Annotated in this window: 58 protein-coding genes and 1 tRNA gene (1 of these 59 only partly in view); 24 read left to right on the forward strand and 35 right to left on the reverse strand. The window is 71.3% G+C overall.

The annotated features are described in order from the left end of the window. Positions 1 to 157 precede the first annotated feature (157 nt). The 5 genes from ACFC1I_RS08795 to ACFC1I_RS08815 are packed head-to-tail and all read left to right on the forward strand — an operon-like array spanning position 158 to position 6,273. Entirely contained in the window at positions 158 to 982 is an 825-nt protein-coding gene (locus ACFC1I_RS08795) for an ABC transporter ATP-binding protein (RefSeq protein WP_376008079.1), read from the forward strand. Further along, positions 979 to 1,788 (forward strand): ABC transporter ATP-binding protein, encoded by an 810-nt coding sequence (locus ACFC1I_RS08800; RefSeq protein WP_376008081.1) that lies wholly within the window; start codon positions 979 to 981, stop codon positions 1,786 to 1,788. Before ACFC1I_RS08795 ends, ACFC1I_RS08800 begins: the two co-directional genes overlap by 4 nt. Further along, complete coding sequence (locus ACFC1I_RS08805; protein WP_376008083.1) at positions 1,785 to 2,864, forward strand: ABC transporter permease; 1,080 nt, start codon at positions 1,785 to 1,787, stop codon at positions 2,862 to 2,864. The genes ACFC1I_RS08800 and ACFC1I_RS08805 overlap by 4 nt, the downstream gene beginning before the upstream one ends. A 2-nt stretch (positions 2,865 to 2,866) precedes the next feature. Further along, on the forward strand, positions 2,867 to 3,919 hold the full coding sequence (locus tag ACFC1I_RS08810) for an ABC transporter permease (RefSeq protein WP_376008085.1): 1,053 nt from the start codon (positions 2,867 to 2,869) through the stop codon (positions 3,917 to 3,919). Then, positions 3,916 to 6,273: a glycoside hydrolase family 3 N-terminal domain-containing protein gene (locus ACFC1I_RS08815; RefSeq protein WP_376008087.1), complete on the forward strand. Its 2,358-nt coding sequence runs from the start codon at positions 3,916 to 3,918 to the stop codon at positions 6,271 to 6,273. The genes ACFC1I_RS08810 and ACFC1I_RS08815 overlap by 4 nt, the downstream gene beginning before the upstream one ends. Before the next feature lie 71 nt (positions 6,274 to 6,344). Here ACFC1I_RS08815 and ACFC1I_RS08820 read toward each other — a convergent pair whose 3' ends face one another. Then, positions 6,345 to 7,307 (reverse strand): DUF3027 domain-containing protein, encoded by a 963-nt coding sequence (locus ACFC1I_RS08820; protein WP_376008089.1) that lies wholly within the window; start codon positions 7,305 to 7,307, stop codon positions 6,345 to 6,347. Then, a complete protein-coding gene (locus ACFC1I_RS08825; RefSeq protein ID WP_056369550.1) occupies positions 7,291 to 7,674 on the reverse strand; it encodes a cold-shock protein in 384 nt (127 codons plus the stop codon). Before ACFC1I_RS08825 ends, ACFC1I_RS08820 begins: the two co-directional genes overlap by 17 nt. 135 nt (positions 7,675 to 7,809) lie before the next feature. On the opposite strand from ACFC1I_RS08825, the gene ACFC1I_RS08830 reads away from it, so the two are divergent. From ACFC1I_RS08830 to ACFC1I_RS08840, 3 genes are read left to right on the forward strand one after another with little or no spacing between them, the layout of a single operon-like run. Next, positions 7,810 to 8,073 (forward strand): multidrug ABC transporter ATPase, encoded by a 264-nt coding sequence (locus tag ACFC1I_RS08830; RefSeq protein WP_376008091.1) that lies wholly within the window; start codon positions 7,810 to 7,812, stop codon positions 8,071 to 8,073. A 5-nt stretch (positions 8,074 to 8,078) separates the two neighbouring features. Beyond that, positions 8,079 to 9,821, forward strand: coding sequence for a helicase-associated domain-containing protein (locus ACFC1I_RS08835; protein ID WP_376008093.1), 1,743 nt, complete (start codon positions 8,079 to 8,081; stop codon positions 9,819 to 9,821). 45 nt (positions 9,822 to 9,866) lie between these two features. Further along, positions 9,867 to 11,525 (forward strand): DNA repair helicase XPB, encoded by a 1,659-nt coding sequence (locus ACFC1I_RS08840; protein ID WP_376008095.1) that lies wholly within the window; start codon positions 9,867 to 9,869, stop codon positions 11,523 to 11,525. Between the two features lie 56 nt (positions 11,526 to 11,581). Here ACFC1I_RS08840 and ACFC1I_RS08845 read toward each other — a convergent pair whose 3' ends face one another. Then, positions 11,582 to 13,429, reverse strand: coding sequence for a bifunctional metallophosphatase/5'-nucleotidase (locus ACFC1I_RS08845; RefSeq protein ID WP_376008097.1), 1,848 nt, complete (start codon positions 13,427 to 13,429; stop codon positions 11,582 to 11,584). Positions 13,430 to 13,639: 210 nt separating this feature from the next. Here ACFC1I_RS08845 and ACFC1I_RS08850 point away from each other — a divergent pair, with 210 nt between their 5' ends. Then, positions 13,640 to 14,188, forward strand: a complete 549-nt coding sequence (locus tag ACFC1I_RS08850; RefSeq protein ID WP_376008099.1) for a TetR/AcrR family transcriptional regulator — start codon at positions 13,640 to 13,642, stop codon at positions 14,186 to 14,188. A 15-nt stretch (positions 14,189 to 14,203) separates the two neighbouring features. Here ACFC1I_RS08850 and ACFC1I_RS08855 read toward each other — a convergent pair whose 3' ends face one another. The 5 genes from ACFC1I_RS08855 to folE form a co-directional block, all read right to left on the reverse strand. Further along, positions 14,204 to 14,677, reverse strand: coding sequence for an SRPBCC domain-containing protein (locus ACFC1I_RS08855; protein ID WP_376008101.1), 474 nt, complete (start codon positions 14,675 to 14,677; stop codon positions 14,204 to 14,206). Between the two features lie 73 nt (positions 14,678 to 14,750). Next, the gene (locus tag ACFC1I_RS08860) at positions 14,751 to 15,455 is read right to left on the reverse strand and encodes a pyrimidine reductase family protein (protein ID WP_376008103.1); all 705 of its coding nucleotides are present in this window, start codon (positions 15,453 to 15,455) and stop codon (positions 14,751 to 14,753) included. After that, positions 15,455 to 16,363, reverse strand: a complete 909-nt coding sequence (folP, locus tag ACFC1I_RS08865) for a dihydropteroate synthase (protein WP_376008105.1) — start codon at positions 16,361 to 16,363, stop codon at positions 15,455 to 15,457. The genes ACFC1I_RS08860 and folP overlap by 1 nt, the downstream gene beginning before the upstream one ends. Continuing rightward, positions 16,360 to 17,580 carry an NAD(P)/FAD-dependent oxidoreductase gene (locus ACFC1I_RS08870; RefSeq protein ID WP_376008107.1) on the reverse strand — a complete coding sequence of 407 codons (1,221 nt, stop codon included), beginning with the start codon at positions 17,578 to 17,580 and terminating at the stop codon, positions 16,360 to 16,362. Before ACFC1I_RS08870 ends, folP begins: the two co-directional genes overlap by 4 nt. A gap of 26 nt (positions 17,581 to 17,606) precedes the next feature. Then, the gene (folE, locus tag ACFC1I_RS08875) at positions 17,607 to 18,209 is read right to left on the reverse strand and encodes a GTP cyclohydrolase I (RefSeq protein WP_376008109.1); all 603 of its coding nucleotides are present in this window, start codon (positions 18,207 to 18,209) and stop codon (positions 17,607 to 17,609) included. A gap of 102 nt (positions 18,210 to 18,311) precedes the next feature. Between folE and ACFC1I_RS08880 the strand changes: the two genes are divergently transcribed. From ACFC1I_RS08880 to ACFC1I_RS08895, 4 genes are all read left to right on the forward strand, one after another. Next, positions 18,312 to 19,013, forward strand: a complete 702-nt coding sequence (locus tag ACFC1I_RS08880) for a helix-turn-helix transcriptional regulator (RefSeq protein ID WP_376008112.1) — start codon at positions 18,312 to 18,314, stop codon at positions 19,011 to 19,013. Between the two features lie 64 nt (positions 19,014 to 19,077). Further along, complete coding sequence (locus ACFC1I_RS08885) at positions 19,078 to 19,770, forward strand: response regulator transcription factor (RefSeq protein ID WP_045298162.1); 693 nt, start codon at positions 19,078 to 19,080, stop codon at positions 19,768 to 19,770. Positions 19,771 to 19,873: 103 nt separating this feature from the next. Then, entirely contained in the window at positions 19,874 to 21,544 is a 1,671-nt protein-coding gene (locus ACFC1I_RS08890) for a sensor histidine kinase (RefSeq protein ID WP_376008115.1), read from the forward strand. Positions 21,545 to 21,685: 141 nt separating this feature from the next. After that, the gene (locus tag ACFC1I_RS08895) at positions 21,686 to 21,973 is read left to right on the forward strand and encodes a WXG100 family type VII secretion target (protein WP_376008117.1); all 288 of its coding nucleotides are present in this window, start codon (positions 21,686 to 21,688) and stop codon (positions 21,971 to 21,973) included. Positions 21,974 to 22,053: 80 nt separating this feature from the next. On the opposite strand, the gene groL is transcribed toward ACFC1I_RS08895, so the two are convergent. The 5 genes from groL to ACFC1I_RS08920 all read right to left on the reverse strand — a co-directional run bounded on the left by groL (position 22,054) and on the right by ACFC1I_RS08920 (position 26,106). Further along, positions 22,054 to 23,673: a chaperonin GroEL gene (gene groL / locus ACFC1I_RS08900; RefSeq protein WP_203581110.1), complete on the reverse strand. Its 1,620-nt coding sequence runs from the start codon at positions 23,671 to 23,673 to the stop codon at positions 22,054 to 22,056. A 189-nt stretch (positions 23,674 to 23,862) separates the two neighbouring features. Further along, positions 23,863 to 24,063, reverse strand: a complete 201-nt coding sequence (locus ACFC1I_RS08905) for a cold-shock protein (protein ID WP_091488690.1) — start codon at positions 24,061 to 24,063, stop codon at positions 23,863 to 23,865. Between the two features lie 130 nt (positions 24,064 to 24,193). Further along, complete coding sequence (locus tag ACFC1I_RS08910; RefSeq protein ID WP_376008120.1) at positions 24,194 to 24,763, reverse strand: LytR C-terminal domain-containing protein; 570 nt, start codon at positions 24,761 to 24,763, stop codon at positions 24,194 to 24,196. Positions 24,764 to 24,828: 65 nt separating this feature from the next. Next, entirely contained in the window at positions 24,829 to 25,077 is a 249-nt protein-coding gene (locus ACFC1I_RS08915; RefSeq protein WP_376008122.1) for a DUF3263 domain-containing protein, read from the reverse strand. A gap of 9 nt (positions 25,078 to 25,086) precedes the next feature. Beyond that, entirely contained in the window at positions 25,087 to 26,106 is a 1,020-nt protein-coding gene (locus ACFC1I_RS08920; RefSeq protein WP_376008124.1) for a DUF2332 family protein, read from the reverse strand. Between the two features lie 101 nt (positions 26,107 to 26,207). On the opposite strand from ACFC1I_RS08920, the gene msrB reads away from it, so the two are divergent. Together msrB and ACFC1I_RS08930 are read left to right on the forward strand one after the other, a co-directional pair. Further along, entirely contained in the window at positions 26,208 to 26,621 is a 414-nt protein-coding gene (gene msrB, locus ACFC1I_RS08925) for a peptide-methionine (R)-S-oxide reductase MsrB (protein ID WP_376008126.1), read from the forward strand. Further along, positions 26,621 to 27,163, forward strand: coding sequence for a nitroreductase family protein (locus ACFC1I_RS08930; protein ID WP_376008128.1), 543 nt, complete (start codon positions 26,621 to 26,623; stop codon positions 27,161 to 27,163). The genes msrB and ACFC1I_RS08930 overlap by 1 nt, the downstream gene beginning before the upstream one ends. 61 nt (positions 27,164 to 27,224) lie before the next feature. Here the strand turns inward: ACFC1I_RS08930 and pucL are convergent, their stop codons facing one another. From pucL to ACFC1I_RS08980, 10 genes are all read right to left on the reverse strand, one after another. Beyond that, the gene (gene pucL, locus ACFC1I_RS08935; RefSeq protein WP_376008130.1) at positions 27,225 to 28,130 is read right to left on the reverse strand and encodes a factor-independent urate hydroxylase; all 906 of its coding nucleotides are present in this window, start codon (positions 28,128 to 28,130) and stop codon (positions 27,225 to 27,227) included. A 1-nt stretch (position 28,131) separates the two neighbouring features. Next, on the reverse strand, positions 28,132 to 28,458 hold the full coding sequence (uraH, locus tag ACFC1I_RS08940) for a hydroxyisourate hydrolase (protein WP_376008132.1): 327 nt from the start codon (positions 28,456 to 28,458) through the stop codon (positions 28,132 to 28,134). Continuing rightward, positions 28,455 to 28,952 carry a 2-oxo-4-hydroxy-4-carboxy-5-ureidoimidazoline decarboxylase gene (gene uraD / locus ACFC1I_RS08945; RefSeq protein WP_376008134.1) on the reverse strand — a complete coding sequence of 166 codons (498 nt, stop codon included), beginning with the start codon at positions 28,950 to 28,952 and terminating at the stop codon, positions 28,455 to 28,457. Before uraD ends, uraH begins: the two co-directional genes overlap by 4 nt. A 30-nt stretch (positions 28,953 to 28,982) precedes the next feature. Further along, complete coding sequence (bcp, locus tag ACFC1I_RS08950) at positions 28,983 to 29,471, reverse strand: thioredoxin-dependent thiol peroxidase (RefSeq protein ID WP_376008136.1); 489 nt, start codon at positions 29,469 to 29,471, stop codon at positions 28,983 to 28,985. Positions 29,472 to 29,598: 127 nt separating this feature from the next. Further along, positions 29,599 to 30,936: an allantoinase AllB gene (allB, locus tag ACFC1I_RS08955; RefSeq protein ID WP_376008138.1), complete on the reverse strand. Its 1,338-nt coding sequence runs from the start codon at positions 30,934 to 30,936 to the stop codon at positions 29,599 to 29,601. Between the two features lie 33 nt (positions 30,937 to 30,969). After that, positions 30,970 to 31,782: a bifunctional allantoicase/(S)-ureidoglycine aminohydrolase gene (locus tag ACFC1I_RS08960; RefSeq protein WP_376008140.1), complete on the reverse strand. Its 813-nt coding sequence runs from the start codon at positions 31,780 to 31,782 to the stop codon at positions 30,970 to 30,972. Continuing rightward, positions 31,779 to 33,068, reverse strand: coding sequence for a DUF6986 family protein (locus ACFC1I_RS08965; RefSeq protein ID WP_376009323.1), 1,290 nt, complete (start codon positions 33,066 to 33,068; stop codon positions 31,779 to 31,781). The genes ACFC1I_RS08960 and ACFC1I_RS08965 overlap by 4 nt, the downstream gene beginning before the upstream one ends. Positions 33,069 to 33,194: 126 nt before the next feature. After that, positions 33,195 to 34,151: a DMT family transporter gene (locus tag ACFC1I_RS08970; RefSeq protein WP_376008142.1), complete on the reverse strand. Its 957-nt coding sequence runs from the start codon at positions 34,149 to 34,151 to the stop codon at positions 33,195 to 33,197. A gap of 64 nt (positions 34,152 to 34,215) precedes the next feature. Beyond that, positions 34,216 to 34,291, reverse strand: a tRNA-Thr gene (locus ACFC1I_RS08975). A 38-nt stretch (positions 34,292 to 34,329) separates the two neighbouring features. Beyond that, on the reverse strand, positions 34,330 to 35,271 hold the full coding sequence (locus tag ACFC1I_RS08980; protein WP_376008144.1) for a DsbA family protein: 942 nt from the start codon (positions 35,269 to 35,271) through the stop codon (positions 34,330 to 34,332). Between the two features lie 222 nt (positions 35,272 to 35,493). Between ACFC1I_RS08980 and ACFC1I_RS08985 the strand changes: the two genes are divergently transcribed. Both ACFC1I_RS08985 and ACFC1I_RS08990 read left to right on the forward strand, forming a co-directional pair. Continuing rightward, positions 35,494 to 36,597: an ABC transporter ATP-binding protein gene (locus tag ACFC1I_RS08985; protein ID WP_376008146.1), complete on the forward strand. Its 1,104-nt coding sequence runs from the start codon at positions 35,494 to 35,496 to the stop codon at positions 36,595 to 36,597. Between the two features lie 74 nt (positions 36,598 to 36,671). Beyond that, on the forward strand, positions 36,672 to 37,979 hold the full coding sequence (locus ACFC1I_RS08990; protein ID WP_376008148.1) for a DUF4032 domain-containing protein: 1,308 nt from the start codon (positions 36,672 to 36,674) through the stop codon (positions 37,977 to 37,979). A 9-nt stretch (positions 37,980 to 37,988) separates the two neighbouring features. On the opposite strand, the gene ACFC1I_RS08995 is transcribed toward ACFC1I_RS08990, so the two are convergent. The 3 genes from ACFC1I_RS08995 to cysS are packed head-to-tail and all read right to left on the reverse strand — an operon-like array spanning position 37,989 to position 41,105. Then, positions 37,989 to 38,630, reverse strand: a complete 642-nt coding sequence (locus ACFC1I_RS08995) for an NAD(P)-dependent oxidoreductase (protein WP_376008150.1) — start codon at positions 38,628 to 38,630, stop codon at positions 37,989 to 37,991. 1 nt (position 38,631) lies between these two features. Further along, the gene (rlmB, locus tag ACFC1I_RS09000) at positions 38,632 to 39,630 is read right to left on the reverse strand and encodes a 23S rRNA (guanosine(2251)-2'-O)-methyltransferase RlmB (protein WP_376008151.1); all 999 of its coding nucleotides are present in this window, start codon (positions 39,628 to 39,630) and stop codon (positions 38,632 to 38,634) included. Further along, positions 39,630 to 41,105 (reverse strand): cysteine--tRNA ligase, encoded by a 1,476-nt coding sequence (cysS, locus tag ACFC1I_RS09005; RefSeq protein WP_376008153.1) that lies wholly within the window; start codon positions 41,103 to 41,105, stop codon positions 39,630 to 39,632. Before cysS ends, rlmB begins: the two co-directional genes overlap by 1 nt. A 59-nt stretch (positions 41,106 to 41,164) precedes the next feature. On the opposite strand from cysS, the gene ACFC1I_RS09010 reads away from it, so the two are divergent. Beyond that, positions 41,165 to 42,094 (forward strand): DMT family transporter, encoded by a 930-nt coding sequence (locus ACFC1I_RS09010; RefSeq protein WP_376008155.1) that lies wholly within the window; start codon positions 41,165 to 41,167, stop codon positions 42,092 to 42,094. 57 nt (positions 42,095 to 42,151) lie between these two features. After that, positions 42,152 to 42,619, forward strand: a complete 468-nt coding sequence (locus tag ACFC1I_RS09015) for a GNAT family N-acetyltransferase (protein WP_376008157.1) — start codon at positions 42,152 to 42,154, stop codon at positions 42,617 to 42,619. A 19-nt stretch (positions 42,620 to 42,638) separates the two neighbouring features. Here ACFC1I_RS09015 and ispD read toward each other — a convergent pair whose 3' ends face one another. Both ispD and ACFC1I_RS09025 read right to left on the reverse strand, forming a co-directional pair. Next, complete coding sequence (ispD, locus tag ACFC1I_RS09020; RefSeq protein ID WP_376008159.1) at positions 42,639 to 43,841, reverse strand: 2-C-methyl-D-erythritol 4-phosphate cytidylyltransferase; 1,203 nt, start codon at positions 43,839 to 43,841, stop codon at positions 42,639 to 42,641. 104 nt (positions 43,842 to 43,945) lie between these two features. Continuing rightward, positions 43,946 to 44,428 carry a CarD family transcriptional regulator gene (locus tag ACFC1I_RS09025; protein WP_045298114.1) on the reverse strand — a complete coding sequence of 161 codons (483 nt, stop codon included), beginning with the start codon at positions 44,426 to 44,428 and terminating at the stop codon, positions 43,946 to 43,948. Between the two features lie 145 nt (positions 44,429 to 44,573). Here ACFC1I_RS09025 and ACFC1I_RS09030 point away from each other — a divergent pair, with 145 nt between their 5' ends. Next, positions 44,574 to 45,041, forward strand: a complete 468-nt coding sequence (locus ACFC1I_RS09030) for a DNA modification methylase (RefSeq protein WP_376008161.1) — start codon at positions 44,574 to 44,576, stop codon at positions 45,039 to 45,041. Between the two features lie 67 nt (positions 45,042 to 45,108). Here the strand turns inward: ACFC1I_RS09030 and ACFC1I_RS09035 are convergent, their stop codons facing one another. Beyond that, positions 45,109 to 45,792: a response regulator transcription factor gene (locus ACFC1I_RS09035; RefSeq protein ID WP_116196145.1), complete on the reverse strand. Its 684-nt coding sequence runs from the start codon at positions 45,790 to 45,792 to the stop codon at positions 45,109 to 45,111. Beyond that, positions 45,789 to 47,189 carry a sensor histidine kinase gene (locus tag ACFC1I_RS09040; protein ID WP_376008163.1) on the reverse strand — a complete coding sequence of 467 codons (1,401 nt, stop codon included), beginning with the start codon at positions 47,187 to 47,189 and terminating at the stop codon, positions 45,789 to 45,791. Before ACFC1I_RS09040 ends, ACFC1I_RS09035 begins: the two co-directional genes overlap by 4 nt. A 165-nt stretch (positions 47,190 to 47,354) precedes the next feature. On the opposite strand from ACFC1I_RS09040, the gene phoU reads away from it, so the two are divergent. After that, on the forward strand, positions 47,355 to 48,035 hold the full coding sequence (phoU, locus tag ACFC1I_RS09045) for a phosphate signaling complex protein PhoU (RefSeq protein ID WP_376008165.1): 681 nt from the start codon (positions 47,355 to 47,357) through the stop codon (positions 48,033 to 48,035). 105 nt (positions 48,036 to 48,140) lie between these two features. On the opposite strand, the gene ACFC1I_RS09050 is transcribed toward phoU, so the two are convergent. Next, complete coding sequence (locus ACFC1I_RS09050) at positions 48,141 to 48,890, reverse strand: phosphoglyceromutase (protein WP_376008167.1); 750 nt, start codon at positions 48,888 to 48,890, stop codon at positions 48,141 to 48,143. Positions 48,891 to 48,960: 70 nt separating this feature from the next. On the opposite strand from ACFC1I_RS09050, the gene ACFC1I_RS09055 reads away from it, so the two are divergent. Then, entirely contained in the window at positions 48,961 to 49,779 is an 819-nt protein-coding gene (locus ACFC1I_RS09055; protein ID WP_376008169.1) for a class I SAM-dependent methyltransferase, read from the forward strand. An 18-nt stretch (positions 49,780 to 49,797) separates the two neighbouring features. On the opposite strand, the gene ACFC1I_RS09060 is transcribed toward ACFC1I_RS09055, so the two are convergent. The 4 genes from ACFC1I_RS09060 to ACFC1I_RS09075 form a co-directional block, all read right to left on the reverse strand. Continuing rightward, entirely contained in the window at positions 49,798 to 50,910 is a 1,113-nt protein-coding gene (locus ACFC1I_RS09060; RefSeq protein WP_376008171.1) for an aromatic acid exporter family protein, read from the reverse strand. A 12-nt stretch (positions 50,911 to 50,922) separates the two neighbouring features. Next, positions 50,923 to 52,029, reverse strand: a complete 1,107-nt coding sequence (locus ACFC1I_RS09065) for a YgfZ/GcvT domain-containing protein (protein WP_376008173.1) — start codon at positions 52,027 to 52,029, stop codon at positions 50,923 to 50,925. Further along, positions 52,029 to 52,631 (reverse strand): FABP family protein, encoded by a 603-nt coding sequence (locus ACFC1I_RS09070; protein WP_376008174.1) that lies wholly within the window; start codon positions 52,629 to 52,631, stop codon positions 52,029 to 52,031. The genes ACFC1I_RS09065 and ACFC1I_RS09070 overlap by 1 nt, the downstream gene beginning before the upstream one ends. 135 nt (positions 52,632 to 52,766) lie before the next feature. Continuing rightward, complete coding sequence (locus tag ACFC1I_RS09075) at positions 52,767 to 53,066, reverse strand: hypothetical protein (RefSeq protein ID WP_376008176.1); 300 nt, start codon at positions 53,064 to 53,066, stop codon at positions 52,767 to 52,769. A gap of 142 nt (positions 53,067 to 53,208) precedes the next feature. On the opposite strand from ACFC1I_RS09075, the gene ACFC1I_RS09080 reads away from it, so the two are divergent. Both ACFC1I_RS09080 and ACFC1I_RS09085 read left to right on the forward strand, forming a co-directional pair. Next, entirely contained in the window at positions 53,209 to 53,907 is a 699-nt protein-coding gene (locus ACFC1I_RS09080; protein ID WP_376008178.1) for a DNA-binding response regulator, read from the forward strand. Positions 53,908 to 54,000: 93 nt separating this feature from the next. After that, positions 54,001 to 55,183, forward strand: partial view of an RNA degradosome polyphosphate kinase gene (locus ACFC1I_RS09085; RefSeq protein WP_376008180.1) — the 5' portion only. The gene runs 983 nt beyond the window's last position; the window shows 1,183 of its 2,166 coding nt (coding positions 1-1,183); it begins with the start codon at positions 54,001 to 54,003; the stop codon falls past the right edge of the window.

The raw sequence follows: 55,183 nt of genomic DNA on the forward strand, positions 1-55,183 counted from the left end.
CGTTTGACTCAAACTCCCCCGGGCCCCCCCCCCCGCCGCGGGCTTTGTTGATTTTCCTCACCACGCCCCCCCCCCCCTATTCCCCCCCGGGGGGGGGGGGGTGCCCCCCCCCCCCCCCCCGCCGCCACGTCACCCTCACGAAAGCGAACCAGCACCGATGAGAGATCCGCTGCTCTCCGTCCACGACTTCTCGATCGTCTACGACGTCGATCCCCCCGTGCGAGCGGTCAAGAATGTCACCCTCGAACTTCAGCGCGGCGAGATCCTCGGCCTCGCCGGCGAGAGCGGGTGCGGCAAGACCACGCTCGCCTACGGCGTCCAGCGCCTCCTCAAGCCCCCGGCCGTCATCACGAGCGGCTCCGTCGTCTTCCACGACGCCGACGGCGAGGACGTCGACATCAACGCCCTCGAGCCCGAAGAGATGCGCCGCTTCCGCTGGGACAAGATCTCGATGGTCTTCCAGGGCGCGATGAACTCGCTCAACCCGGTCGCGACCATCGGGTCTCAGCTCGAGGACGTCTTCGAGGTGCACCGACCGAACCTCACCCGCTCCGAGCGCCGCGCCGCCGTCGTCGAACTCCTCGAGATCGTCAAGGTCGGTGCGCAGCGCTACCGCTCGTACCCGCACGAGCTGTCGGGCGGCATGCGCCAGCGCGTCATGATCGCCATGGCGCTCGCGCTGCGCCCGCAGCTCATGGTGATGGACGAGCCGACGACCGCCCTCGACGTGCTCGTGCAGCGCGAGATCCTGCGTCAGATCTCCCACCTGCGCCACGAGTTCGGATTCTCGGTGATCTTCATCACCCACGACCTGCCGCTCCTGCTCGAGATCAGCGACCGCATCGCGATCATGCGCGAGGGGGAGATCGTCGAGCTCGGCACGGCCGAGCAGGTCTGGACCGATCCGCAGGACGAGTACACCCGCACGCTGCTCGCCTCATTCCCCCGGCTCACCGGGGAGAGAGGGGTGGTCCACCGATGACCGTCCTCGAATTCGACGCCGTGACCAAGGTGTACTCCGTGCGCGGCGCCGGCCAGATGAAAGCGCTCGACGACGTGAGCTTCACGCTCCACTCGGGCCAGACGATCGGCCTCGTCGGCCAGTCCGGCAGCGGCAAGTCGACGATCGCGAAGATCCTCACCCAGCTCGAGTCGCCCACGAGCGGCGAGGTGCGCCTGGACGGCGCGCCGATCCCCCGTCGCGGCAAGGGTCTTCGCGCCTACCGCCAGCAGCTGCGCATGGTCTTCCAGGATCCGTTCGCGTCCCTGAACCCGTACCACACCATCCGCTATGCCATCCAGCGGCCGCTCGAGCTCGACAAGGTCGTGCCCAAGGACCAGCTGGACGACGAGGTGCGCCGCCTCCTCGGACGCGTCCGCCTCGATGCCGACGCCGTAATCGACCGCCGGCCGCACGAGCTCTCGGGCGGCCAGCGTCAGCGCGTGGCGATCGCCCGCGCCCTGGCATCGCGCCCGAAGCTGCTCGTCGCCGACGAGCCGGTCTCGATGCTCGACGTGTCGATCCGCCTCGGCGTGCTGAACCTGCTCGCCGACCTGCAGCGCGAGCACGGGCTGGGCGTGCTGTACATCACGCACGACCTCGCCACCGCGCGCCACTTCAGCGACGAGATCCTCGTCCTCAACCAGGGGCGGGTCGTCGAGCGGGGTCCCGCCGACGACGTCATCCTGCGCCCCCAGAACCCGTACACCCAAGAGCTGCGCGCGGCATCGCCCGATCCCGACACCTTCTTCGCGCACGCAGCCGGCATCCTCGGAGGTGAGAAGTGAGCGCCGTCGCCCCCCAGCTCCCCGCACCGGACTTCGACGCGATCGAGGCGGGCACGACCGCCGCGGGCGCCGTCAAGGCCCGCACCCGCATCCCGTGGCGCTTCCTCGGCAACCGCGCCGTGTTCTACCTGTTCACGCTGTGGGCGGCCATCACGATCAACTTCTTCCTGCCGCGCCTGATGAAGGGCGACGCGGTGACCGCGTACCTCGCCCGCAACCGCAACGTCACACCGGAGGCCGCCGAGGCCCTGCGCGCCCTGCTCGGGATGGACACCGACACGTCGCTGTGGCAGCAGTACCTCGACTACTGGGGCCTGCTCCTGCGCGGCGACCTGGGCATCTCGCTGCTGCACGGCATGCGGCCGGTGACCGAGGTGGTCGGCCAGTCGCTGATCTGGACCGTCGGCCTCGTCGGCTTCGCGACGCTCATCGCGTTCGCGATCGGCACCATCGGCGGCGCGATCGTCGGCTGGCGCCGCGGCAGCCGGCTGGATGTCCTCATCCCGATCACGACCTTCTTCAGCACCATCCCGTACTTCTGGCTGGGCCTCCTGGCGATCGCGGTGTTCTCGGTCGCGCTCGGCTGGTTCCCGATCGGCAAGGCCTACGGCGTCGGCGTGGCGCCGGAGTGGTCGTGGGAGTTCATCGGCGACGTGATCCACCACGGCTTCCTCCCCGCGGCGACGATCATCATCGCCTCGCTCGGCGGCTGGATGCTGGGCATGCGCAACATGATGCTCACGGTGCTCGATGAGGATTACGTCACCGTCGCGCAGGCCAAGGGCATGCCGAACGACCGGGTGCTCTGGCGCTACGCCGCACGCAACGCCGTGCTTCCCCAGATCCAGAGCTTCGCGCTGGCGCTCGGCTTCATCGTCGGCGGCACGATCGTGATGGAGGTGGTGTTCAGCTATCCCGGGATCGGCAAGCTCCTGCTCGACGCCACCAACGCGAAGGACTACGCGCTCATGCAGGGGGTGTTCCTCGTGATCACCATCTCGGTGCTCCTGGCGAACCTGCTCGCGGACGTCGCCTACGCGTTCCTCGACCCGCGCACGCGCCAGACGGAGGCCTGAGCATGAACACGATCACCAGCGACACGACGGCGCAGCGCCCGGCGAGCACGCCCGCGACCGCGACCGTCCGCAACCCCGCAGGCCGGGGCACGGCGCCCAGGAAGCCGGGCCTCTGGGCGAAGCTGGGCACCGCGTTCGCGATGTTCCGCAACAAGAAGTCGATCACCGGTCTGTCGATCCTCGGGTTCTTCGTGCTCGTCGCGATCTTCGCGGACGTGCTGGCCCCGTACTCCCCCACCAAGGTCGACAACACGGCGCGCTTCCAGCCGCCGTCGGCGGAGCATTGGCTGGGCACCACCCACATCGGCGAAGACGTGCTGAGCCAGGTCATCCACGGCACGCGCGGCGTCATCGTGGTGGGCTTCCTCGCGGCGATCATCGCCACCGTCATCGCGATCGTCATCGGCGTGCTGTCGGGCTACCTCCGCGGGTGGCGCAGCGAGGGCCTCTCGGCGCTCACCAACGTCTTCCTCGTGATCCCCGGCATCCCGCTGATCATCATCGTGGCGTCGATGTTCGAGGACCCGCCCCTCATCCTCGTGGCCGGGGTGCTCGGCCTCATCGGCTGGGCGTGGGGTGCGCGCGTGCTGCGCGCGCAGACGATGTCGCTGCGCAGCCGCGACTTCGTGCAGGCCGCCCGTGCGAACGGCGAGCCGCTGCGCCGGATCATCACCGTCGAGATGCTCCCGAACCTCATGGCGCTCATCGCCGCGAGCTTCGTGGGCACCGTGACGGCGGCGATCATCGGCCTCACGACCCTGTCGTACATCGGCATCATCCCGGTCACCACCTACAACTGGGGCACGATCCTCAACTGGGCGAGCGCGCAGGGCGCGTTCCGCCAGGGCCAGTGGTGGTGGTTCCTGCCGCCGGGGCTGTGCATCGCCGCGATCGGCGTGGCGCTGTCGCTCATCAACTTCGGCATCGACGAGTACGTCAACCCGCGTCTGCGGTCCGCCGGCGAGCGCGCCCGCGCGATGAAGAAGAAGGGCATGAACGTGAACGACACCGTCACCGTCGTGCGCACCGACCTGAAGACCCAGGAGACCCCGTGACCGCCGCCCCCCATCACGACGGAGGGCGCCCCGCGTACCTCGACGTCTCGCTTCCGGTCGCGGACCGCATCGCCGACCTTCTTCGCCGCATGACGGTCGAGGAGAAGATCGGCCAGATGCTGCAGCTCGACGCGCGCGACGATCTCGAGGACCAGGTCCTTCGCATGCACGCAGGCTCGATCCTGCACGCGTCGCCCGAGAAGGTGCTCCGCGCGCGCGAACTGACCCTCGAGACCCGCCTGAAGATCCCGCTGCTCGTCGGCGAGGACTGCATCCACGGCCACTCCTTCTGGGAGGGCGCGACCATCTACCCGACCCAGCTCGGCATGGCCGCGACATGGGATGCCGGGCTCGCCGAGCGCGTCGCGCGCGCTACCGCCGTCGAGGTCTCGGCAACCGGCATCCACTGGACCTTCTCGCCCGTGCTGTGCATCACGCGCGACCTCCGCTGGGGCCGCGTCGACGAGACCTTCGGCGAGGACCCGTTCCTCATCGGCGAGCTCGCCTCGGCGATGGTGCGCGGCTACCAGGGCGGCGGCCTCGACGACCCCACCGCGATCCTCGCGACGGCGAAGCACTTCGCCGGCTACTCCGAGACGCAGGGCGGTCGCGACGCCAGCGAGGCCGACCTCTCGCGCCGCAAGCTCCGCTCGTGGTTCCTGCCTCCGTTCGAGCGGGTGGCGAGGGAAGGATGCCGCACCTTCATGCTCGGCTACCAGACCACCGACGGCGTGCCGATCACGGTCAACGACTGGCTGCTCAACGACGTGCTGCGCGGCGAGTGGGGCTACACCGGCACCCTCATCACCGACTGGGACAACGTCGGACGCATGGTGTGGGAGCAGAGGGTGCAGCCCGACTACGCCCGCGCCGCCGCGGCCGCGGTGCTCGCGGGCAACGACATGATCATGACGACGCCCGGCTTCTTCCAGGGCGCCCGGGACGCGCTCGCGCAGGGCCTCATGACCGAGGAGGCGCTCGACCGGGCCGTCGCGCGCATCCTGCTGCTGAAGTTCGAGTTCGGCCTCTTCGAGGACCCGCGCCTCCCCGACCGCGAGCGCATCGCCGCGGCCGTGGGCTCCGCCGGGCACACGGCGCTCAACCTCGAGGTCGCGCGCCGCTCACTGGTGCTGCTCGCCAACGACGGCACGCTGCCGCTCGCCGGCGGCCTCACCGCCGACGAGTCCGGACGGGCGGTGGCCGCAGCATCCGGATCCCGCCGTATCGCCGTCGTCGGCCCCCTCGCCGACGACGCGCAGACGCAGCTGGGCGACTGGGCAGGCTCGTCGGGGCAGGTCGACTGGATCCCCGACGGTCACCCGCGCGCGATGATCTCGACGGTGCTCGACGGGCTGCGCGCACATGCCCCGGCGGACTGGGAGATCACTCATACCCGCGGCGCCGACATCCTCACGCTCGAAGAGGACCCCGAGGGCGCGTTCTTCCCGGACGGTCAGCCCCGGCCTCAAGTGGTCGTGCCGAGCGCTCCTGATGCCGACCTCATCGCCGAAGCGGTGGCCGCCGCCGAGGGCGCGGACTACGTCGTGGCCGTGGTCGGCGACCGCATCGAGCTCGTGGGCGAGGGCCGCTCGACGGCGACGCTCGAGCTCATCGGCGGGCAGGTCGCACTGCTCGAGGCGCTGGCGGCGACCGGAACTCCCCTGGTAGTGGTGCTGCTCGCGTCGAAGCCGCACGTGCTGCCTTCGGCGGTGATGGATGCTGCGGCCCTCGTCTGGGCGGCCAACCCCGGCATGCGCGGGGGCCAAGCCGTGGCCGAGCTGCTGCTCGGCCTGATCGAGCCGAGCGGCCGGCTGCCGCTCTCGTTCGCACGCCACGCCGGCCAGCTGCCGATCTACTACAACCGGATCCGCGGCCAGCACGGCGATCGCTACGCCGACCTCACGCAGAGCCCCGCCTTCGCGTTCGGCGACGGCCTGTCGTACACGACTGTCGAGTACTCGGGGCTGCGCGTCGTCGAGACCGACCTGGGCCGCGACGACACGGTTCGAGCCCTGGTCGAGCTGCACAACACCGGCGAACGGCCCGCGCACGAGATCGTGCAGGTGTATGTGCGCGACACCGTCACCTCAGTCAGCTGGGCCGACAAGGAGCTCAAGGCCTACCGCCACGTCGACCTGCAGCCGGGCGAGACGGCGACGGTCGAGCTGTCGCTTCCCGTCGCGGACTGCACAATCGTGGATGCTGCGGGCCGCCGTCTCGTCGAAGCCGGCGAGTTCGAGCTGCTCGTGGGGCCGTCGTCCCGCGACGAGGCGCTGCTCAGCGCGCGCTTCCACGTCGCAGATGCCGGAGCGCGGCCGGCGGTGGCCGCCGAGCACGCGGTCGAGCGCCGCTGAGAACGCGAAAGGGTGGATCCCGCCGCGCTGCGGGCGGCGGGGATCCACCCTTTCGTCACTTCCGGAAGCGGTCAGGCGCGTTCAGCGCCGAAGTCCTCGCCGTCTTCGTCTTCGTCTTCGTCGGAGTCCTCGTCGTCGAAGTCGTCGTCCTCGTCGGACTCGTCTTCGTCGCCGGAGTCGCTCTCGTCGAAGGCGTCCTCGTCGAGGTCGTCGTCGGAGTCGTCCTCATCGTCGTCGAAGTCGTCGGAGTCGTCTTCGTCCTCGTCGGAGTCGTGCTCGTCGTCTCCGGCGTCGGCGAACTCGTCGATGTCGACGCCGTCGAGATCGCCGGCGTGGAGGATGGGCGAGCCGTCGTCGTCGAAGTCCGACGCATCGAGGTCGTCGACGTCTTCGAGCTCCTCGTGGTCGTCGTCGTCCTCGTGGTCGTCGTCGTGCTCGTCCTCGTCGGCGTGCGCGGCCTCGGCGAGAGCAGCCTGCGCCGCGTGGTAGTCGGCGAGCCGCACCGCCCACGGCACCCAGTCCGGGGCGAGCAGCGCGCCGTCTCCCGGCAGCAGCTCGACCTCGAGCACGGTGGGCTCGGCGTCCTCGACGCGAGCGAGGCTCACCGTCCAGAACCAGCCGGGGTAGCCCGCGAGGCGATTTGCGAAGCGCAGCGAGACGACGCCGTCGGCCTCGACACGGTAGCCCGCAGGGTCGCCGATCGACGCCTCGGGCGTGATCTCGCGGAGCGCCGCGAGCGCCAGGTCGTGCGCCTCCAGCAGCTGCGGGTCGGGATCGACCGGCACCGCGACCTCCGCGACCTCGGTGGAGTCGGCGGACTCGGCCTCGACCGCGACGTCGGCAACCTCGGCCTCTGCCTCGACGACGGCCTCAGCCTCGACCTCTCCCTCGACGACGGCCTCAGCTTCGATCTCGACGACCGGGGCCTCCGCCGCCGCGGCGGTCGCAGCGTCCGTCACCGCTTCATCCGACACTGCGTCGGCGTCGGTGGAGACGACGACGACCGGGTCGGCCGACTCAGGCGTCGAGTTCATCGGCGACCTTGCGCAGGACCGCGGCGACCTTCTTGGCGTGCGCGCCGCTCGGGTACCGGCCGTGACGGAGGTCTCCGCCGATGCCGTCGAGGAGCTTCACGAGGTCCTCGATGATGATCGCCATGTCGTCGGCGGGCTTGCGGGAGCGCTTGGCGAGGCTCACCGGAGCCTCGAGCACGCGCACCGACAGCGCCTGCGGGCCGCGCTTGCCGTCGGCGATGCCGTACTCGAGGCGGGTCCCCGCCTTGGGCGCGGGCGTGCCGGGCGGAAGGGCAGTGGCGTGCAGGAAGACGTCCTGACCGTCTTCGGAGGAGATGAAGCCGAATCCCTTCTCCTCGTCGTAGAACCTGACCTTGCCGGTGGGCATTCGAACCTCGCTGGATCGGCGCCCGCGAGGGTCGCGGGCGAAACAGAGCATGACGAAAGCGGGGTCGTACAACCCCACCCACCAGCCTATGGCACGGCGCCGCCGAGCGGACGCCGGAGGGATAGGCTGGTGCGGATGAGCACGAACCCCTCCGGCGACGTCCCCGTCCGCCGCATCGACCGCATCCTGGCCTTCATGTCGCTGGGCCTGCTCGTGCTCTCGATCGTGAGCTTCTTCGCGATCATGATCGCGTCGGCCTCCGGGGCCGACATGCGCACCGGCATCTGGCCCCTCGTGGGGGTGCTGGTCTACATCGCCCCCATCATCGCGTTCGCGCTGCTGCTCGCGGTCCTCATCATGAGCTTCGTGCGGAGGGCCCGGGCGAACAGAGGGGGCTGACCCGATTGGCCTCCGACGCGCGCGCCCTGGCGACGCGGCTCGCCGAACTCGGTGACGCCGCGCTCGCTGAGACGCTCGCGGCCCGCGGCGTCTCGCCGCAGGCGTCGTGGCACGACTTCTTCGACGCAGCCGAGGGGCTGCTCGAGGCCGCGTCCGTCGACCGGGCGCTGACGCACCTCGACCGCGACGACCTCGTCGCCCTCCTCGCCCTCGCCTCAGGCGACGCGGCCGCCGGCGTCGCCGGCGAACCCGCCCGGCTCGCGCTCGTCGATGCGGAGGGGATGCCCTACGCCGCCGTCGCAGAGCGGGTGGCCGCGGCTGCCGCGGCCGAGCCCGGTGCCTTCACCGCGACCCCATCGCCCGATGAGCCCGCCCCCGCCGAGCCGCGCCTCGCCGCCGCGGCGGCCGAGCGCGCGTTCACCACGGCCGGCTCGCTCGCCGACGTGCTGCTCCTCTGCTCGCACACGCCGCTCGCCCGCACCGGCGCGGGCCCCGTGAGCGCGGTGGACCGCCGGCGCCTGATGGATGCCGGTGCCCTCGAGTCCGCCGACGACCTCGAGGATCTGCTCGCGTCGGCGGCCGCCGCAGGTCTCGCGACCGCGCACGAGCGCGAGTGGACCGTCACCGAGGCCGGCGAGCGGTGGCTCAAGGCGCCGACCGCCGAGCGGTGGGAGGCGATCGCCGAGGGCTTCCGTGCGAGCCTTCCCCGTGGGCTGCGCACGCCGCAGGGCGGGTTCCTGACGGCGGACGCCTGGCCGGGCACGTACCCGCTCGACCCCGAGTGGCCCGCCCGGGCGGAGCGCCTGCACCGCATCGGGGTGCGCTGGGGGCTGTTCGCCTCCGACCGCTCCCCTGTCGAGTTCCCCTGGACGACGGCACTCCGGGCGGGAGAGCGAGCGGATGCCGCGACCATGGCGCCGTACCTCCCCACCGAGATCGACCGGGTCTACCTGCAGGCCGACCTCACCGCGATCGCGCCCGGTCCGCTCGCGCCGGCCCTCGACCTGCGCCTGCGGTCGATGGCGCTGCGGGAGTCGCGCGCCCAGGCGTCGACCTACCGCTTCACGGCGGAGTCGATCGGCGCCGGCATGACCGAGGGCGAGACGGCCGAGTCGATGCGCGACTTCCTCGCGGGGCTGTCGCTCACCGGCATCCCGCAGCCGCTCGCCTACCTCATCGAGAGCACGGCGAACCGGCACGGGCTGGTGCGCGTGCGCGCCGACGAAGCCACCGGACGCACGCGCGTGGAGAGCACCGACGCGAGCCTCGTCGACGCGATCACCGTCGACCAGGCGCTGCGCCCACTGGGCCTGCTCATGCTCGAGGGCGACGACGCCCTCTCGTCGCGCGTGGCCCGCGACGCGGTGTACTGGACGCTCGCCGACGCCCGCTACCCGGTCATCGCCCTCGACGCCCACGGCGTTCCCGAGTCGATCCACCGACGCACGACGGCGACCGCGTCGAAGCCGGCGGCCACCCCCGAAGAGACGTATGCGCGCCTCATCGGGACGCTCCGCGGCGGCCACGGCACCGACGGCGAATCGGGCTGGCTCGAGCGCGAACTGGAGCAGGCGGTGCGCGCCCGCGCCGAGATCGTCGTGGTCGTGCGCATGCCCGACGGCTCCGAGCGCTCCTTCACCCTCGAGGCCGCAGGCCTCGGCGGTGGGCGCCTGCGCGGCCGCGACCGCGCCGCCGACATCGAGCGCACGCTGCCCGTGTCGAGCATCGTGAGCGTCCACGCGGCCTGAGGCCGCAGCATCCATCCCCCGTCAGCGCCGGTAGACTGATCCGTTATGGCTGACGGCCCCCTCATCGTCCAGAGCGACCGCACCGTGCTCCTCGAGGTCGCGCACCCCGATGCCGAGAGCGCACGGCACGAACTCGCGATCTTCGCCGAGCTCGAGCGCGCTCCCGAGCACATCCACACGTACCGCATCACGCGGCTCGGGCTGTGGAACGCACGCGCCGCCGGCCACGACGCCGAAGACATGCTGGCGACCCTCGACCGCTGGTCGCGCTTCCCGGTGCCGCCGTCGGTGTCGATCGACATCGCCGAGACCGTCAACCGGTACGGACGCCTCGTCATCGAGCGCGCGCCCGTTGCCGAGGACGGCTCGGGCGGCGAGCTGATCCTTCGATCGACGGATGCTGCGGTCCTCGCCGAGGTGTCGAAGAACAAGCGCATCCAGCCGCTGCTGCTCGGGCACCCCGCTCCCGACGCGTACGTCATCGATGCGTGGGCGCGGGGCCAGATCAAGCAGGAGCTGCTGAAGATCGGCTGGCCCGCCGAGGATCTCGCCGGCTACACGCCCGGCACGCCCCACCCGATCGACCTCGCTGAGGACGGCTGGCACCTGCGGCCCTACCAGCGCAAGGCCGTCGACATCTTCACCGAGGGCGGATCGGGCGTCGTGGTGCTCCCCTGCGGCGCGGGCAAGACCCTCGTCGGCGCGGCGGCGATGGCCGACACCAAGACCACGACGCTCATCCTCGTGACCAACACCGTGAGCGCCCGGCAGTGGCGCGACGAGCTGCTGAAGCGCACGTCGCTCACGCCCGAGGAGATCGGCGAGTACTCCGGTCAGACCAAGGAGATCAAGCCGGTCACGATCGCGACGTACCAGATCCTCACCGCGAAGCGGAAGGGAGAGTACGCGCACCTCGCCCTGCTCGACGCGCTCGACTGGGGCCTCATCGTCTACGACGAGGTGCACCTGCTGCCCGCGCCGGTCTTCAAGCTCACCGCCGACCTGCAGGCCCGCCGCCGCCTCGGCCTCACCGCGACCCTCGTGCGCGAGGACGGCCGCGAGGGCGACGTGTTCAGCCTCATCGGCCCCAAGCGGTTCGACGCCCCCTGGAAGGAGATCGAGGCCCAGGGCTTCATCTCCCCCGCCGTCTGCTACGAGGTGCGCGTCGACCTGCCCGCCGGCGACCGGCTCGAGTACGCCGCGGCCGCCGACGACGAGCGCTATCGCCTGGCCGCGACCGCGCCGGCGAAGATCGGCGTCGTGCGCGACCTCGTCGCGCGGCACGAGGGCGAGCGCATCCTGATCATCGGCCAGTACCTCGACCAGATCGACGTGCTCTCCGAGGCGCTGAACGCGCCCAAGATCACGGGTCAGACGCCGGTCGACGAGCGTGAAGAGCTGTACCAGGCGTTCCGGGTCGGCGAGATCTCGGTGCTGGTGGTGTCGAAGGTCGCGAACTTCTCGATCGATCTGCCCGAGGCATCCGTCGCCATCCAGGTCTCGGGATCGTTCGGCTCGCGCCAGGAGGAGGCGCAGCGGCTCGGACGCCTGCTGCGACCGAAGCAGTCGAACCACACCGCGAGTTTCTACACGCTCATCGCGCGCGACACCGTCGACCAGGACTTCGCGCAGAACCGCCAGCGGTTCCTCGCCGAGCAGGGCTACGCGTACACGATCCTGGACGCGCACTCGCTCGCGGCCTGACGCACACGGAAGAGGCCCGGCGCTGAACCAGTGCCGGGCCTCTTGCGTCCCTTCGGCTAACCGATCGTGATGCGGGTGAGATCGCCCGGCGTGTACGGGCTGTGCGCGGTGAGGTACGCCGCGAAGGCGTCGATGTCGAGCCCGCCGTAGTACACGTTCTGCGCTTGCAGGAACGTCGGGAACCCGTCCCCGCCGCCGGCGAGGAAGTTGTTCGTCACGACGCGGTAGGTCGTCGTGTCGACCAGCGGCTGCTCGTTGAGGGTCACGGCGCCCAGCGTCGTGCCGGTGTACGAGTACTTGAATCCGGCACTGACCTGCAGGATCTTCTTCGCGCCCGCATTCGCTCCGCTCCACTGCTGGTTCAGCAGCTCCTTGATCTGCGCGCCCGTGAGGTCGAGCGAGACCAAGTAGTTGTTGAACGGCTGGACCGTGAACGCCTCCTCGAACGTGACGGCTCCGGGAGGTTCACCCCAGGACGATGCGCTGTAGGTCAAGTCGGCTCGGATGCCGCCGGGGTTCATGAGCGCGATCACCGGAGTCCCGAACGTGCCCACGACACTCGGATCGGCGAGCTGCGCGTCGGCGATCAGGTCTCCGAGCGCCGTCTCACCCGCCGGGTTCGCCGTGCGGTTGATGTCGGTCGCGATCTGGCCGATCACCTTGCTCGCGATGGGCGCGACGAGAGTCTTGTACTTCGCGATGAGCTCGGTCTCGGTCTTATCCTTCGGCACGTCACGGGTCACGAGCACGTTCGCGCTCTTCACGGACGTGCGCACGATGTCGTCGGCCTTCTTGTCGTACGTCAGCGTGGTGTCGGTGTAGAGCCGCCCGAAGGACGACGCCGACGTCACCATACGGTCGTTGCCCGCCGGGTCCTTAATGCTGCAGACGTACGGCTGGTGCGTGTGGCCCGAGATGATCATGTCGATCGCCGGGTCGAGCCCCTTTGCGATCGGGATGATCGGGCTGGTGGGGTCCAGCTCCGCGCCGTTGCCGCAGGCCGCGTCGTAGGACGGGTTCACCTGGTACGGGTTGTTGTTCTGGTCGTACCAGGTCTCCTGGCCGGGCACGCCGCCCTGGTGGATCAGCACGACGATCGCGTTCACGCCCTTCGCCTTGAGCTCGGGAACGAGCGCATTCGCGGTGGCGACCTCGTCGTTGAACTGGAGACCCGCGACGCCCGCAGCGGTGACGATGTCAGGCGTGTCCTTCAGGGTCATGCCGATGAAGGCGATCTTCGCGCTCTTCATCTTCTTGATCGTGTAGGCGGGGAGGATGGTCTCGTTGGTGCCCTCCTTGACGACGTTGGCCGCCAGATAGTCGAAGTCCGCTCCGCGGAACTTCCGGTCAGGGCACGAGTTCTGATTGTTCTGGCCGTCGCCGTCGTCGAGGCATCCGCCGTTCGCCATGCGCTGCAGTTCGACGTACCCTTCGTCGAACTCGTGATTGCCGACGGCCGAGACGTCGAGCTTCAGCGCGTTCAGCGCCTCGATCGAAGGCTCGTCGTGGAACGCGCCCGACAGCAGCGGCGATGCGCCGATCAGGTCGCCGGCGGCCACGGTGAGCGACCAGTGGTTGGACTTGCGCGCCTGTGCGAGATGGGTCGCGAGATACTCCACGCCGCCCACTCCTGGAGGCGTGAGCGAATCCGTCGTGACATCGACCGGCTTCGTCGCCCCGGCCGGCAGTGTGTGGTCGAGCACGAGTCGGCCGCTGGAACCGGCGGGCGGCTCGAGGTTTCCATGGAAGTCGTTGAACGACAGCAGCTGGATGTCGAACCTCTGTCCGGGCGGCGTCTTCTTGTCGTCCGGAGCGGCGGCAGCCGCCCCCGCCCCCATCAGGGCCAGCGCGACCGCGGCGGCGGTGATGACCGCGCCTCCCGCGAGCCGGGCCTTCGATGTCATGCGCGTGTGCACAGAACCCTCCCGTTTCTTCTGGCGGGCGGCTCTGCCCGCCGGGAATCACGCGTCCTCGTGGGCGCGATCACGAGAAACCTAATACAGGCTCCGTGGATCCGACAGGGTGATCGGCGAAGTCGATCACCCCGGAACGATGCGACGACGGCGCGCCCTACTACTTCTGCAGTAGCAGCGACTCGGCCTAATGTCGGACATATGGCATCCACTCGCGATCGCGCCCTCGACGCCGCGCTCACCCTCGTCGGTGAGCAGGGCATCCGCGCGCTGACCCACGCCCGGGTCGACGAGCGCGCCGGCCTGCCGAAGGGATCGACATCGAACTGGTTCCGCACCCGCGACGCGCTCCTGGCCGGCGTGGTCGCGTGGCTCGCCGAAACGGAGCGGGCCGAATTCGCGGCAACCGAAGCGCCGCCGGTCGACACGCCTGAACAGTTCATCGAGGCGCTCAGCGTCATGATCGCGTTTCAGACCGGACCCCGGGCTTCGCGCACGAGAGCGCGCTACGCGCTGTTTCTCGAAGGCGCGGGCGATCCCGACCTGCTGGCGCCACTTCTCACCCAGCGCCGGCTGTTCGTCGAGTGGACCATCGCGCATCTCGCGCGCATCGGAGCGCGATCTCCCGAGGAGGCCGCCCGCGCACTGATGGCCGCGGGCGACGGCCTCGTGCTGCACCGCGTGACCGTGGATCCGGAAGCCGAGATCAGGCCGATCGTCGAACGCGCTGTGCGTGCGGCGCTGGACTGACGCCGGTTCCGCCTGTCAGTGACCCGTCAGGAGCGACTCGATGCGGTCGAACGCCCCGGGCCACACCACGACCTCGAAGAATTCGCGCACCTCGACGCTCGGAAAACCGGTCTGTCCGACTGTCATGAGCGTGCCCCACACCGTGGGATCGAGCGTGATGTCGAGGCGCGAGTGGATAGCCGGCATCTCCCGGCCTTCTGCCGACGACTCGGAGACCAGGTCGGTGACGAGTCGATGCGGGCGGTCGATCACGATGTACGTCTGCACGTCGTGCACCTCGGTCACGTGGTTCGGACGGAAGCGCGACTCCCACCTACCGCCCACGCGCAGGTCGACGGTCGTCTCCACTGCTCCTCCGGCCCACGGCGGCGACAACCAGGCCTTTTGTTTGTCGGGGTTCACGAGAGCGTCGAAGACCGCCTCCTCGCCGGCGTGCAATTCTCGCCGCAGCTGTAGGCGCAGGTCTTCTCGCGAATCGGTGAGGCTCATGATGACTCTCCTCCGTGCTGGATGGAGAGGCATACTACTCTTGTAGTGCAGAATTTACTAGGAATGTAGTGCGCTACCTCGTGTAGCGCAGGAAGACGAAGCCCTCGTCGTCGGTCACGACCCCGGCGAGCGCGAACCGCCGGTCGGCCTCGGGCGCGCCCTGCGCGATACGCCCGGCCTCTCCCCCGACGAAGCGCGGCGCGAGCGTCACGCACACCTCGTCGACGAGGTCGCTCTCCAGGAGCGCGCCGAAGAGATGCGGACCCCCCTCGCACAGCACCTGCGTCCAGCCGCGACGCGCGAAGGCGTCCAGCATCGCCGCGAGATCGACGTCGGAATCCCCACAGGGCAGGACCGATGCCACCGATTCGAAGCGCCCGGCGTCTCGGGCGGCCGCAGCATCCGTCGTCACGATCACCGGGCGCCGTACGGCCTCGGTGAACACCTCGTCGGCCGGATCGAGGTGCAGGCCGCCGCTGACCACGGCGAGCACGGGCTGGTCGTCGAGGCCGCGGGAGCGGCGCCACTCGACGTCGACGGCGCCGACCTTCAGGCCCCCGTAGCCCTCGGCGCGCACGGTTCCCGCACCGACCAGCACGACGTCTGCCATCGTGCGCAGCACCTGCATGAGCTCGCGGTCGGTCTCGCCGCCGAGCGCGCCGCTCGTGCCCCCGAGCGTGACCGCGCCGTCGGCGCTCGAGACGAAGTTCATGCGCACGCACGTGCCGTCGCGGCCGTGCAGCGCGTAGGCGTCGAACAGCTCGGCGCGGGTGGGCATCAGTCATTCCCCTCGGGTCGGGTGTTGTGCAGCTCGTACGCGGGATCGCGCCAGCCGAGGATCGCCTCGACCATGCGCATCGCGTCGACGGTCTCGCGCACGTTATGCGCACGCACGATGCGCGCGCCGTGCAGCGCGCAGAACACCGCGGCCGCCAGCGAGCCCGGAAGCCGATCGCTCTTCTCGCGGTCGAGCGTCTCGCCCACGAAGTCCTTGTTCGACAGCGCCACCAGCAGCGGCGCGCCGAGCCCGGCGAGCTCGCCCAGCCGACGGGTGAGCTCGAGGGTCTGCCGGGTGTTCTTGTTGAGGTCGTGGCCAGGATCCAGCACGATGCGGGAGTCCGGAACGCCCCGCTCACGGGCCCGCTCCCGCCGCGCGACGAGGAATTCCGCGATGTCGCCGATCACGTCGTCGTAGGAAGGGAGTGGATGCTGCGTGCGCGGCGCCGCGAGACTGTGGGCGATGACGACCCCGGCGCCGCCCTGTGCGACCACCTCGGCCATCGCCGGATCGTGCAGGCCCGTCGTGTCGTTGATGATCGCGGCGCCCGCCTCGATCGCCGCCCGTGCGACCTCGGGGTGGAACGTGTCGACGCTCACGCGCGCGACCGGCGCGAGCTCGCGGACGACGGGCACGACACGCGCGATCTCGTCGGCCACCGGCACTGCCGGCCCGGGCGCGAACTTCACACCGCCGACGTCGACGATCTCGGCACCGGCCTCGACCGCGGCGAAGCCGGCGGCGACCGCCGCGTCGAGCGCAAAGGTCGTGCCCCGGTCGTAGAACGAGTCGGGCGTGCGATTCACGATCGCCATCACCGCGATGTGGCGCGACAGGTCGAGCGCACCGCCCGGCAGATCGAGCACCGGGGCGGCCAGAGCCGGGGCGGGGTCGGGGGCGAGCGTCACGGGATCAGGTCCTCCAGCGGCACCTCGGGGTCGCGAAGCCGGTCGGGATCGATCCGCTCGCCGGAGCGGATGAGATCCTGCACCTTGTCGTTCACATCCCACACGTTGACGTTCATGCCCGCGACGATACGGCCGCCGTCGGTCCAGAACGCGATGAACTCGCGGGCGTCGAGGTCGCCGCGCATCACGATCTCGGCATCCGTCATCAACGGCGCATAGCCCGAAAGCTCCATGCCGAGGTCGTACTGGTCGGTGTAGAAGTACGGGATCTCGTCGAAGGAGGCGGCCTTGCCGAGCATCGATCGCGCCACGACCTTGCCCGCGTTGAGGGCATTCGCCCAGTGCTCGCTGCGCAGGTGCTGCTGCAGCACCGGGTGGAACGCGTTCGCGACGTCGCCCGCCGCGTACACGTCGGCCGCACTCGTGCGCAGCGCCTCATCGGTCAGGACGCCGTTCAGGATGTCGAGCCCTGCCTCCGCGGCGAGCGCCGTGTTCGGAGACGCCCCGACGCCGACGAGCACGAGGTCGGCGGCAAGCGTCTCGCCGTCGACCACGACGCCCTCGGCGAGCGCGTCGCCGACGATGCGGTCGACGCCGACCGAGGTGCGCAGGTCGACGCCGTGCTCGACGTGGAGCCTCCGGAAGACCTCCCCCATCTCGGCGCCGAGCGCGGCCGCGAGCGGCACCGCGTCGCGCTCGAGGATCGCGACCTCGTTGCCGAAGCCGCGCGCGGTGGCGGCGACCTCCATGCCGATCCAGCCCGCGCCGATCACCACGAGCCGCTTGCCGCCGTCGCGCAGCTGCGCCGCGAGGGCCTCGGAATCGTCGAGGCGACGCAGGGTGGAGACCCCGGGCAGGTCGTGGCCGGGCAGCGGGATCATCCGCGGCGTCGCGCCGGTCGCGAGCAACACCGCGTCGTACGTCAGCCGCTCGCCGTCGTCGAGCTCCACGGCGTGCGCGGCCGGCTCGAGCGAGGTCACCGCGACGCCGGTGAGCAGGCGGATGCCGCGCTCCGCGTACCAGTCGGCGGGGTGCAGGATGACGGCATCCAGCCCCTCGCTCCCCGCAAGATACCCCTTCGACAGCGGCGGCCGCTGGTAGGGCGGATGCGCCTCGGCGGCCACGACGGTGATGTCGCCGTCGAACCCCTCGTCTCGCAGCGCCTCGGCGGCGGTGCCGCCGGCGAGGCCTCCCCCGATGATCAGCATGTGGCTCATGACGACTCCTCTTCTCTGTCAGGGCGTCAGACGGGGCGCGCTCCGATGAATCGTGCGTGCAGGGCAGGGTCGGTGGCAAGGGTTCCGCGGAACGCCGTGGTGGTCGTGAGCGCGCTGTCGGTGCGTACACCGCGCGCCGACATGCACAGGTGCTCGGCCTCGACGATGACGCCGACGCCGCGCGGCTCCAGCGTCGCCTCGAGCGTGCGCGCGATCTGCACGGTCAGCGCCTCCTGCACCTGCAGCCCGCGCGCGTGGTGCGCGACGACGCGTGCGAGCTTCGAAAGGCCGACGAGCCGTTCGCCGGGCACGTAGCCGACCGTGGCGGTGCCGCGAAAGGTGAGGAGGTGATGGCGGCACAGCGACACGAACGGGATCCCGCGGACGACGACGGGCTCGTCGTACCCGTCCTCGTTCGCGAAGGTCGTCATCTCGAACGGTTCCGGCGTGATCATCTCGATGAAGGCGTCCGCGACACGGCGCGGCGTCTCGGCGAGGTCGCCCTCGTCCGGATCGAAGCCGAGCGCCACGAGCAGGTCGGCGACGGCGATCATCGCCCCGTCACGATCGATCGGGGCCTCGTCGGGCAGGGCGTGCAACGCCGTGGCGTGCGCCGGGGTCGACATCATCCCCACTCCTTCGTGTCGAGCACGATCGGCTCGTCTGATCCCGACGCTAGAACTCCCGGATTCTTTTGTCAAGATTTCTGTTTTTAGAGGTAGACTCGAGTCGTGAGCATCCTCACCCCCAACCGTGCCGAGGCGGTCGCCGCCCTCGCCGACCCGCAGCGCCGTGAGCTGTACCGCCTCGCGGCCGAGCGGCCGATCGGCCGCGACGAGGCCGCCGCCGCGCTCGGAATGCCGCGCAGCACCGCGGCCGTGAACCTCGACCGGCTGGCGGATGCCGGCCTCCTGACGGTCTCGTACGAGAGGCGTTCAGGCCGCAGCGGCCCCGGCGCCGGGCGTCCCGCGAAGCTCTATCGCGCCGCCGACTCCGAACTCGCCGCCACCATCCCGGAGCGCCACTACGAGCTCGCGGGCGAACTGCTCGCCGCCGGCGCGGCGGAGGCCGACGAGCGGGGGGTGCCGGTGCGCGACGCGCTCGGCGCACAGGCCTTCGCCGCGGGCTCCGTGATCGGCGCGGGCTGCGGCGGCCTCGAGGAGGCGCTCACCCTGTGCGGGTACGCGCCGAGCGCGGCGCCGAGCGCGGAGGACGCCGCCGATGCAGACGGCGCGGAGGACGCAGCATCCACCGATCTCGTTCTCGAGAACTGCCCCTTCCATGCCCTCGCGGCCCGGCACACCTCCCTCATCTGCGGGGCGAACCTCGAACTCGTCCGCGGCCTCGCGACCGGCACCGGCGACGCCCGGACGCCCGTCCTCGCGCCCGCGGCCGGGCGCTGCTGCGTCGAGATCCGCCGGAGCGCCGGCTGACCGATTCTCGGCCGCGTCGCGCGATATCCAGACGTCGCATCGGTTCCGCCGACATAATGGGCCCATGACCGCACCGCGCATCCTCGTCGTGGACGACGAACCGAACATCCGCGATCTGCTGATCACGAGCCTGCGATTCGCCGGGTTCCAGGTACGCGCCGTGTCGAACGGCGCCCAGACGATCTCGGCGGTCCTCGAGGAGGAGCCCGACCTCATCATCCTCGATGTGATGCTGCCCGACATGAACGGGTTCAGCGTCACCAAGCGTCTCCGCGGCGCCGGCTACACCGCGCCGATCCTCTTCCTCACCGCGAAGGACGAGACCGAAGACAAGATCACCGGCCTCAACGCCGGCGGCGACGACTACGTCACCAAGCCCTTCAGCCTCGACGAGATCGTGGCCCGCATCCAGGCGATCCTCCGCCGCACGATGCAGGCCGACGAGGAGTCGGTGATCCGCGCCGGCGAGATCACGATGGACCAGGACACCCACGACGTGCAGGTGGGCGACGCCTCCATCGACCTCAGCCCCACCGAGTTCAAGCTGCTGCGCTACCTCATGCTCAACCCCAACCGCGTGCTGTCGAAGGCCCAGATCCTCGACCACGTGTGGGAGTACGACTTCAACGGCGACGCCGGCATCGTCGAGAGCTACATCTCCTACCTGCGACGCAAGATCGACCCGCACTCGTCCGAGCCGCTCATCCAGACCAAGCGCGGCTTCGGCTACATGCTGAAGGCCGGCAAGACCGCTTAACGCGGGAGCGAGCGAGGGGGACGAGCTGGCGCACAAGCCCGACGCGATCACCCGGTGGTGGCGCGGCACGAGTCTGCGCGCGAAGGTCACCGGGGTCACCGTCGTGCTCCTCGCCGTGGGACTCCTCGCGGCCGGCGTCGGAACCGCGGCCTTCCTCCGCAACTCGCTGATCGATGGTGTCGACACGCAGGTCGACGCGCTGGCGCGGACGGATGCTGCGAGCCCCCTGCTCGAACTGACCGCACAGGACGGCGTGCTCTCGGTCGAACCGCTGGAGAACCCGCCCTCCACCGATTACTTCGTGGCCGTCTACGAACCGGAGAACGGCGAGCTCCTCGCCAGCGCCGGAGGCCGCGGAGGCCCCGCCCCGGCGTTCCCCGAGACGTATCCGCTCGATCATGCGCAGTCGCAGGAACTCCAGATCAAGACGCTCCCGTCCGTCGAAGGCGACACGGCGTTCCGGACGACCGTGACCGTCCAGGAGCTGGGCAGCTCGGGCGTGCTGTACACGCAGATGGTGGCGGTGCCGCTCGCGACGGTGAACCGCACGATCGCCTCGTACATCGGGATCTACAGCATCCTCGCGATCCTCATCCTCGTGGGTGGCGCCGTCGCGACCCGCTACCTCGTCACCCTGACCTTCCGCAGCCTCGGGCAGGTCGAGTCCACCGCCGACGCCATCGCGGCCGGCGACTTCAGCCTGCGCATGACCGACATCGAGCCGACCACGACCGAAGTCGGCCGGCTCAAGACCGCGATCAACGCGATGCTCGACCGCGTCGACGCGGCGCTCTCGCAGCGCGACTCGACGGTGCGACAGATGCGGCGGTTCGTCGGCGACGCGAGCCACGAGCTGCGCACGCCGCTGGTCACCGTGCGCGGCTACGCCGAGCTGTACCGCATGGGCGCGATCCGGGGCGACGAGGACGTCGCGCAGTCCATGGATCGCATCGAGAAGGAGGCGATCCGCATGGGCGTCCTCGTCGAGGACCTGCTCGCGCTCGCCCGCCTCGACGAACGACGCGACGTGGTGATCGGCGCCGTCGATCTCCGCCCCATCGCGCGCGACGCGGCCCTCGACGTGCGCGCCGCCTCGCCGATGCGCCCCGTCACCGTCATCGACACGACGCTCGAAGAGCCGGCGCTGCCGCCCGAGGACGAGGCATCCGTCCCGCCCGAGACGAAGCGCCGCGCCGGCGGGCCGTCCGCCAGGGCGCGTGCCGGGGCGACATTGTCGCTGCTGCGCCGCCGGCCGAAGCCGGTGCCTGCGGCGGGCGCCGCGGGCGCCGAACTGCCGCCGCTGCTTCCGGATGCCGAGCCGCAGCCGCCCGCGGACGGGCTGCCGCCGATCGTGCTCGGCGATGAGAACCGCATCCGCCAGGTCGTGACGAACCTGCTCGGCAACGCGCGGCGCTACTCGTCGGAGGACTCCCCCGTCGAGCTGCGCGTCGGCGTGGACGTGCGCGATCGCATGGGCTGGATCGAGGTCATCGACCACGGCGAGGGCGTGCCCGACCAGATCAAGGACAAGATCTTCCAGCGGTTCTGGCGCGCCGACACGTCGCGCACGCGCGAGACCGGCGGCTCGGGGCTCGGCCTGTCGATCGTCGCGTCGATCGTCGAGGCGCTGCACGGGTCCGTCGACGTCGTCGACACGCCGGACGGCGGTGCGACCTTCCGCGTGGCGTTCCCGCTGGCCGACGCCCGCGACGCCGCCGAGCACCTCGACCTCGCGACGCAGCCGATGGCGAGGTTCACCGACGCTCCCGAATGAGCGTCTCCTCCCCAACCGCCGTTCGCGCCGCACCGTGCACAGATGACGATGGATGCTGCGACCCGGACCCGCCGGACGCCTAGCGTGGCTTCACACCGCGGGTTCGGCATCCGGCCGCCGCACGTTGATCAGGAGCCCCGAATGGCCGTCTTCACCGTCGACAGCGACACGATCCTCACTTCGACCGCCACCGTGCGGGGCACCATCGACCGGCTCCAGGCCGAGTCGAACGCGATGCTCGCGCAGCTCACCCAGCTGCAGTCCTCGTGGACCGGCTCGGCCTCGGTCGCGTTCGCGGGCGTCGTCGAGCAGTGGCGGGCGACGCAGCGCCAGGTCGAGGAGTCCCTGGCGAGCATCAACGCGTCGCTGGCGGCCGCCGGACGCCAGTACGCCGACACCGAGCTCGCCACCACCAGCCTGTTCCGCTGACCCCCCACCGGAACGCAGAACGACCCCTCCGGGAGGAGGGGCCGTTCTGTGAACGCGTTACGCGGTCGTGGAGTTCTGGATCAGAAGTCCATGCCACCGGTCGGGTCGCCGACGGGAGCGGCGGCCTTCTCGGGCTTGTCGGCGACAACGGCCTCTGTCGTGAGGAACAGGCCGGCGATCGACGCGGCGTTCTGCAGCGCCGAACGGGTCACCTTGGCGGGGTCGATGATGCCCTGCTGGAACAGGTCACCGTACTCGCCCGACGCGGCGTTGAGGCCGTGGCCCGCGGGGAGCTCCGACACCTTGTTCGCGACGACACCCGGCTCGAGACCGGCGTTGAGGGCGATCTGCTTCAGCGGAGCCTCGATCGCGACGCGCACGATGTTGGCACCGGTCGCCTCGTCACCCGAGAGCTCGAGCGCGTCAAGAGCCTTGCGGCCCGACTGGATGAGCGCGACGCCACCACCGGGGACGATGCCCTCCTCGACGGCCGCCTTCGCGTTGCGCACGGCGTCCTCGATGCGGTGCTTGCGCTCCTTGAGCTCGACCTCGGTGGCCGCGCCCGCCTTGATGACGGCCACGCCGCCGGCGAGCTTGGCGAGGCGCTCCTGCAGCTTCTCGCGGTCGTAGTCGCTGTCGGTGTTGTCGATCTCGCGACGGATCTGGGTCACGCGACCCTCGATCTGGTCGGCCTCGCCGGCACCCTCGACGATCGTGGTCTCGTCCTTGGTGACGATGACCTTGCGCGCACGGCCGAGAAGGTCGAGGGTGGCGTTCTCGAGCTTGAGACCGACCTCCTCGGTGATGACCTGGCCGCCGGTGAGGATCGCGATGTCCTGCAGCTGCGCCTTGCGACGGTCGCCGAAGCCGGGGGCCTTGACGGCGACCGACTTGAAGATGCCGCGGATCTTGTTGAGCACGAGCGTCGCGAGAGCCTCGCCCTCGACGTCCTCGGCGATGATGACGAGCTCCTTGCCGTCCTGGATCACCTTGTCGACGACGGGCAGAAGGTCCTTGATGTTCGAGATCTTCTGGTTCGCGATGAGGATGTACGGGTCCTCGAAGACCGCCTCCTGGCGCTCCGGGTCCGTGACGAAGTAGGGGTTGATGTAGCCCTTGTCGAAGCGCATGCCCTCGGTGAGCTCGAGCTCGGTGCCGAAGGTCTGCGACTCCTCGACGGTGACGACGCCTTCCTTGCCCACCTTGTCGATGGCCTCGGCGATCAGCTGGCCGATCTCCGGGTCAGCGGCCGAGATGGACGCGGTCGCGGCGATCTGGTCCTTGGACTCGACCTCCTTGGCCGACTCGAGCAGCTCCGCGGTGATGGCCGCGACAGCCTTCTCGATGCCCTTCTTGAGCGAGATGGGGTCGGCGCCGGCCGCGACGTTGCGCAGGCCCTCGCGCACGAGCGCCTGGGCGAGAACCGTGGCGGTGGTGGTGCCGTCACCGGCGACGTCGTCGGTCTTCTTGGCGACCTCCTTGACGAGCTCCGCGCCGATCTTCTCGTACGGGTCGTCCAGCTCGATCTCCTTGGCGATCGAGACACCGTCGTTCGTGATCGTGGGGGCGCCCCACTTCTTCTCGAGCACGACGTTGCGACCGCGCGGGCCGAGCGTCACCTTGACGGCGTCGGCCAGGGTGTTCAGGCCGCGCTCGAGGCCACGACGGGCCTCCTCGTCGAAAGCGATGATCTTTGCCATGTGTGTGTCGTCCCTCCGGAACGTTGGCTTGGGGTATTAGCACTCAACAAACGCGAGTGCTAAATCATTCTGGCACTCGACCCTATCGAGTGCAAGCCGCGAAGACGGATGCCGAAACGCAAGGAGACGGGATGCCTTCCGGCATCCCGTCTCCGATGTCGCTTCAGCGCGGACGCTGAGCCGCGGGGTTCAGACGACCCGTACGGCCTCGGCCTGCGGCCCCTTCTGGCCGGAGCCGACCGTGAACTCGACGGTCTGCCCCTCCTCCAGAACGCGGAAGCCCGACATGTCGATGTTCGAGTAGTGGACGAAGACGTCCTGGCCGTCGGCGACGGTGATGAAGCCGAATCCCTTCTCGGCGTTGAACCATTTGACGGTGCCCTGGGTCATGCGTATCTCCTGTTGCCGGCGGTGCAGGGCTTCATCGTATGCAGGCCGAATCGGGGCATCCGCGCGTTTCGTCACTTGTTGACACGCAGGCACACAAGTGTTTACCCGCGCGAAACACGCGCTCGGCGGGTCAGGGCGTAGGAGCCGGCGACTGCCCCGCGGCGGTGCGGTCGAGGCCGATCACGACCGTGAGCTGCGGCACGCCCTCCGTGGTCGGGGGATACGCCTCGCTCTGCTCGATCGCGGCGCCGCCGATGACGCCCGCGAGGCCGGCCGCCGCCGCCTCGTCCGCGGGGTCGACGTAGAAGACGGTGGTCGTCGGGAAGTCCTGGGAACCGGCTTCGCCCGCGGTCACCTTGTCGTCGGTCCAGCCGGCGCCCACGACGACGTCCTTCATCTGCGTCGCGAGGCCCTGCTCGGGCGTCGCGTTGAGGATCATGACGTCGTAGTTCACGTCGACGACGGGCGTCACCTCGGGGACCGGCTCGACGGTCGGGGCGGGGGTGGGGGCGAACTCGATGCGGCCCGACGCCAGGAGGGTGCCGAAGATGCCGACGACGATGAGCACGACGGTCGCGAGCGCCGCCCACAGCAGCACCACCCATCCGCGCATACGCGGGTTCTCCGCCCGATGGGCGCCGACGCGGTCCGTCTCCGGCACATCGTCGAAACGATCCCGGGGGTAGTTGGTGGTCGGCACCCGTCGATGTTACCCGTCAACCCCTGGCAGGCCGCCCGGCAGCGCCCGCGTGGCGTGGCGCGGGATCAGCGGACGTCGGCGGCGCGGCCGGCGCGCTCGTGCAGCCGCGCTTCACGCAGCCGGCGCAGCCGCTTCACGAGCATGGGGTCGTGCTCCTGCGCCTCGGTCGTGTCGATGAGGCGGCCGAGCAGCTGGTAGTACCGGGCCGGCGACAGGCCCAGGTCGGCGCGAATGGCTTCTTCCTTGGCCCCCGCGTGCCGGCGCCACTCGGCCTCGAAGTCGAGGATGGCGCGGTCGCGGTCGGTCAGGGGCACGCGTCCACGCTAGCCCGCAGCATCCGTTCCTCCCGTGCGCCACGCGCGCCAGCGCACGAACGAGCCGAGCGGGTCGACCGCGGCGAGCGCCCGGCCGTCGCGCCCGAGCACGAAGCCACCCCACGACGCGGCATCGACGGGAGGCTGCCACCGGTCATGGAGAGCCGGCGGGTCGATCGTGATCCACACCGCATCGAGGTCGCGGACGGCGTCGAGCAGGCGCTCGCGACCCGCCCGCGGGATGTGCGGCAGCACGCCCGGGGTCGTGACGACGAGCGTCGCACCGGCCGGTGCGAGGGCGGCCACGGCGCGCAGCACCTCCGGGTCGGACGCGTCGCCGGCGATCAGATGCGGCGGGTCGGCTGCGGCGATGTCGAGGGCCGCGGTGATCCGGTCGGCGCGCCCCGCCTCGCCCGGCCACACGAGGCTCGTGAGGAACCTCCGGTCGCCCTCGTCGGCAGCGTCGAGCGGCTCGAGGTCGATGCCCGCGCGCCACACCACGTCCGGCAGCCGCAGCGGCGGCTCGCCGGCGACCTCGCACTCCAGCACCACCGTCGACAGACCGTCGGCGGGGTCGAGCGCCGTGACCCCCGTGCTCCCCCGGTAGCGGTACGAGTAGCGGTCGGGGTAGAGGCAGAGCCCGGCGCTCGCGCCGAGTTCGAGCAGCGCGATCGGCCCCTCGATCGTCGCGAGGGCCGGAAGCAGGGCCGCGCACCGCTGCGGTTCGTTGGTCTGGAGGCGGCGGACGGATGCCTCGGCCACGACCTCGTCGGCATGCGCGACGAGCCACGCGGCCCAGGTCGGGAACGGGTCCTCGGGCGCCCCGAGCATACGGGTGACCGCGAACACGAGCGGCGGCTGCCGGTGCGTCGCGGGGATGCGGGCGAGGATCCGCGCGACACCGGGATCGGCGGCCACACCGGCCGCCCACGCGGAGTACAGCGCGGATCGTCCCGGCGCCTCGTCCCGCGCGAAGCGGCCGTAGCGCTCGACGACGGCGTCGACCTCTTCGCCCCTGGTCTCGTCCACGCCCCACATCCTCCCGCACCCCGGGCCGCCGCATCCGCCCCACCGCCCCGGCGGCTGGGGTTGAATGGAGGGTGGCCGTCGTCCGCGGCCGAGGAGGAACCATGACCTACGCCGTCGACAAGAGCGAAGCCCAGTGGCGCGAAGACCTGACGCCCGACCAGTACGCGGTGCTGCGGCAGGCGGGCACCGAGCGGCCGTGGACCGGCGAGCTGCTCGACGAGAGCCGCGCCGGCCTCTACACGTGCGCGGCGTGCGGCGCCGAGCTGTTCCAGAGCGGCACGAAGTTCGATTCGCACTGCGGCTGGCCGAGCTTCTACGAGTCGATCCGCCCGGAGGCGGTCGAGCTCATCGAAGACAACAGCCACGGGATGGTCCGCACCGAGGTGCGCTGCGCGAACTGCGGCTCGCACCTGGGACACGTATTCCCCGACGGCTTCGGCACGCCGACCGGCGACCGCTACTGCATGAACTCGATCTCGCTGCAGTTCACGCCGGGCGAAGAGGCGGGAGCGTGATGTCCAGCGCCCTCGACGCCGCACTCGCCCGCCGCTCCTGGTCGAAGGTCACCGACGAGGCGCCGACGCACGACGAGCTCCTCGACTTCGTCGCCGCCGCCGGCCGCGTCGCCGACCACAAGTCGCTGCACCCGTGGCGGCTCATCGAACTGCGCGGCGCCGACCGCCAGCGGCTGGGCCGGGCGATCAACAAGGCCGAGGGCGACAAGGGCTCGTCGTCGAAGCCGCTGCGCGCGCCCCTGCTCATCGCGGTGGTCGCCAGCTACGGCAACACCCACAAGGTGCCGAAGTGGGAGCAGGAGGCCGTCGCCTCCGGTGTCGCGCACGTCCTGAGCCTGGTGCTCGACGAGGCCGGCTGGGGCGTCTTCTGGCGCACCGGCGACTACACCCGCTCGAAGGCCGTCGCGAAGGCCCACGGCCTCAAGAAGAACGAGGAGCTCCTCGGCTGGCTCTACGTCGGCGGCAAGCCGAAGCGCACGCGCGCGACCCGGCGCAAGGGCGTCGACGCGACGCGCTTCCTCAGCCGCATGCCCAAGGGCTGAGGGATGCCGCGGCCCGCCGCGCGCCGATGATCCGGCGTGCGATCGGGTCGGTGTCGCGGCGTCAGCAGAATCCGGCGATCCCGTGCCACGCCTGGTGGTTCCCGCTCACGCCCTCGCGCAGCACCGCCGCCTCGATCAGCCCGTACGGGCGATCGGCCGCGTAGAACACCTCGTTCGGGTTGTCGAGCCCGAAGGGGGCCAGGTCCACCGCGAAGTGGTGGAGGTTCGGCATCGAGAACCGGATCTCGTCGATCTCGGCGCGCGCCTCGAGCACGCGCCGGCCCATCTCGTACAGGGTCTGCTGCAAAGCGAGCGAGTGCGTCCGGGCGAACGTCTCGAGCAGCAGCCGCCGCACGTCGGCGAACACGTCGTCGAAGCCGACGTCGGGGCTGCCGTAGCGCCACCTCGCCGTGACCGAGGTGGCGAGGAGGCGGTCGTCCGTCTCGGCGAGCGTCGTGTACCGGTCGCGCACGAACCCGCGGAACTCGGATCCGGCGGACTTCAGCACCGCGAGGTCGCGCAGCCCCGAGATGACGGTCGCCTCGGCTCCGACGAACGTGACCACGGCGGTGCGCACCTCGGTGCCGCCCCGCACGAACGAGTGGTCGTGCCCCTCGCCGTCCACGGGGATGCGGTTCCAGGTGTACTGCTCGGCCTCCCATCTCCCCCCGGTGACCCAGGCGAACTCGCCGGTGAAGTGGCGCCCCAGCCGCAGCAGGAACTCCTCCGGCGCGCCGACGCCGTCGCGGGCGAACGCGAACACCGTGTTCTTCTGGGTGTCGGTGGCGACGATCCGCGCGTTGTCGCCCTCGGTGTGGGCCGCGGTGAAGTCGCCGCGCAGCTGCGAGGTCACGTCGAGGTCGGTGATCGAGTGCCTCGGGCGGTCCCGGTCGATCCGGACGAGCCGCACCTCGGCCTTGCCGTACTGGTTCGCTCCGAGCACGATGCCGGACTCGGACTCGGACACGTCAGTTCCCCCGGTAGGTCGAGTACGCGAACGGGCTGAGCAGCAGCGGCACGTGGTAGTGCTGCCCGCCGTCGGTGACCGCGAAGTCGATCGACACGACCGGGTAGAACGTCTCGCGCCCTGCGGCGGCGAAGTAGTCCCCCGTCGCGAACGTCAGCCGGTACGTGCCGGCGGCGAGCCTCTCCGGGCCGAGGTCGGCGATCCGGCCGGCCTCGTCGGTGACGCCCGAGGCGACCTCGGCACCGTCCGCCGTGGCGAGCACCACGTCGATCCCCCGCGCAGGGCCCCCGACCGCAGCATCCAGCACATGCGTGGTGATCTGGCTCATGAACCGATGATCCCTTCGAGTCGGAGGACGGCGATCTGCCGCAGCTGCTCCGCCACGACCGGGATCTCCTCCTCCTCAGTGTGGGCCAGTCGCCCGTTCAGCGCACCGAGGATCTCGTCGGCGCTGCGCCCGGCCGCACGGATGAGGAAGACCCGCGAGAACTTCTCCTCGTAGGCGCGATTGCCGGCGGCGAGCGCGGCCGCGACATCCGAGGTCGGCTCGCCGAGTCCCGCCTGTTCGGAACGGGAATGGGATGCCTCGGCCCCGCCGCCGCGCGGGCGCTCGCCGATGCGGGGGTGATGGGCGAGGGCGCCGTCGATCTCGGTCACCGTCCACGGTGCGGCGCTCGCACGCGCGGTCTCGAGGAGCTGCTCGACCGTGGCGTACGGACGGCCCGCGACGACGGCGTCCACCCAGCGGTCGATGTCGGCGCAAGGACGCACGGCCGCCCGTGCGGCCTCGTCGCCGAGCCGGTTGAACGCGTCCAGCTTCATCGCTGCACCGTGAGGGCGAAGCCGGTGGGCTCAGGCCGCGAGCTGCGCGCGGAGGCGGTCCACGTGGCCGTTCGGGTCGACCCGGTACTCGGCGGACTGCACGGTGCCGTCGGCATCCAGCACGAACGTCGATCGGATGAGGCCGACGCGCTCCTCGCCGTTCACGACCTTGGTGCCCCACGCGCCCCATGCCTCGGCCACGGCGTGGTCCTCGTCGGAGAGGAGCGGGAACTCCAGCTGCTCGGCCTCGGCCCACTCGGCGAGCCGCTCGACGGAGTCCGGCGAGATGCCCACGACGGCGACACCGGCCGCCTGCAGCGACGCGAGGTTGTCGCGGAAGTCGCAGGCCTCGGTGGTGCAGCCGGGGGTGAACGCGGCGGGGTAGAAGTACACGATGACGCGCCGGCCGGCGAAGTCCTCTGGGCGCACCACCGTGCCGGTCGCGTCGGGCAGCGCGAAGCCGGGGTTGGCGTCGCCGGCCTGCAGCTGCGTGGTGCTCGGCGGGGTGCTGTCTGCCATGTCGTGCGTCCCTTCGACGGCGTGTCGCTCGGTGGCGCCGGTCACGGCTGGGGTCCCCCGAACGCGCGTGCCGGCTCCTCGATCTTCGGCGCCCGGCCGGGCCGGGGCAAGTCCCGGCCGGGGGGGGTCAGGCTGCGCCGCGGCGCAGCAGGCGACCCCGCGGCTCGGCGAAGTCGACGCGCTCGCCCCGCACGAAGGTCTCGCGCACGACGCCGCGGAGGGCCCGGCCGTCGTACGGCGAGAGCGGGTTCTTGTGGTGCAGGCGTGCGACGTCGACCACGAACCCGGCGTCTGGGGCGAACACCGCCAGGTCGGCGTGGCCGCCGACGGCGATCCTGCCCTTGCGGGCGAGACCCGCGACGGCGGCCGGTGCCGCCGACATCCACTCCACCACCCTCTCGAGCGGGATGCCGCGCCGCCGCGCCTCGGTCCAGACCACCGGCAGCCCCAGCTGCAGCGACGCGACGCCGCCCCACGCGACGGCGAAGTCGCCGTGGTCGAGGTCTTTCAGGTCGCTGGTCGCGGGCGAGTGATCGCTGACGATGCTGTCGATCGTGCCGTCGAGAAGCCCCTCCCAGAGCCGATCGCGGTTGGCCGCCTCGCGGATCGGCGGGCAGCACTTGAACGCCGTCGCGCCGTCGGGCACGTCCTCCGCGCTCAGCGTCAGATAGTGCGGGCACGTCTCGACGCTGAGGCGCACCCCGTCGCGCCGGGCGGCCGCGATGAGGGGCAGCGCGGCGGCCGACGACAGGTGCAGGATGTGCGCGCGGGCGCCGGTGCGCCGCGCACGGTCGATCACCGCGGCGATCGCGATGTCCTCGGCGGCGTGCGGGCGCGAGGCGAGGAACCGGTTGTAGCGGGTGCCGCCCGCCGGCGGCGCGTGCGCGATCGTCGCGGCGTCCTCCGCGTGCACGAGGAGCAGCCCGCCGATTCCGGCGAGCTCGGCCATGTCGCGCTCCAGTTCGCCGGCGTCGAGCGGCGGGAACTCGTCCACGCCCGAGGGCAGCAGGAAGCACTTGAACCCGAACACCCCGGCCTCGTGCAGCGGCCGCAGGTCGCTCGTGTTGCCGGGGATCGCCCCGCCCCAGAACCCGACGTCGACGAACACCTGGTGCAGCGCGGCCCGTCGCTTGATCTCCAGCGCCGCCACCGAGACCGTCGGCGGGATGCTGTTGAGCGGCATGTCGATGATGGTGGTGACACCGCCCGCCGCCGCGGCCTTCGTGGCCGACGCGAACCCCTCCCATTCGGTGCGCCCGGGTTCGTCCACGTGCACGTGCGTGTCGACGAGGCCGGGCAGCAGCGTCTCGTCGTCGCCGAGCGTGACGACCTCTCGACCCTCGAGTTCCGCGCCCAGCGGCTCGATCGCGGCAATCTCGCCACCGGTGACGCCGACCTCGCACGGGCGGAAGCCACCCTCGATGAGCACGCGCCGGGCGCGGATGACGAGGTCGTGGCGCAGCATCCATCCCCTCCTCTCGCGACTCCCCCGCACCCGTCAGGTGAGCCGGATCTGGCGGTTCACGTCCTTGTACAGCAGGTACCGGAACGGCTCGGGGCCGCCGGCGTAGCAGGCCTGCGGGCAGAAGGCCCGGAGCAGCATGTAGTCGCCGGCCTCGCACTCGACCCAGTCGTCGTTGAGCCGGTAGACGGCCTTGCCTTGCAGCACGTAGAGGCCGTGCTCCATGACGTGGGTCTCGGCGAACGGGATCGAGCCGCCCGGCTGGAACGTGACGATGTTGACGTGCATGTCGTGCGAGAGGTCGTCGGGGTCGACGAAGCGCGTCGTCGCCCACGCGCCGTCGGTGCCGGGCATGGCGCGGGGCTCGACGTCCTGGTCGCGCGTGACGAACGAGGCCGGCGCGGGGACGCCTTCGACCCGTTCGTAGGCCTTGCGGATCCAGTGGAAGCTCGTTGGCTCCTCACCGTCGTTGGCCAGCGACCACTCCGCGCCCGGCGCGACGAACGCGTATCCGCCCGGCTCGAGCACGTGCCGCTCCCCCGCGAGCGTGAGGGTGAGCGCGCCCGCCGTGACGAACACGACGCCCTCGACTCCGCGCTCGTACTCGGGCATCCCGGCGCCGCCGCCGGGCGCGATCTCGACGATGAGCTGCGCGAACGTCGTCGCCGAACCCGCGATCGGGCGCGCGAGGATCCACGACCGCGTGCGCGCGAAGCCGGGCAGGTTACTCGTCACGATGTCGCGCAGCACGCCCTTCGGGAGGAACGTGTACGCCTGCCGCACGACTGCCCGGTCGGTGAGCAGCGCGGTCTGCGGCGGCAAGCCGCCCGGCGGGGTGGCGTAGGTCATGCGTGCTCCTCTGTGGTGGCGTGCGCCGGCCGCGCGAGTGCGGCCAGCGCCGCGAGATCGAGGCCGGTGGCCAGGGTCAGGTCGGTCTCGGTGACGGCTCCGCAGGCGACGCCGCGCACGACGAAGCCGGCGAGGGCGCGGACGGTGGCCGGCTCGTCGAGCACCGCCCCACCGCTGCCGGCAGCACCGTCGCCGCCGTTGGCATAGGCGCGCAGGCGCGCGGCGGCGGGCGCGAACCCCTCGCGGTAGAACAGGGTGTTCGCGACGAACCGCGGCACGAGCTGCGCCGGGTGCAGGTCCCAGCCCTGGAAGAAGCCGCGCTCGAGGGATCGCCGGGTGAGCAGAGCGCTGAGGCGCCAGGCCGCGCGCACCGCGTTCTCATCGCCGACCGGGAGGATGTTCGTCGACCCGTCCGACAGCCGCACACCCGTCTCGGCCGCCGCGACCTGCATGACGCTCTTCGCGTGGTCGGCCGCCGGGTGGTCCAGCGCCTGGTGCCCCGGCGCGATGCCGAGCGCGGCGCTGTAGTCGTACGTGCCGTAGTGCAGCCCGCTCACCCGCCCGCCCGCCGCGTGGATGGCGCGGGGCAGCGGCGACGTGCCGTCTGCGCCGAGCACGAGCTGCGGCGTCTCGACCTGCAGCTCGAACCGCAGCCGCCCCGCCGCCAGCCCGTGGTGCTGCTCGAGGCGATCGCAGAGCTGCGCCATCGCCTCGACCTGCGCGACCGTGGTCACCTTCGGCAGGGTGAGCACGAGGCCGTCCGGCAGGCCTCCGCCGTCGAGCAGGGCTCCCACGAAGAGATCGAGAGAACGGATGCCGCGCTCCCGCGTCGCACGCTCGAGGCCCTTGATGCGGATGCCGAAGAAGGCCGGCGCCTCACCGCCCGCGACGGCCTCGAGCAGCTGCTCCGCCGCCCGGCGGACATCCGCGTCCTCGGTCCGGTCGCCGCGGTCGCCGTAGCCGTCCTCGAGGTCGAGGCGCAGGTCCTCGATGGGCTCCGTCTCGAGCTTCGCCGTGACCAGCCGCGCGACGTCGCCCGCGAACTCCTCGGGCACGGCCAGCTCCCTGATGACGACGGTCATGCCGCCGTGCGCCGTGACCGCGTCGAGCGCCGCGGCGCCCCACTCGCGCGGGAGCGCCGGGGTGTACCGGTCGGCCGGCACGTAGACCGTGTGCACGGGCTGCCGGGCGCCGTCATCGCCCGGGTACTGCTCGGCGAGAAGGCGATCGGTCGGCGCGAGCAGGCGGTCGAGGCCCTCGAGGTCGTCCCGCGTCAGCGCCCGGATCGCACCACGGTGCGGTCGTGCGCCGTCGTCGGCGCGCGACGGGAGGTGCGACGGCGCCCCCTTCGGCACGGTCTCAGCATGCCACCCCGCGCTGCGGCATGGGGTGCGGCCGACCGCGATCGGTCGTCAGCGGCCGCGCCGCGGCATCCGTCTCCACGGCACCGCCGCCACGACCACCGACAGGATCGCGAGCGTCGACATGAGCAGCGAGGCGCCGAGCGTCGGCGCCGCCTCGGTCGGCCAGATCGCATCGATCAGCACCGACGTGACGACCTGGCCGACGACCGTGCCGAGGCCGAGGAGCAGCACGCCCGTGTAGGGCACGAGCGCCGCCGCGAGGAAGATGTACGTCACGCCGATGACGCCGCCGACGTACAGCCACGGCTCGGTCGGGAACGACGTCGGCGGACCCGCGACCGCGGTGTGGATGAGCTCGGCGGCGCCGAGCACCGCCGTGCCGCCGATGAAGTTGACGAGCGTCGCGGTGAGCGGCGTGCCGACGCGCTGGCGCAGGCGCCCGTTGACGGCGGACTGCCACGCGATGCCCGCGCCCACGAGGAACGGCAGCACGAGCAGCAGCGGCGGGGCATGCACGCCGCCGGCGAGCGACACCCCCGCGGCGAGCACCGCGAGCGCTCCGCCGACCAGGCGCGCAGGCGTCACCGCGACGATGCCTGCGGGGCCGACCCCGGCACGGTCCAGTAGCAGGCCGCTCACCGTCTGGCCGGCCACCACGCCGACCGTGAACAGTGCGACGCCGATGATGCCGACCGCCAGCGACTGCGTGGCGACCGAGAGGGCGCCGGCGACCCCGCCGCACAGCATCCAGATCGGGATGCTGCGTGCCCTGAGCCCCGTGACCAGCGCGCCGAAGCCGCGCCGGCCCTGCGGGAGCGCGACCGACAGCACGACGAGCACGAGCAGCCCCGAGCCGAACGAGATCACCGCGGCGGCGAACCCGTCGCCGATCCGCACCCCGAGCTGGCCGTTGATGCGCGCCTGCACCGCGGTGAGGACGCCGATGAGGGCGGCGCCGCCGAGACCGATCCAGACGGGCAGGCGGCGTTCGGTCACCCGATCCATCCTCTCCTGCGCGTGGGGCTGGAGAGGGCCGCCGGGCGCGGGCCCGCGACGATTCCCCGGAAACTGGTGCCGACTACAGGACTTGAACCTGCAACCCCCGTATTACAAGTACGGTGCGCTACCAATTGCGCCAAGTCGGCAGAGCGTCCAGTCTAGCGGCGCCCGCGCGAGGACCCGGTCAGGGGGCCGTCGGAGTCGGCGTGGGGGTCGGCGTCGCCTTGTAGTAGGCGTCGCTCGCGACCGTCAGCACGAACTGCGCGAACTCCTTGGGGTCGCCCAGCTTGCCGACGTACTGCGTGCCGTTGACCAGCACCATCGGCGTGCCGGTGAGGGCCGCGCCGTCGGTGCCGGGAAGCTCCTTGAGCGCCTGCTCGGTCGCCGACTTGGCCCACGACGCGTACGCCTGGTCCTCGATGCACGTGCGCACGACCTTCGGGCCGTCGAGGCCCGTGGCCTGGGCGAGGTCCGCGAGCTTCTCGTCGCTGAGGCCGTCGGAGTCGACCTCGGGCTGCTGGCGCAGCAGCGCGTCGTTGAACGCGAAGAAGTAGTCGGGCGAGTGCTGGGCGACGCACGCGGCGGCGCCGGCGGCGCGCAGCGAGTACTTCGTGCCGTTCGACTTCGCGGTGAGCATGGCCACCGGGTAGTACGTGAGCGTCGCGGCGCCGTCATCGACCCACTGCGACAGCTGCTTCATGTTCGCGAGCTGGAACTCGCGCGAACCGGTCGAGAGGTAGTCGACGTACACGCGGATGTCGACGGACGGCGCCTCCGTGGGCGTGGCCTCGGGCGTCGGCTCGGTCTCCGGGGTCGTCGACGCCTCGCCTTCGATGAGGCCGCCGGCGCCGGAGTCGGTCGCGACGCCGGCCCCGGTGACGTCGCTGACGACGAACCCGCCGTCGACGCCCTTGGCGGGGGCCATGGTCGGCTTCGAGGCGCTCGACGAGACGGTCCAGGTCACCACGACGGCGATGACGGCCACGAACGCGACAGCGACGGCGACGAGCGACGTGCGACGGATCAGCCGCGCTCGGGACTGGCGGGCCTTCACCTGCTGCGCCTTCTCACGCACGGCGTCGCGGCGCTCGCTCGGCGCGGCGTTCTGTGACTCGTCGCTCGACATGGGACCTCTCGGGGCGGAAAGAATGCCGGTGTTCCGGCGGGGCCAGACGGGAAAGCGGCCGTCCACGATGCTAGTCAGCCACCCTGGGAAATGCCCAGACGCAGGCTCCGCGCGCGCCGTGTCATACTGTTCGTGCGCCCGATGGCGGGCGTGCGGGCAAGCCCCCGCTATTCCATCACTACGGATCGTCCGGCACGTACCTGCCGGTGAAGGAGAAAAAACATGGCGTCCGTCACGTTCGACAACGCAACCCGCCTGTACCCCGGGGGCACGCGCCCCGCTGTGGACAAGCTCAACCTCGAGGTCGCCGATGGCGAGTTCCTCGTTCTCGTCGGCCCGTCGGGCTGCGGAAAGTCCACGTCGCTGCGCATGCTGGCCGGCCTCGAAGAGGTCAACTCGGGCCGCATCCTGATCGGCGACCGCGACGTCACCGACGTCCCCCCGAAGGACCGCGACATCGCGATGGTCTTCCAGAACTACGCGCTGTACCCGCACATGACGGTGGCCGAGAACATGGGCTTCGCGCTCAAGATCGCCGGCGTCGGCAAGGAAGAGCGCGCCGCCCGCGTGCTCGAGGCCGCCAAGCTGCTCGACCTCGAGGAGTACCTGACCCGCAAGCCGAAGGCCCTCTCGGGTGGTCAGCGTCAGCGCGTCGCCATGGGCCGCGCCATCGTGCGTCAGCCGCAGGTGTTCCTCATGGACGAGCCGCTGTCGAACCTCGACGCGAAGCTCCGTGTCCAGACCCGTACGCAGATCGCGTCGCTCCAGCGCCGCCTCGGCGTCACGACGGTCTACGTCACGCACGACCAGACCGAGGCCCTCACCATGGGCGACCGCATCGCGGTCCTCAAGGACGGCCTCCTGCAGCAGGTCGGCACCCCGCGCGACCTGTACGAGAAGCCGAACAACGTGTTCGTCGCCGGCTTCATCGGCTCGCCCGCCATGAACCTGTTCCCGGCGCACATCGCCGAGGGCGGCGTGCAGTTCGGCGACAAGGTCGTGGGCGTCGAGGCCGACACGCTGGGCAAGGCCCACGGCACCGAGGTCACCATCGGCGTCCGCCCTGAGGACATCCAGGTCGCTCCCGAGGACGGCCAGGGCCTCACGGTCACCGTCGACCTCGTCGAGGAGCTCGGCGCCGACGGCTACCTCTACGGCCACGCCGATGTCGCCGGCAAGCGCACCGACATCGTCGCCCGCGTCGACGGCCGCCGTCACCCGATGGCCGGCGACAAGGTCACGCTGGCTCCGGTTCCCGGTCACGTGCACGTCTTCGACATCGAGTCGGGCGAGCGCCTCACCGACAAGGCGATCGCTGCGGCGTAACCGCTGATTCGTTTCGCGACGGCGCGGGTGGGAGCAGATCCCCCCGCGCCGTCGCTCGTTCTCCAGGAGGCTTCGTGCCCGACGCCCTGAGCATCACCGCCTCGAGCGTGGACCCCGGGCTGCTGACGCTGCCGTGGTCGACGCCGCTCGGGGACTGGCCGTCGAGCCACATCGTCTTCCTGCCGAAGGGCATCTCGCGCCACCTGGTGCGGTTCGCCAACCTCTCGGGCCGCGTGGTCGCCATCAAGGAGACCACCCAGGCCATGGCGCAGCGCGAGTACGACATGCTCGGCAACCTCGCCCGCCTGGACGTGCCGTGCGTCGAGCGCGTCGCGGTGATCGCCGGGAGGACGGATGCTGCGGGCGAGCCGCTCCCCGCGGCTCTCGTGACCGCGCACCTGAAGTTCTCGCTCCCCTACCGCGCCCTGTTCACGCAGGTTCTGCGCCCCGACACCGCCACACGCCTCGTGGACGCGCTGGCGCTGCTCCTCGTGCGCCTGCACAACGTCGGGTTCTTCTGGGGCGACGTGTCGCTGTCGAACACACTGTTCCGCCGCGACGCGGGCGCGTTCGCTGCCTACCTCGTCGACGCCGAGACCGGCGAGCTGCACGAGAGCGGCCTGACGCCGGGCCAGCGCGCGCACGACCTGGACGTCGCCCGCACCAACATCGCGGGCGAGATCATGGACCTCGAAGCCGGCGGCCGCCTCGAGGGCGGCGTCGACGCGATCGCGATCGCCGACGGCATCGTGTCGGCGTACCACTCGCTGTGGGCGGCGCTCACCGACGAGGAGACGTTCCGCGCCGACGAGGCCTACCGGCTCACCGAGCGCGTGCAGCGGCTCAACGACCTCGGCTTCGACATCGGCGAGATGTCGATCCAGGCCACGGCCGACGGCACCCGCGTGTCGATCCAGCCGAAGGTCGTCGACGCCGGCCACCACCAGCGGCGTCTGCTGCGCCTCACCGGCCTCGACGTCGAAGAGAACCAGGCACGCCGCCTGCTCAACGACCTCGACGAGTTCCGCGTGCGCGTCTCGCGCCACGGCGACGACGAGGAGATGGTCGCCCACGAGTGGCTCACGCGCGTGTTCGAGCCTGTCGTCCGGGCGATCCCGTGGGACCTGCGCTCGAAGCTCGAGCCCGCCGAGGTGTTCCACCAGCTGCTCGAGCACCGCTGGTACCTGTCGCAGGCGAAGGGCAAGTCGGTGCCCCTCGCCGAGGCGCTCACCAGCTACATCGACAACGTGCTGCGCCACCGCCGCGACGAGGCGACCCTGATGGGTCCGCCGACCGAGACCGTGTCGCTGTCGATCATCACGTCGTCGATCCCCGTCGTCGACGACGACGAGGACGACATCGACTGGCGCGACCTGGTCTGATCCGTCGGGTCAGTACCCGACGGTGAACCGCTTGCGAGGGTGCTGCGGGTTCTCGATCTCGTCGACGATCGCGACGGCGAGGTCCTCGCCCGAGATGTACGACTCGCCCTCGGCGTCGGTGACGATCACGTCGCCGCCGGTGCGGTACTCGCCGGTGCGCTCCCCCGGGTTGTATGCGCCGAAACCGCCGGCCGGGTGGATGTAGAACCAGTCGAGCGACTCGGGCGCCTCCTTGAGGTCCTCGAGCACGCCGATGGCCTCGAGGGCCTCGGGCTTGTAGTCCTCGGTGAACGAGGGCAGGTCGACGATGCGCTCGCCCCCCTCGGTGACGAGGCTGCCGCCGGCGCCGCCGATGACGCCGAGGCGCACGCCCTCGGGCAGCAGCGCGGCGAGCGCGGCGATGTTCGGACGCACCAGGCCCTGCATGTCGCCACGAGCGGGAACCGTCGACACGACCACGTCGACACCCACGATCTGCGCGAGCAGGTCGGGCACATCGGTCAGCGAGCCCTCGACGTAGAGCGCACCCTCGTGGCGCTCCGCGGGGATGCGGCGGGCGATCGAGAGCACGCTGTGCCCCCGGCTCACCGCCTCCGCGACGAGGTGACGGCCGGCGTATCCCGAGCCCCCGATGACGGCGATGCGTGCCATGTCATGCCCCTTCCGCGGCGCCCAGCGCCCGCAGCGTCGAAACCTGGTACAGAGCGACGGATGCCGCGATCCCGGCGTTGAGCGACTCGGTCGCCGACGAGATCGGGATCGACACGATCTGGTCGCACGTCTCGGTCACGAGGCGCGAGAGGCCCTTGCCCTCGGAGCCGACCACGATCACGACAGGGCGATCGGCGAGCTCGAGCGCCGGGAGCGACACGTCGCCGCCGCCGTCGAGGCCGAGCACAAACACGCCCTGCTTCTTGAAGTCCTTGAGCATCGCCGTGAGGTTGGAGGCGAGGGCGACCGGCACGCGGGCCGCCGCGCCCGCGCTGGTCTTCCACGCGGCCGAGTTGACGCTCGCCGAGCGGCGCTGCGGCACGATGACCGCCTGCCCGCCGAAGGCCGCGGTCGAGCGGAGGATCGCACCGAGGTTGCGCGGGTCGGTGATGCCGTCGAGCGCGACGAACAGCGGCGTCTGGCCCTCGTCGATCACCTTCTCGAGCAGGTCCTGCGGGTGGGCGTACTCGTACGGCGGCACCTTCAGGGCCACGCCCTGGTGCACGCCGTCGAAGCCGGCCATGCGGTCGAGCTCGGGGCGCGTGACCTCGAGCACCGGGATGTCGCGGTGCGTGGCGATCGCGAGCATCTCCTTGACGCGGTCGTCCATCTCGACGCGCTGTGCGATGTAGAACGCGGTGGCGGGGATCTTCGCCCGCAGCGCCTCGAGCACGGAGTTACGGCCGGTGACCGTCTCGGTGTCGTCGTCCTTCTTCGCGGGGCGCGACGACCGCGGCGCGGACTGCCCGGGCTTGCCGGTGCCGCCGGCGGCGGCGTACCGCTCCGCGGCGGCCTTGCGCTTGCCGGCCGGGTGCCATGCGCGGTCCTCGGCCTTGGGGGTCGGCCCGCGGCCTTCGAGCGAGCGCTTGTTCTTGCCGCCCGAGCCCTTGGTGGGGCCCTTGCCGCCCTTGCTTGCGCCGGGGCGCCCTGGCTTAGCCATCAGTTCTCCTTCACGCGGGCCGCAGCCCGTCCGTTGCTGTCCGCCGGGCGTGGAGCGTCGGCGACACTCCAGTGCGTCCCGTCGGGACCGTCTTCGAGGGCGATGCCGGCCGCCGCGATCGCGTCGCGGATGCGGTCGGCGGCCGTCCAGTCCTTGGCCGCGCGCGCGTCGGAGCGCTGCGCGATCATCGTCTGCACGAGAGCATCGAGAGCGGATGCCTCGGCCGACGCGTCCGTCGACCGCCACTGCGGATCGAGCGGGTCGATGCCGAGCACGCCCGCCATCACGGCGACATCGGCGAAGGCGCGCAGCGCCGCGTCGCGGTCTCCGGCGTCGAGTGCGGTGTTGCCGTCGCGCACGGTCTCGTGCAGCACGGCGAGTGCCTGGGGCACCCCGAGGTCGTCGTCGAGCGCCGCAGCGAACGCGGCCGGGACCGCAGCATCCACCCGCACATCGTCTGCCCCGCGGAGCGTGCGGATCGCGCGCTCGAGGAAGGTGCGGATGCGCTCGAGCGCCGCCTCGGCCTCGTCGAACGTCGACGGCGTGATGTCGAGGCTGGACCGGTAGTGCGCGGCGGCGAGCGCGTAGCGCACCACCAGGGGGTCGCGTTCGCGGAGCAGGTCTTCGGCGAGGACGAAGTTGAACAGCGACTTCGACATCTTCTGCGCGCCGACGGTCACGAGGCCGTTGTGCACCCAGTAGCGCGCGAAGCCGTCGCCGGCCGCCGTCGACTGTGCAAGCTCGTTCTCGTGATGGGGGAAGCGCAGATCGAGCCCGCCGCCGTGGATGTCGAACTCGGCGCCGAGGTAGCGACGTGCCATCGCCGAGCACTCGATGTGCCAGCCCGGGCGTCCGTCTCCCCAGGGCGATGCCCACGTCGCCGACGCCGGCTCGTCGGTCTTGGCGCCCTTCCACAGGGCGAAGTCGCGGGGATCGCGCTTGCCGCGCGGGTCGGCGTCGGCAGCCGGCTCCATCGCGTCGATCGACTGGTTCGTGAGCGACCCGTAGTCCGTCCACGACCGGACGTCGAAGTAGACGTCGCCCGCGGCATCCGTCCCCTCCGCCGCGGCGTAGGCGTGACCCGCCGCGATGAGCCGCTCGATGAGCTCCTGCATCTGCGGGATCGACGCCGTCGCGCGCGGCTCGTACGTCGGCGGGAGGATGCCGATCGCGGTGTAGGCGCGGGTGAACTCGAGCTCCATGCGGTACGCGAGCGCCCACCAGGGCTCGCCGTCGGTCGCGTTCGCCAGCACCTTGTCGTCGATGTCGGTGACGTTGCGCACGAACGTGACGCGACCGTACCGGTGGGTGAGCCATCTGCGGAGGATGTCGAAGCTCAGTGCGCCGCGCAGATGACCGATGTGAGGACCGGACTGCACCGTCGGGCCGCAGACGTAGATCGTGACGTTTCCGGGGTCGAGGGGCACGAAGTCGCGCAGGGTCTGCGCCTTGGTGTCGTACAGCTGAACCGTCACCGCACCAGCCTACCGGCGGGTGCCACGGCTCCCCCTGAGATACCGGGTAGAACTGAGGGGTGCATGTGCTCGCCGTCCTCGCCGCCGCGCTGCTGTTCGGCACGACCGGCACCTCGCAGGCGCTCGGGCCCGAAGGGACCACCCCGCTGTCGATCGGGGTCATGCGCATGGTGATCGGCGGCACCGGACTCGCGATCATCGCGTTCTCCCTCGCCGCCCGCCACTCGCGGCGCCTCCCGGCGGGGACGGCGCGTCCGCGCTGGGGCGTCCGCCCCGTCCTGCTCATGGTGCTGACGGGCGCCTGCCTGGCCCTCTATCAGCCGCTGTTCTTCCTGGGCACCGAGCGCAACGGCGTCGCCGTCGGCACCGTGGTCGCCCTGGGCTCCGCCCCGATCCTCGCTGGCCTCCTGGAATGGGCGCTGACCAGACGGATGCCGACACCCACGTGGATCGGAGCGACCGCGCTGGCGACGATCGGCGTGGTGCTGCTCGGCTTCGGCGGCGAGGCCGGCGCGGGCGGCGGCACGGATCCCCTGGGACTTCTCGGCTCCGTCGGCGCCGGCGCCTCGTTCGCGGTCATCGCCAACGCCCAGCGGCGCCTGCTCGACGACGGGTGGGACCCTTTCACCGTCGTCGGCGCGATGGGCGCGAGCTCGGCGCTGATCTGCGCGTTCGCGGTCCCCTTCGTCGACCTGGCGTGGCTCGGCACGACGTCGGGCGTCGTGATGGCGCTGTGGCTGGGACTTGCGACCATCTCGATCGCCTACGTGCTGTTCACGTGGGGTCTCAGCGGCCTCACCGCGGCGACCGCCGCGACGCTCACGCTCGGCGAGCCCCTGACGGCGAGCGTGCTGGGCATCGTCGTGCTGGGCGAGCGGCTGTCGGCCCTCGCGATCGTGGGCCTCGTCGTGCTCGCCGCCGGACTCGCCCTCCTCGCGTGGGGATCTCGCGCGCCGCGCGACCCCGCTCCGTATGCCGTCGAGGCGTGAGACCGGTCAGGCGTCGGAAACACCGCTGAAACCGGCGCGTGGCACACTGGCCGCGACATGCAGCGCACCATCGAGATCCGCACCGACGACCTGAGCGGCGACGCCACCCGGCGCCTCATCGCCCTGCACCTCGCGGGGATGCACGACACCTCTCCCCCCGAGAGCGTGCACGCCCTCGACATCGATGCGCTGCGGCATCCGTCGCTCTCGGTCTGGACGGCGTGGGTCGACGGCGAGCTCGCGGGCGTGGGCGCTCTCAAGGCGCTCGACGACGACCGCGGCGAGATCAAGTCGATGCGGGTGGACGACCGTTTCCGCGGCACCGGCGCGGGCCGTGCGCTGCTGCGGCACATCGTCGAGGACGCGCGGCGGCGCGGCATGACGAGCCTGTGGCTCGAGACCGGCACGACCGAGGACTTCGTCCCCGCGCAGCGCCTCTACGAGAGCGAGGGCTTCGTCGTGTGCGGCCCCTTCGAGGGCTACGCGCTCGACCCGTTCTCCGTCTTCATGACGCGCGCCCTCTGACGCACGCCGCGCGGATCGGTCAGACCGGAACGACGAGGGCGACGGCGAAGGCCGAGACGCCCTCACCCTGCCCGGTGAATCCGAGGCCGTCGGTGGTCGTCGCCGAGACCGACACCGGTGCGCCGCCGAGCGCGATCGACAGCGCCCGCTCGGCCTCGCTGCGGCGCGCCGAGAAGCGCGGGCGGTTCGCCTGCACCTGCACCGAGACGTTGCCGACACGCCAGCCCGCCTCGCCGAGGATCGCCACCGTGCGCGTCAGGAACGCGTCGGCGTGCGCCCCGGCGTACTCGGGGTGATCCGTGCCGAAGTGCGTGCCGATGTCGCCCAGTCCCGCGGCGGCGAGCAGCGCGTCGACGATCGCGTGGGCCACGGCATCGCCGTCGGAGTGCCCCGACAGCGACGCCTCGCCGGGCCACTCGAGTCCCGCGAGCCACAGCGTGCCCTCGCCGCCGAACGCGTGCACGTCCGTGCCGACACCAACGCGCGGGAGCGCCGGCGCGTGGTCGAGGTGTGCCGCCACGCGCGGCGCGGGCTCGGCGATCAGGTGGCGCGCGCGATCGAGGTCCGCCGCGGTGGTGATCTTGAAGGCGAGCGGATGCCCCGGCACGGCCGCCACGGCATGCCCGGCTTCTGCGACCAGGGCGGCGTCATCGGTGAAGTCGGCGACGGCGGCGTCATATGCCGCGTCGAGCACGTCTCGCCGGAAACCCTGCGGAGTCTGCGCGGCGGCGAGCTCCGCCCGGTCGACCGCGGCGACGATCTCGTCGCCGGCGACCCGCTTGATCGTGTCGATCACCGGCAGCACGGGGATGGCGCCGGCCGCGCCGCCGTCGATCGCCGCGATGACCCGCTCGAAGACCTCGGCCGGGGTGAGGGCGCGTGCCGCATCGTGCACGAGCACGACCTCGACGTCGGCCCAGAGGGCCGCGAGCCCCGCGGCCACGGAGCCCTGGCGGGTGTCGCCGCCGACGACCACCGAGACCAGATCGCGCCGGTCGCCCGCGGTGGCGAGCGCCTCGCTCAGCGCGTCGCCCTCGCGCCCCGCCGGGGCGACGATCACGACCTGCGCGAGCGGCGCGGCGAACACGCCCTCGAGGCAGTGACGAAGGATGCTGCTCCCGTCGATGCCGACGAACGCCTTCGGGGCTCCGGCCCCCAGACGGGTGCCTGACCCGGCGGCCACGACGATCACGCCGACGCGCGGCACGGGGGTGATGCTCACCCGTTCACGCTATCGCGATCGACGGGCGGCGCCGTGCGCGGCCGGTCCACGGGGAACCGGGCGCACAGCAGAACGGCGCCCCGTAGGGCGCCGTTCTGGGAGTCTCAGCTTGCGAGGACCTCGTCGAGAAGAACGCTGGCCTTCTCTTCGTCGGTCTTCTCTGCCAGCGCGAGCTCGGAGATCAGGATCTGCTTCGCCTTGGCGAGCATCCGCTTCTCTCCGGCCGACAGGCCGCGGTCCTGATCGCGGCGCCAGAGGTCGCGCACGACCTCGCTGACCTTGATGACGTCGCCGGAGGCGAGCTTCTCGAGGTTCGCCTTGTAGCGGCGCGACCAGTTGGTCGGCTCCTCGGTGAAGGGAGCGCGCAGCACCTCGAAGACCTTGTCGAGGCCCTCCTTGCCGATGACGTCTCGGACGCCGACCAGGTCGACGTTCTCTGCGGGGACTTCGATGATGAGATCACCCTGCGTGACGTTCAGCTTCAGGTACTTCTTCGTCTCGCCCTTGATGATCCGGTCTTTGACCTCGATGATCGTTGCCGCCCCGTGGTGGGGGTAGACGACCGTCTCGCCAACCTCAAAAAGCATGGAGTTATGTCCTTTCGGCAACCTCCAGGATACCACAGGCGAAATACGCTAAGGTTCTCCGCCCTCCGGCCGGGGCGGTGCTCCGCGAGGTCCATCGCGAGCCCCTAGAATGCTGGAGAACCGTCATCCGTCTTATGGAGGATCCGTGAACCGCCGCCTCATCGCGTCGCTGGCCATCGGGGGCGCACTCGTCCTCACGACGACCGGGTGCAGCATGATCTCGCCGCAGGCGACGACGATCCCCTACTCGGCCGCCGAGGGCACCAACGTCCACGACTCCGGCCCCATCGAGGTGCGCAACGCGCAGATCGTCGCCAACGAGGACGGCTCCGAGGGCAATTTCGTCGCCGCCCTGATCAACCAGACCGAGGACTCGCACACCCTCAACGTCGAGTTCGGCGAAGGCGGACCCACGCTCACCGTGCGCGTGCCGGCCAACACGACCGTGAGCCTCGGCTCCGACGAGGACGAGCCGCTGCTCGTCGAGGACCTCGACGCCCTCCCCGGCACCGACGTCACCACTTTCTTCCAGTCCGCCGAGTCCGAGGGCGCGATCGTCTCCGTGCCCGTGCTGGACGGGACGCTCGACTACCTCGCGCCGCTCGCTCCCTGAGCGCGGCCGCAGAGCCACGGAAGAGGGCGCCCCTCACCGGGGCGCCCTCTTTCGTGCCTGGAGTGCGTCAGCCCTCGAAGCGGTAGCCGAGCCCGCGCACGGTGACCAGCATCTCGGGTGAGCCCGGGTTCTTCTCGATGCGGGAGCGGATGCGCTTGATGTGGACGTCGAGCGTCTTCGTGTCGCCGAAGTAGTCGCTCCCCCACACCCGGTCGATGAGTTGGCCGCGCGTGAGCACGCGGCCGGCGTTGCGCATGAGCACCTCGAGCAGCTCGAATTCCTTCAGCGGCATGTTGATCTCGCCGCCCTCGACCGCGACCGTGTGGCGGTCGATGTCGAGCACCACGCGGCCGCCCTCGAGCACGCGATCCTCGAGGTCGGCGTCGATCTGCGAGAACCGCCGCAGGACGGCGCGCATGCGCGCGAGCAGCTCGCGGGCCGAGTACGGCTTCGTGACGTAGTCGTCGGCGCCGAGCTCGAGCCCCACCACGATGTCGACCTCGGAGTCCTTCGCGGTGAGCATGATGATCGGCACGGCGGAGTTGATGCGGATCTGGCGGCACACCTCGGTGCCCGGCATGCCGGGCAGCATGAGGTCGAGCAGCACGATGTCGGCGCCGCGCTCGCGGAACGCCGTCAGCGCGGTGGGGCCGTCTTCGGCGATCTCGACCTCGTAGCCCTCGCGGCGAAGGAGATAGGCGAGCGGGTCGGCGAGGTCTGGCTCGTCCTCGACGATCAGGACGCGGGTCATGCGGGGTCTCCATTCGCGACGGATGCGGGGTTCGTGCCGCCGGCGGGACCGACGGAAGTCTTGGCTGCGGCGGCCTTGGCCGAGCGAGCGGATGCTGCGGCATCACGCTTCGCGGCCGGAGCGGCGTCGGCCGCGACCGGTGCCGCGGCCGGGGCGGCGGGCTCCTTCGCCGTGCCGGCGGGCGCGGCGGGCGCTGTGGCCGGCGCTGTGGCGGCGGCCTTCTTCTTCTTGCGCCCGCGCTTGGGCGCCGGCTCGAGGGCGGGCGCGTCGATCTGCGGCAGGCGGATCGTGAACGTCGAGCCGCGACCCGGGCGCGACCACAGGCGCACCTCGCCGCCGTGGCGCTGCACCGCGTGCTTGACGATAGACAGCCCGAGGCCGGTGCCGCCGGTGCGGCGGGCGCGCGCGGGGTCCGAGCGGTAGAACCGCTCGAACACGCGGTCCTGCTCGCCCTCGGCGATGCCGATGCCGCGGTCGGTCACCGCGATCTCGACGATGCGGTCGACCGCCTTGATGCCGACGCCCACGCTCGAGCCGCGCGGCGAGTAGGCGATCGCGTTCGCGATGAGGTTGCCGACGGCTTCGCTGAGCACCTGCGCGTCGCCGTGCACGTAGAGGCCGCGCGCGCCGCCGCGCATCACCTCGACGCCGGCTGAGTCGGCCTGGATGGCGTGCGCGTCGAGCGCCGAGGCGACGACCTCGTCGATCGAGACGTCCTGCTGGCGCAGCTCGTCGGCCGCCTGCAGCCGCGACAGGTTCATGATGCGCGAGGTCAGGAGAGCGAGCCGGTTGGCCTCGGCCTGCAGCCGCGTCGCGAAGATGCGCACCTGCGGCGGGTCGTCGGCCGCCGACTCGATCGCCTCGGCCAAGAGGCTCACCGCACCGACGGGCGTCTTCAGCTCGTGGCTCGTGTTGGCCACGAAGTCGCGGCGCATCTCTTCCACGCGCTCGCGCTCCGAGATGTCGCGCAGCACGAGGAGGGTGAGGCGCGGCGAGATGCGCGACGCGCGCACGGCCACGAGCCGGGGCTCGGCCGGCGGGGCGCCGCGGCGCAGCCGCATCGTCTCGGTCGCGCTCGGCTCTGCGGTCTCGGCGTCGCCGGTGCGCACGCGACGCGCGAGGGCGCGCAGCTCGTCGGTGGGGAGCGTCCCGCCTTCGAGCAGCTCGAAGGCGACGGCCGCCGACGATGCCGCGAGCACCGTGAACGACGCGTCGACGACGACCGCCGGGTCGTCCATGCCGTGCAGTACGCCGCGCACCCCGTCCGGGATCTCGAGCGACGTCTCGGCGTGCGCGCGGTCGCGTGCCCGCATCGACGCGACGACGACGGCGGAGATCGAACCGCCGATGATGATCCCCGCGAGGAGGGCGAGCAGCGCGAGCTGCGTCGTGTCCATGCCTCAAGCGTAGGGGCACGCCGGAGGCCCTGACGGACCGCGACGGCGCCAGGGGCGGCCGTGCGGGGTACTGTTCACCACGGGGGCACCGTCCGTTAACCTTCGCTGGCGACAATCGGCCGGGCGCGGGCGCAAGCCCTCCCAGACCATGAAAGGTGCTTCGGAATGCGCGAAGTCTTCCACCAGTCCCTCGAGGACGTGCAGGGGCGTCTCGTCGAGATCGCCGAGCTCGTCACGATCGCCATCGACAAGGCGACGCGCGCGTTCGGCACGAGCGACGTCGCCCTCGCGGAGGAGGTCATCGAGGCCGACGCGATCATCGATGAGAAAGCGGTCGAGCTCGACGAGCTCGCGATCGAGATCCTCGCCCGTCAGCAGCCGGTCGCCCGTGACCTGCGCATCGTCGTGAGCGCGCTCCGGATGAGCGCGTCGCTCGAGCGCATGGGCGACATCGCCGAGCACATCGCCCAGCTCACCCGCATGCGCTTCCCCGAGCGGGCGATCCCCAAGGGCCTCAAGTCCACGTTCCTCAAGATGGGCGAGCTCGACGTCGAGGCCGCGCGCCAGCTCACCGAGCTGCTGCGCACGCAGGACGGCGACCTCATCGACGAGATCCGCAACGCCGACGACAACCTCGACGAGCTGCACGTCTCGGTCTTCGAGAAGGTGCTCAGCGACAGCTGGCAGGGCGACCCGTCCGCCACCGTCGACGCGACCCTCGCGAGTCGGTACCACGAGCGCTTCGGCGACCACGCGGTCTCGGTGGCGAAGAAGGTCGCCTACCTCTCGACCGGAGACTGGACGTCGAGCACCGACGCGATCGACCTCGTCACCCCGTCTCTCTGAGCCCGTCACGCGGCCTGCAGCTGGGGAGCTGCCGCTGCGAAGACGAAGAAAAGGAAGAGCGGATGCCTCGTGGGGAGGCATCCGCTCTTCTGTCGTTCGTGCGGGTCAGGCCTTGCCCTGATTCGCGACCGCGGCGGCACCGGCTGCGGCGGCCTCGGGGTCGAGGTACTCGCCGGGCGCGATGGGCTCGAGGTTCTCGTCGAGGCGGTACACCAGCGGGATGCCCGTGGGGATGTTGAGCTCGGCGATGTCGGCGTCGCTGATGCCGTCGAGGTGCTTCACGAGGCCGCGCAGCGAGTTGCCGTGCGCCGTGACGAGCACCGTCTTGCCGGCCTTCAGGTCGGGCACGATGTCGCTGTGCCAGTACGGCAGCATGCGGTCGATGACGATCTTGAGCGACTCGGTGTCGGGCACCTCGCCGTCGATGCCGACGTAGCGCGGGTCGCCGACCTGGCTATACCGGTCGTCGGCCGGCAGGGGCGGCGGCGGCACGTCGAACGAGCGGCGCCACAGCATGAACTGCTCGTTGCCGAACTCCTCGAGCGTCTGCGCCTTGTCCTTGCCCTGCAGGGCGCCGTAGTGGCGCTCGTTGAGGCGCCACGAGCGCTTGACGGGGATCCAGAGGCGGTCGGCGGCGTCCAGCGCGATGTCGGCGGTCTGGATGGCGCGGCTGAGCACGGAGGTGTGCAGCACGTCCGGGAGGATGCCGGACTCGGCGAGCAGCTCGCCGCCGCGCTGGGCTTCGGCCTTGCCCTGGTCGGTGAGGCGGACGTCGACCCAGCCCGTGAACTGGTTGGTCTTGTTCCACTCGCTCTGGCCGTGTCGGAGGAGGATCAGCGTGTAGGGCGCGGTCATGCGCCCCATGATATCCGCGCCGGGTGTCGCGCCCGGATGCTGTGACGGGTCCGGCTGGCATCATGGAGGCATGGCGCGGGGACCGGTCGGGCAGATCACGCGCGGCACCACCGGCACCAATCGCCTCCGGCGCGTGGACCGCTGGATCGCGCGGCACCCCGCGCTGCGCCGCGCGGCGGACCCCCTCGTGGTCGACCTGGGCTACGGCGCCAGCGGCGTGACGGCGCTCGAGCTGTACTCGCGTCTCGTCCTCGCACGGCCCGACGTCGAGGTGCTCGGCCTCGAGATCGACCCCGCGCGTGTGGCGCGAGCCCGCACCCAGCTCGAGCTCGTGCGCGCCGGCGGCACATCGTTCGCTTCCGACGCGCGCGTGTCGTTCGCCCGCGGCGGCTTCGAGGTGCCCGCGCCCGGCGGGCGGCGTCCCGCGGTCGTGCGGGCGTTCAACGTGCTGCGGCAGTACGACGAGTCCGAGGTCGCGGCCGCGTGGGCGACCATGTGCGCGCGCCTCGCACCCGACGGGCTCCTCGTCGAGGGCACATGCGACGAGATCGGCCGCATCGCGGCGTGGGCGGCGATCGGCCCCGACGCACGGCCCCGCACGCTCACGGTGTCGCTGCGACTGGCCGGGCTGCAGCATCCGTCCATCGCCGCGGAGCGCCTCCCGAAGGCCCTCATCCATCGGAACGTCCCCGGGGAGCGCGTGCACGCGTTCCTCGCGACCCTCGACACGGAGTGGGAGCGCGCCGCGAGCGTATCGCCGTTCGGCCCGGTGCATCGCTGGCGGACGGCGCTGTCGGCGATGGCGGACGCCGGCTGGCCGGTCCTCGAACGGTCGCGGTGGCGCCTGGGCGAGGTCACCGTGCCGTGGGATGCCGTGGCCCCGAGCTGAGAGGCGCCACGCCGTCCGTCACACGCGGGGCAGCATCGCGCGCGCGTCGGCCGACGACAGGCCCGTCGCGGTGAGGAGGTCGACGGCGAACGGCCGCATCGCCGTGATGAGGTTCTGCTCGCCCTGCGAGCCGCCCGGGAGGATCTGCGCGGGGTCGAGTCGCACCGCCACCGCGCGCACCGCCTCGCGCGCGGCCGGCTGCAGCGCGATGTCGTCGAGGCTCTCGCCGACGAGCGCGGCGGCGCGCATGAGTTCGGCGAGCACCTCGGCCGGCACCGGGCGGCGCTCACCGTCGTCGCACAGGTACACCGCGCGGCGGGCCACCACGCGGAGGTTGCGGGTCGCGAAGTCCATCGCCTGCAGCACCGCGTGGTGACGGCGCAGCTCGGCGCGCTGCGGACGCAGCCACGGCGAGAACCCGGCGACGGCGAGGCCGGAGTCCAGCGAGGCGCGCCACTCGTCGATGCGCGGTGCGATGGCGCGCGCCTTCTCGAGTCCGCGGGTCGCACGGATCGGGTCCCCGCGGCGCAGCGCCTGCACGATCGTGCGCGCCGCAGCATCCGCCGCCGCGAACACGGCGTGCCCGTCGCGTGCCTCCTCGCGGCGGGGATTGCGCGGGATGAGCGCCGTCACCGCGAGGGCCGCGACACCGCCCACCGCACCGTCGATGAGCCGCGAGAACGGCTCGGTCGCGGGCAGCGACATCACGATGCACGCCTGGACGCCCGCCATGATCGCGAACGGCGGGTACGGCGAGAGGAACCGGGCGACCAGCAGCGTCACACCGAGGGCGAGGGCGAGCTGCCACCACCCCGGTCCGACGACGACCACGAAGCCCTCGGCGACGACGATGCCGACCAGCATCCCGACGACGGTCTCGAGCACGCGCCGTGGGCGCGCGTCGCGCACGAGGCCGAGGCTCGAGATCGTGACGGTGGCGGCGAGGAGCGGTGCCGGATGCCCGACCACATAGTGCGCGAACGCCCACGCGGCGGTGGCCGCCACCGTGATCTGCACGATCGCGATCGCCGAGCCGCGCACGCGCGCGAGCTGCGGGCGCAGGTCCAGCCGGGCACGCCAGCCCGTGGGCACGACCTGGGTGATCGCGGCGGTCTCGCCGTCGCCGCTCACCGGCCGGCTCCCTTACTGGGCCGCCGCGCGGCGCGACAGCCGGGTGATGCGCGGCACGTTGGCCGTGGCCCCGGCATCCGGCGGGACGACGACCTCCTGCGCCGCGGCCACAGGGCCGTCCGCGGTGTCGACCGTGAGGGCCGCGTCGACCGGCGTGGTGCGGCGCACGACCGCCAGCGCGATCGGCCCCTCCTCGTAGTGCAGCGCCGCCGACGTCACGATGCCGACCTCGGTGTCGCCCAGGCGCACCGCCGCACCGTGCGCGGGCAGCACGCTGCCCGAGCCGTCCAGCTGCAGCGCGACGACGCGGCGCGGCGGGTGGCCGAGGTTGTGCACCTTGGCGATGGTCTCCTGTCCGCGGTAGCAGCCCTTGTCGAGGTGCACGGCGGTGCGCAGCCAGTCCAGCTCGTGCGGCAGCGCGCGCTCGTCGACGTCCGTCGTCCAGCGCGGGCGCCAGGCGGCGACACGCAGCGCATCGACCGCGGTCAGGCCCGCGAGCTCCAGCTCGCCGCGGGCCGCGGCATCCGCGATCCGCTGCTCTTCTTCGCGGGTGACGATCGCCTCGGCCCAGTCGCGGTCGGCACCGGGGTGCGGGTCGACCGGCGCGTACGCGTGACCGCCGGGCGTGACCGAGGGCCACGGGTCGCGCCACACCAGGGGCGCGCCGGCGGGCGCCGCGGGCGAGATGCGCTCGAGCGCCGCGGCGGTGCCGCCGATCACGGCGTGCTCGTCGTCGGCGATGCGCGGGTCGACGCGCAGGCGGAACCGCATCTTGCGGAGCCAGTCGTAGAGGCCGTCGACATCGGCACGGTCGGCGATGAGCCAGGTGGTCTCGCCGTCGTCGACGACGGATGCCGCGTGCTCGACGTGTCCTTGCGGATCGAGGATGAGCATCTCGGTGCCGACGCCCGGCGCGAGGCGTGCGAGCGCCTGCGACGACAGCGAGTCGAGCCAGGTCAGGCGGTCCTCGCCGGGGACGGCGATGACGGCGCGGTCCGCGCGCGGCGCGAGGGCCGCGCCGGCGGCGAGCCGGCGCTGCTCGACGAGAGGATTGCCGACGTGCTGCAGGCCGGCGTCGTCGACGACGGCGCCCGGGACGGCCGAGAACGGAGTGGCCATCACTCGGCCCGCGCGAGTCGTGCCGACGCGTGCGCGCCGAGCTCGAAGCCGAGGGCTGCGATGTCCCACGCCCACAGCAGGTGGCCGTCGACGAGGCCGTACATGCGCGTCGCGGCGGCATACGACTTCGCACCGGCGGGACGCACCACGGCATCGGTCGCGATGTCGATGCGGGGGCCCTTGATCTGGCCGAGATACAGCTCGCTCACGCCGTCGGCGTGCACGAGGGCCGCCTCGAGGTCGAAGCCGCCGTCGGCGTTGCGCAGCTGCTCGATGTCGTCGGCGGTGCGGGCGACGGGAGCGGCGAGCGCGGGCAGCAGGCCCGGGCCGGCGTCGGCGTCGGTGGCGGTGAGTGCCAAGCGCCAGTAGCCGAGCTCGGCCACCAGGCGGGTGCGCTTCTCGGGGTCCTCCGGGTCGTGCAGCCAGGCGTCGGCCGAGTAGTTCAGGTAGTCGCCGCCGTCATGGCTGAAGCTCACGCGGTGCGTGAACTCGCCGGTGTAGGCGTGGTCGCCGTAGTCGATGACGCCGGTGCCCTCCCACACGCCGATGAGCCACGACAGCGGGACGAGCTCCGCGGGAAGGTCGGTCGGGATGTCGAGCACGACCGGGTCCGTCAGCGCTGGCCGCGGTACAGGTTCCAGACGACGGCTCCCGAGACGAAGACGATCGCCAGAGACGCCAGCCCGAGCAGGCCCACGAAGAAGAGTTCGAGCGCGACGGTATCCATACGAGGGAGTCTAGCCGGGAACGAGGGCTGCCAGACCGAACCCCAGGCTGATGACGCCCATCACGAGCGCCGCGCCCAGCACGCTCGCCGCCACACGCTCGGTGAACCCCTGGGAACGCCCCGACCAGAGCTGGACCGCGAAGGCCGTGATGAGGCATCCGCCCAATCCGACGCCCAGCCACGCCGCACGCCAGTCCGGCGTCGCGAAGATGCCGATGGCGATCGCGATCAGCGCCGCGAGCACCCAGACGGCGACGATGCCGCCGATGGTGCGGCGAGGGGCGAGTTCAGGCACGGCCACGCGTCCCATCATCGCGCATCGGCCCGTGCGACGCACCCGCGGCGATGCGGAGCGCAGGCGTGTCGACGGAGGACATGCGCGCGGGCGCCCTCTCCCCCACGCCCTACACTGGGGTTCGCGGCGCACCCCCCTGCGCCGGGAAGGCGATCCATTGGCACAGCTCCTGGTTCTCAGTTCCACTCACGGCGGCAGCCCCGTGCTGCCCTCGCTCGAACTGCTGAGCCACCGCGTGCGCCTGATTCCCGCCGAGCCCGCCCAGCTCGTCAACGCCCCGAGCGCCGACATCATCTTCGTCGACGCCCGCGTCGACCTCGTGGGGGCGAAGAGCCTCTGCAAGATCCTCAACACCACGGGCCTCGACGCCCCGCTGCTGCTCGTCGTGACCGAGGGCGGCCTGACCGCCGTGTCGCCGGACTGGGGAATCGACGACGTCATCCTCTTCACCGCCGGCCCCGCCGAGGTCGATGCCCGCATCCGCCTGGCCGTCGGCCGCCAGTCGGCCGAGCAGGTCTCGACCCGCATCCAGACCTCGGGCATCACGATCGACGAGTCGTCGTACTCGGCCAAGGTGCACGGGCGGCCGCTCGACCTCACCTACAAGGAGTTCCAGCTCCTGCACTTCTTCGCGACGCACCCCTCGCGCGTGTTCACCCGCGAGCAGCTGCTGAGCGAGGTGTGGGGCTACGACTACTTCGGCGGCACCCGCACGGTCGACGTGCACGTGCGGCGTCTGCGGGCCAAGCTCGGCGACATGGAGCAGCTGATCGGCACCGTGCGCAACGTCGGCTACCGCTTCAACGTCTACGAGGACGAGCCCGAGCCCGCGCCGCGCGAGCGCACCGACGCCTGACCGGCCGGCGGCGGCCGGGGCGCAGCATCCGTCCGTTCACGTGCGCGACACTTCGTTCACACTCTCGTCACGTCACCCTGCAATGATGAAGGGATGATCGAACCCGAGGTGCTCGACGCCGGCCTGGGCGACGCGGACGACGACGACTTCGACCTTTCGGAGGTCTTCGACTCGCAGCTTCCCGACCACCGCTATCTGGATCGCGAGCTGAGCTGGCTCGCCTTCAATCAGCGCGTGCTGGAGCTCGCCGAGGATCCCAACCTTCCCACCCTCGAACGCGCGAACTTCCTCGCGATCTTCGCGAGCAACCTCGACGAGTTCTTCATGGTGCGCGTCGCGGGCCTGAAGCGCCGCATCGTGACGGGTCTCGCCCTGCCGACGAACGTGGGCCGCTCCCCCGCCGACGTGCTCGCCGACATCTCGGCCGAGGCGCACCGGCTGCAGCTGCGGCACGCCGAGGCGTGGACCTCGCTCGTGAAGCCCGCGATGGCCGACGCCGGCATCCACGTCGTGTCGTACGACTCGCTCGACGAGGACGAGCGGCAGGCGCTCTACGACTACTTCCAGGCGCAGGTCTTCCCGGTCCTGATGCCGCTCGCGGTGGACCCGGCCCACCCGTTCCCGTACATCTCGGGCCTGTCGCTCAACCTCGCGATCCGCATCCGCAGCGCCCGCACCGGACGCCAGGAGTTCGCGCGACTCAAGGTGCCGCCGATGCTCCCGCGCTTCGTCGAGCTGCCGCCCGTCGACGGCGGCGTGCGCTACCTGCCGCTCGAGGACCTCATCTCGAACCACCTCGACGACCTCTTCCCCGGGATGGAGGTGCTCGACCACCACGCCTTCCGCCTGACCCGCAACGAGGACGTCGTGATCGAGGAGGACGAGACCGAGAACCTCATCCAGGCGCTCGAGGCCGAGCTGCTGCGGCGCCGCTTCGGCCCGCCGATCCGCCTCGAGATCACCGACGACATGGACGACGTGACGCTCGACCTCCTCATCAAGGAGCTCGACATCACGCAGCAGGAGGTCTACCGCCTCCCCGGCCCGCTCGACCTGCGGGGCCTGTTCGACCTGTCGCGCATCGACCGGCCCGACCTGCACTACAAGGCGCACCTGCCCACCACCGCGCTGGCCTTCCAGCCCGGCGACAACAACGAGCGGCCCGACATCTTCGCGTCGATCCGCAAGGGCGACGTGCTCGTGCACCACCCCTACGAGTCGTTCGCGACGAGCGTGCAGGCGTTCCTCGAGCAGGCCGCGAAGGACCCGCACGTCC

The sequence above is a fragment of the Microbacterium sp. NPDC056044 genome (assembly GCF_042267145.1).
Lineage (GTDB): Bacteria > Actinomycetota > Actinomycetes > Actinomycetales > Microbacteriaceae > Microbacterium.

Coding starts and splice junctions, on each gene's coding strand:
- ACFC1I_RS08795 (WP_376008079.1), top strand. CDS start 158: ATGAGAGATCCGCTGCTCTCCGTCCACGACTTCTCGATCGTCTACGAC.
- ACFC1I_RS08800 (WP_376008081.1), top strand. CDS start 979: ATGACCGTCCTCGAATTCGACGCCGTGACCAAGGTGTACTCCGTGCGC.
- ACFC1I_RS08810 (WP_376008085.1), top strand. CDS start 2,867: ATGAACACGATCACCAGCGACACGACGGCGCAGCGCCCGGCGAGCACG.
- ACFC1I_RS08820 (WP_376008089.1), bottom strand. CDS start 7,307: ATGAACTCGACGCCTGAGTCGGCCGACCCGGTCGTCGTCGTCTCCACC.
- ACFC1I_RS08825 (WP_056369550.1), bottom strand. CDS start 7,674: ATGCCCACCGGCAAGGTCAGGTTCTACGACGAGGAGAAGGGATTCGGC.
- ACFC1I_RS08830 (WP_376008091.1), top strand. CDS start 7,810: ATGAGCACGAACCCCTCCGGCGACGTCCCCGTCCGCCGCATCGACCGC.
- ACFC1I_RS08840 (WP_376008095.1), top strand. CDS start 9,867: ATGGCTGACGGCCCCCTCATCGTCCAGAGCGACCGCACCGTGCTCCTC.
- ACFC1I_RS08845 (WP_376008097.1), bottom strand. CDS start 13,429: ATGACATCGAAGGCCCGGCTCGCGGGAGGCGCGGTCATCACCGCCGCC.
- ACFC1I_RS08850 (WP_376008099.1), top strand. CDS start 13,640: ATGGCATCCACTCGCGATCGCGCCCTCGACGCCGCGCTCACCCTCGTC.
- ACFC1I_RS08855 (WP_376008101.1), bottom strand. CDS start 14,677: ATGAGCCTCACCGATTCGCGAGAAGACCTGCGCCTACAGCTGCGGCGA.
- ACFC1I_RS08860 (WP_376008103.1), bottom strand. CDS start 15,455: ATGCCCACCCGCGCCGAGCTGTTCGACGCCTACGCGCTGCACGGCCGC.
- ACFC1I_RS08870 (WP_376008107.1), bottom strand. CDS start 17,580: ATGAGCCACATGCTGATCATCGGGGGAGGCCTCGCCGGCGGCACCGCC.
- folE (WP_376008109.1), bottom strand. CDS start 18,209: ATGATGTCGACCCCGGCGCACGCCACGGCGTTGCACGCCCTGCCCGAC.
- ACFC1I_RS08885 (WP_045298162.1), top strand. CDS start 19,078: ATGACCGCACCGCGCATCCTCGTCGTGGACGACGAACCGAACATCCGC.
- ACFC1I_RS08895 (WP_376008117.1), top strand. CDS start 21,686: ATGGCCGTCTTCACCGTCGACAGCGACACGATCCTCACTTCGACCGCC.
- groL (WP_203581110.1), bottom strand. CDS start 23,673: ATGGCAAAGATCATCGCTTTCGACGAGGAGGCCCGTCGTGGCCTCGAG.
- ACFC1I_RS08905 (WP_091488690.1), bottom strand. CDS start 24,063: ATGACCCAGGGCACCGTCAAATGGTTCAACGCCGAGAAGGGATTCGGC.
- msrB (WP_376008126.1), top strand. CDS start 26,208: ATGACCTACGCCGTCGACAAGAGCGAAGCCCAGTGGCGCGAAGACCTG.
- ACFC1I_RS08930 (WP_376008128.1), top strand. CDS start 26,621: ATGTCCAGCGCCCTCGACGCCGCACTCGCCCGCCGCTCCTGGTCGAAG.
- uraH (WP_376008132.1), bottom strand. CDS start 28,458: ATGAGCCAGATCACCACGCATGTGCTGGATGCTGCGGTCGGGGGCCCT.
- uraD (WP_376008134.1), bottom strand. CDS start 28,952: ATGAAGCTGGACGCGTTCAACCGGCTCGGCGACGAGGCCGCACGGGCG.
- bcp (WP_376008136.1), bottom strand. CDS start 29,471: ATGGCAGACAGCACCCCGCCGAGCACCACGCAGCTGCAGGCCGGCGAC.
- allB (WP_376008138.1), bottom strand. CDS start 30,936: ATGCTGCGCCACGACCTCGTCATCCGCGCCCGGCGCGTGCTCATCGAG.
- ACFC1I_RS08960 (WP_376008140.1), bottom strand. CDS start 31,782: ATGACCTACGCCACCCCGCCGGGCGGCTTGCCGCCGCAGACCGCGCTG.
- ACFC1I_RS08970 (WP_376008142.1), bottom strand. CDS start 34,151: ATGGATCGGGTGACCGAACGCCGCCTGCCCGTCTGGATCGGTCTCGGC.
- ACFC1I_RS08980 (WP_376008144.1), bottom strand. CDS start 35,271: ATGTCGAGCGACGAGTCACAGAACGCCGCGCCGAGCGAGCGCCGCGAC.
- ACFC1I_RS08985 (WP_376008146.1), top strand. CDS start 35,494: ATGGCGTCCGTCACGTTCGACAACGCAACCCGCCTGTACCCCGGGGGC.
- ACFC1I_RS08995 (WP_376008150.1), bottom strand. CDS start 38,630: ATGGCACGCATCGCCGTCATCGGGGGCTCGGGATACGCCGGCCGTCAC.
- rlmB (WP_376008151.1), bottom strand. CDS start 39,630: ATGGCTAAGCCAGGGCGCCCCGGCGCAAGCAAGGGCGGCAAGGGCCCC.
- ACFC1I_RS09015 (WP_376008157.1), top strand. CDS start 42,152: ATGCAGCGCACCATCGAGATCCGCACCGACGACCTGAGCGGCGACGCC.
- ACFC1I_RS09025 (WP_045298114.1), bottom strand. CDS start 44,428: ATGCTTTTTGAGGTTGGCGAGACGGTCGTCTACCCCCACCACGGGGCG.
- ACFC1I_RS09035 (WP_116196145.1), bottom strand. CDS start 45,792: ATGACCCGCGTCCTGATCGTCGAGGACGAGCCAGACCTCGCCGACCCG.
- ACFC1I_RS09040 (WP_376008163.1), bottom strand. CDS start 47,189: ATGGACACGACGCAGCTCGCGCTGCTCGCCCTCCTCGCGGGGATCATC.
- phoU (WP_376008165.1), top strand. CDS start 47,355: ATGCGCGAAGTCTTCCACCAGTCCCTCGAGGACGTGCAGGGGCGTCTC.
- ACFC1I_RS09050 (WP_376008167.1), bottom strand. CDS start 48,890: ATGACCGCGCCCTACACGCTGATCCTCCTCCGACACGGCCAGAGCGAG.
- ACFC1I_RS09055 (WP_376008169.1), top strand. CDS start 48,961: ATGGCGCGGGGACCGGTCGGGCAGATCACGCGCGGCACCACCGGCACC.
- ACFC1I_RS09065 (WP_376008173.1), bottom strand. CDS start 52,029: ATGGCCACTCCGTTCTCGGCCGTCCCGGGCGCCGTCGTCGACGACGCC.
- ACFC1I_RS09075 (WP_376008176.1), bottom strand. CDS start 53,066: ATGGGACGCGTGGCCGTGCCTGAACTCGCCCCTCGCCGCACCATCGGC.